45 protein-coding genes are annotated in these 48722 nt (G+C 67.4%); 26 read left to right on the forward strand and 19 right to left on the reverse strand.

Features of this window, described 5'->3' with window-relative positions; translation table 11 throughout:
• Positions 1-107 precede the first annotated feature (107 nt).
• Complete coding sequence (locus ROR02_RS06470; RefSeq protein WP_147163201.1) at positions 108-1277, forward strand: anhydro-N-acetylmuramic acid kinase; 1170 nt, start codon at positions 108-110, stop codon at positions 1275-1277.
• Here the strand turns inward: ROR02_RS06470 and ROR02_RS06475 are convergent.
• The gene (locus ROR02_RS06475; RefSeq protein ID WP_147163202.1) at positions 1220-1891 is read right to left on the reverse strand and encodes an alpha/beta hydrolase; all 672 of its coding nucleotides are present in this window, start codon (positions 1889-1891) and stop codon (positions 1220-1222) included. The genes ROR02_RS06470 and ROR02_RS06475 overlap by 58 nt on opposite strands.
• Before the next feature lie 280 nt (positions 1892-2171).
• On the opposite strand from ROR02_RS06475, the gene cysE reads away from it, so the two are divergent.
• From cysE to ROR02_RS06500, 5 genes are all read left to right on the forward strand, one after another.
• A complete protein-coding gene (cysE, locus tag ROR02_RS06480; RefSeq protein ID WP_147163203.1) occupies positions 2172-2930 on the forward strand; it encodes a serine O-acetyltransferase in 759 nt (252 codons plus the stop codon).
• 15 nt (positions 2931-2945) lie between these two features.
• A complete protein-coding gene (locus tag ROR02_RS06485; protein ID WP_147163204.1) occupies positions 2946-3422 on the forward strand; it encodes an Rrf2 family transcriptional regulator in 477 nt (158 codons plus the stop codon).
• Positions 3423-3533: 111 nt separating this feature from the next.
• Positions 3534-4178 (forward strand): prolyl-tRNA synthetase associated domain-containing protein, encoded by a 645-nt coding sequence (locus ROR02_RS06490; RefSeq protein WP_307725138.1) that lies wholly within the window; start codon positions 3534-3536, stop codon positions 4176-4178.
• A 40-nt stretch (positions 4179-4218) separates the two neighbouring features.
• Entirely contained in the window at positions 4219-5628 is a 1410-nt protein-coding gene (locus ROR02_RS06495) for an FAD-linked oxidase C-terminal domain-containing protein (RefSeq protein ID WP_147163205.1), read from the forward strand.
• Between the two features lie 292 nt (positions 5629-5920).
• On the forward strand, positions 5921-6442 hold the full coding sequence (locus ROR02_RS06500) for a phosphate-starvation-inducible PsiE family protein (protein WP_147163206.1): 522 nt from the start codon (positions 5921-5923) through the stop codon (positions 6440-6442).
• Here the strand turns inward: ROR02_RS06500 and ROR02_RS06505 are convergent.
• On the reverse strand, positions 6439-7659 hold the full coding sequence (locus ROR02_RS06505) for a YbfB/YjiJ family MFS transporter (protein ID WP_147163207.1): 1221 nt from the start codon (positions 7657-7659) through the stop codon (positions 6439-6441). The two genes, ROR02_RS06500 and ROR02_RS06505, sit on opposite strands and share 4 nt — an antisense overlap.
• Before the next feature lie 102 nt (positions 7660-7761).
• Between ROR02_RS06505 and ROR02_RS06510 the strand changes: the two genes are divergently transcribed.
• The 3 genes from ROR02_RS06510 (at position 7762) to ROR02_RS06520 (ending at position 10667) form a co-directional block, all read left to right on the forward strand.
• Entirely contained in the window at positions 7762-8640 is an 879-nt protein-coding gene (locus ROR02_RS06510; protein WP_147163208.1) for a LysR family transcriptional regulator, read from the forward strand.
• Between the two features lie 122 nt (positions 8641-8762).
• The gene (locus ROR02_RS06515; protein ID WP_246135432.1) at positions 8763-9602 is read left to right on the forward strand and encodes an SPL family radical SAM protein; all 840 of its coding nucleotides are present in this window, start codon (positions 8763-8765) and stop codon (positions 9600-9602) included.
• Between the two features lie 123 nt (positions 9603-9725).
• The gene (locus ROR02_RS06520; protein ID WP_147163209.1) at positions 9726-10667 is read left to right on the forward strand and encodes an alanyl-tRNA editing protein; all 942 of its coding nucleotides are present in this window, start codon (positions 9726-9728) and stop codon (positions 10665-10667) included.
• Here the strand turns inward: ROR02_RS06520 and ROR02_RS06525 are convergent.
• The gene (locus ROR02_RS06525) at positions 10646-11485 is read right to left on the reverse strand and encodes a helix-turn-helix transcriptional regulator (protein ID WP_147163210.1); all 840 of its coding nucleotides are present in this window, start codon (positions 11483-11485) and stop codon (positions 10646-10648) included. The two genes, ROR02_RS06520 and ROR02_RS06525, sit on opposite strands and share 22 nt — an antisense overlap.
• Positions 11486-11674: 189 nt before the next feature.
• Between ROR02_RS06525 and ROR02_RS06530 the strand changes: the two genes are divergently transcribed.
• The 3 genes from ROR02_RS06530 to ROR02_RS06540 are packed head-to-tail and all read left to right on the forward strand — an operon-like array spanning position 11675 to position 13574.
• A complete protein-coding gene (locus tag ROR02_RS06530) occupies positions 11675-12520 on the forward strand; it encodes a class I SAM-dependent methyltransferase (RefSeq protein ID WP_147163211.1) in 846 nt (281 codons plus the stop codon).
• The gene (locus ROR02_RS06535) at positions 12517-13275 is read left to right on the forward strand and encodes an AzlC family ABC transporter permease (RefSeq protein ID WP_147163212.1); all 759 of its coding nucleotides are present in this window, start codon (positions 12517-12519) and stop codon (positions 13273-13275) included. Before ROR02_RS06530 ends, ROR02_RS06535 begins: the two co-directional genes overlap by 4 nt.
• On the forward strand, positions 13254-13574 hold the full coding sequence (locus tag ROR02_RS06540; RefSeq protein ID WP_147163213.1) for an AzlD domain-containing protein: 321 nt from the start codon (positions 13254-13256) through the stop codon (positions 13572-13574). Before ROR02_RS06535 ends, ROR02_RS06540 begins: the two co-directional genes overlap by 22 nt.
• Before the next feature lie 47 nt (positions 13575-13621).
• Here the strand turns inward: ROR02_RS06540 and cobW are convergent, their stop codons facing one another.
• From cobW to cobS, 4 genes are read right to left on the reverse strand one after another with little or no spacing between them, the layout of a single operon-like run.
• Positions 13622-14653 carry a cobalamin biosynthesis protein CobW gene (gene cobW, locus ROR02_RS06545; protein WP_147163214.1) on the reverse strand — a complete coding sequence of 344 codons (1032 nt, stop codon included), beginning with the start codon at positions 14651-14653 and terminating at the stop codon, positions 13622-13624.
• Between the two features lie 46 nt (positions 14654-14699).
• Positions 14700-15341: a bifunctional adenosylcobinamide kinase/adenosylcobinamide-phosphate guanylyltransferase gene (locus ROR02_RS06550; RefSeq protein ID WP_147163215.1), complete on the reverse strand. Its 642-nt coding sequence runs from the start codon at positions 15339-15341 to the stop codon at positions 14700-14702.
• Positions 15338-16033: a histidine phosphatase family protein gene (locus ROR02_RS06555; RefSeq protein WP_246135433.1), complete on the reverse strand. Its 696-nt coding sequence runs from the start codon at positions 16031-16033 to the stop codon at positions 15338-15340. The genes ROR02_RS06550 and ROR02_RS06555 overlap by 4 nt, the downstream gene beginning before the upstream one ends.
• Positions 16030-16830 (reverse strand): adenosylcobinamide-GDP ribazoletransferase, encoded by an 801-nt coding sequence (gene cobS, locus ROR02_RS06560; RefSeq protein WP_218032774.1) that lies wholly within the window; start codon positions 16828-16830, stop codon positions 16030-16032. Before cobS ends, ROR02_RS06555 begins: the two co-directional genes overlap by 4 nt.
• A 137-nt stretch (positions 16831-16967) precedes the next feature.
• Here cobS and cobT point away from each other — a divergent pair, with 137 nt between their 5' ends.
• The 8 genes from cobT (at position 16968) to ROR02_RS06600 (ending at position 27717) form a co-directional block, all read left to right on the forward strand.
• Positions 16968-17996: a nicotinate-nucleotide--dimethylbenzimidazole phosphoribosyltransferase gene (cobT, locus tag ROR02_RS06565; protein ID WP_147163217.1), complete on the forward strand. Its 1029-nt coding sequence runs from the start codon at positions 16968-16970 to the stop codon at positions 17994-17996.
• A 122-nt stretch (positions 17997-18118) separates the two neighbouring features.
• Entirely contained in the window at positions 18119-19789 is a 1671-nt protein-coding gene (locus ROR02_RS06570) for a sensor domain-containing diguanylate cyclase (RefSeq protein WP_147163218.1), read from the forward strand.
• A gap of 325 nt (positions 19790-20114) precedes the next feature.
• Positions 20115-22070 (forward strand): methyl-accepting chemotaxis protein, encoded by a 1956-nt coding sequence (locus ROR02_RS06575; RefSeq protein ID WP_147163219.1) that lies wholly within the window; start codon positions 20115-20117, stop codon positions 22068-22070.
• A 173-nt stretch (positions 22071-22243) separates the two neighbouring features.
• Positions 22244-23137, forward strand: a complete 894-nt coding sequence (gene cysD, locus ROR02_RS06580; RefSeq protein ID WP_246135434.1) for a sulfate adenylyltransferase subunit CysD — start codon at positions 22244-22246, stop codon at positions 23135-23137.
• Complete coding sequence (gene cysC, locus ROR02_RS06585; RefSeq protein ID WP_147163221.1) at positions 23137-25044, forward strand: adenylyl-sulfate kinase; 1908 nt, start codon at positions 23137-23139, stop codon at positions 25042-25044. The genes cysD and cysC overlap by 1 nt, the downstream gene beginning before the upstream one ends.
• A 122-nt stretch (positions 25045-25166) precedes the next feature.
• Positions 25167-26315: an AAA family ATPase gene (locus ROR02_RS06590; RefSeq protein ID WP_170244998.1), complete on the forward strand. Its 1149-nt coding sequence runs from the start codon at positions 25167-25169 to the stop codon at positions 26313-26315.
• Positions 26312-26956: a DUF3226 domain-containing protein gene (locus ROR02_RS06595; RefSeq protein ID WP_147163223.1), complete on the forward strand. Its 645-nt coding sequence runs from the start codon at positions 26312-26314 to the stop codon at positions 26954-26956. The genes ROR02_RS06590 and ROR02_RS06595 overlap by 4 nt, the downstream gene beginning before the upstream one ends.
• A gap of 56 nt (positions 26957-27012) precedes the next feature.
• Positions 27013-27717: a DJ-1/PfpI family protein gene (locus ROR02_RS06600; protein WP_147163224.1), complete on the forward strand. Its 705-nt coding sequence runs from the start codon at positions 27013-27015 to the stop codon at positions 27715-27717.
• 40 nt (positions 27718-27757) lie between these two features.
• Here the strand turns inward: ROR02_RS06600 and ROR02_RS06605 are convergent, their stop codons facing one another.
• Positions 27758-28036 carry a hypothetical protein gene (locus ROR02_RS06605; RefSeq protein ID WP_147163225.1) on the reverse strand — a complete coding sequence of 93 codons (279 nt, stop codon included), beginning with the start codon at positions 28034-28036 and terminating at the stop codon, positions 27758-27760.
• 480 nt (positions 28037-28516) lie between these two features.
• On the opposite strand from ROR02_RS06605, the gene ROR02_RS06615 reads away from it, so the two are divergent.
• On the forward strand, positions 28517-29095 hold the full coding sequence (locus tag ROR02_RS06615; protein WP_170244999.1) for a helix-turn-helix transcriptional regulator: 579 nt from the start codon (positions 28517-28519) through the stop codon (positions 29093-29095).
• A gap of 133 nt (positions 29096-29228) precedes the next feature.
• On the opposite strand, the gene ROR02_RS06620 is transcribed toward ROR02_RS06615, so the two are convergent.
• The gene (locus ROR02_RS06620) at positions 29229-31109 is read right to left on the reverse strand and encodes an extracellular solute-binding protein (protein WP_147163228.1); all 1881 of its coding nucleotides are present in this window, start codon (positions 31107-31109) and stop codon (positions 29229-29231) included.
• 54 nt (positions 31110-31163) lie between these two features.
• Positions 31164-31949, reverse strand: coding sequence for a histidinol-phosphatase (hisN, locus tag ROR02_RS06625; RefSeq protein ID WP_170245000.1), 786 nt, complete (start codon positions 31947-31949; stop codon positions 31164-31166).
• Between the two features lie 344 nt (positions 31950-32293).
• On the opposite strand from hisN, the gene ROR02_RS06630 reads away from it, so the two are divergent.
• A complete protein-coding gene (locus ROR02_RS06630) occupies positions 32294-34126 on the forward strand; it encodes an SLC13 family permease (protein WP_147163230.1) in 1833 nt (610 codons plus the stop codon).
• Between the two features lie 129 nt (positions 34127-34255).
• Here ROR02_RS06630 and bluB read toward each other — a convergent pair whose 3' ends face one another.
• The gene (gene bluB, locus ROR02_RS06635; RefSeq protein WP_147163231.1) at positions 34256-34900 is read right to left on the reverse strand and encodes a 5,6-dimethylbenzimidazole synthase; all 645 of its coding nucleotides are present in this window, start codon (positions 34898-34900) and stop codon (positions 34256-34258) included.
• Positions 34901-35081: 181 nt separating this feature from the next.
• Between bluB and trpS the strand changes: the two genes are divergently transcribed.
• Together trpS and lysA are read left to right on the forward strand one after the other, a co-directional pair.
• Positions 35082-36080, forward strand: coding sequence for a tryptophan--tRNA ligase (gene trpS, locus ROR02_RS06640; protein WP_147163232.1), 999 nt, complete (start codon positions 35082-35084; stop codon positions 36078-36080).
• 158 nt (positions 36081-36238) lie between these two features.
• Positions 36239-37519: a diaminopimelate decarboxylase gene (lysA, locus tag ROR02_RS06645; protein WP_147163233.1), complete on the forward strand. Its 1281-nt coding sequence runs from the start codon at positions 36239-36241 to the stop codon at positions 37517-37519.
• 52 nt (positions 37520-37571) lie between these two features.
• Here lysA and ROR02_RS06650 read toward each other — a convergent pair whose 3' ends face one another.
• Together ROR02_RS06650 and rimI are read right to left on the reverse strand one after the other, a co-directional pair.
• Entirely contained in the window at positions 37572-39128 is a 1557-nt protein-coding gene (locus ROR02_RS06650) for a bifunctional diguanylate cyclase/phosphodiesterase (RefSeq protein ID WP_147163234.1), read from the reverse strand.
• A 116-nt stretch (positions 39129-39244) separates the two neighbouring features.
• The gene (rimI, locus tag ROR02_RS06655; RefSeq protein ID WP_147163235.1) at positions 39245-39757 is read right to left on the reverse strand and encodes a ribosomal protein S18-alanine N-acetyltransferase; all 513 of its coding nucleotides are present in this window, start codon (positions 39755-39757) and stop codon (positions 39245-39247) included.
• A 713-nt stretch (positions 39758-40470) separates the two neighbouring features.
• Here rimI and ROR02_RS06660 point away from each other — a divergent pair.
• A complete protein-coding gene (locus tag ROR02_RS06660) occupies positions 40471-42228 on the forward strand; it encodes a methyl-accepting chemotaxis protein (protein WP_170245001.1) in 1758 nt (585 codons plus the stop codon).
• 76 nt (positions 42229-42304) lie between these two features.
• Here ROR02_RS06660 and tsaB read toward each other — a convergent pair whose 3' ends face one another.
• From tsaB to hemN, 6 genes are all read right to left on the reverse strand, one after another.
• Positions 42305-42982 (reverse strand): tRNA (adenosine(37)-N6)-threonylcarbamoyltransferase complex dimerization subunit type 1 TsaB, encoded by a 678-nt coding sequence (gene tsaB, locus ROR02_RS06665; protein ID WP_147163237.1) that lies wholly within the window; start codon positions 42980-42982, stop codon positions 42305-42307.
• Positions 42979-43569 carry a D-alanyl-D-alanine dipeptidase gene (gene ddpX / locus ROR02_RS06670; protein WP_147163238.1) on the reverse strand — a complete coding sequence of 197 codons (591 nt, stop codon included), beginning with the start codon at positions 43567-43569 and terminating at the stop codon, positions 42979-42981. Before ddpX ends, tsaB begins: the two co-directional genes overlap by 4 nt.
• Positions 43570-43628: 59 nt before the next feature.
• Positions 43629-44222: a malonic semialdehyde reductase gene (locus tag ROR02_RS06675; RefSeq protein ID WP_147163239.1), complete on the reverse strand. Its 594-nt coding sequence runs from the start codon at positions 44220-44222 to the stop codon at positions 43629-43631.
• A gap of 229 nt (positions 44223-44451) precedes the next feature.
• Positions 44452-45018 carry a NifU family protein gene (locus tag ROR02_RS06680; protein ID WP_147163240.1) on the reverse strand — a complete coding sequence of 189 codons (567 nt, stop codon included), beginning with the start codon at positions 45016-45018 and terminating at the stop codon, positions 44452-44454.
• A 124-nt stretch (positions 45019-45142) separates the two neighbouring features.
• Positions 45143-46120, reverse strand: coding sequence for an NADPH:quinone oxidoreductase family protein (locus ROR02_RS06685; protein ID WP_147163241.1), 978 nt, complete (start codon positions 46118-46120; stop codon positions 45143-45145).
• A gap of 86 nt (positions 46121-46206) precedes the next feature.
• Entirely contained in the window at positions 46207-47601 is a 1395-nt protein-coding gene (hemN, locus tag ROR02_RS06690) for an oxygen-independent coproporphyrinogen III oxidase (protein ID WP_147163242.1), read from the reverse strand.
• 234 nt (positions 47602-47835) lie between these two features.
• Between hemN and otnI the strand changes: the two genes are divergently transcribed.
• Positions 47836-48633: a 2-oxo-tetronate isomerase gene (gene otnI / locus ROR02_RS06695; RefSeq protein WP_147163243.1), complete on the forward strand. Its 798-nt coding sequence runs from the start codon at positions 47836-47838 to the stop codon at positions 48631-48633.
• The last annotated feature ends 89 nt before the right edge of the window (positions 48634-48722 follow it).

Here is a 48722-nt window from a genome sequence, read left to right on the forward strand (position 1 = left end):
TTGGGGAACCCTCTTCCAAGGGCGTCCAGGGCTTCACCCGATGGCCCTGAGGCCCCTCCCGCCTTCCCACCCGCGCGGGGAGCCCGGCGGGCGACAACGAGACGACGATGGCCCTTTCTTCCCGGCAAGCCTTTTCCCATCCCGGTCTTGATGCCCCGCTGTGGGCCCTGGGCCTGATGAGCGGAACCAGCCTGGACGGCATCGATGCCGCCCTTGTGCGCACCGATGGCGAACGGGTTCTCGACCTGGGGCCGGCGTTGACGGTTCCCTACGACGGCGACCTGCGCGCGCGCCTGCGCGCCGCCCTGGGGCGTTCTCCCGCCGACCAGGAGGCCGGCTTGCCCGCCCTGGTCCGTGATCTGACGGAGCGTCACGCCCAGGCGGCGCGCCGGCTTCTGGCCGCTTCGCCGTTTCATCCCGGGGTGATCGGCTTCCATGGCCAGACCCTGTTCCACGCCCCCGACGAAGGGATCACGGTGCAAATCGGCGACGGGGCCTTGCTGGCCGCGCTGACGGGCGTGGCCGTGGTCAACGATTTCCGCTCGGCCGATGTCGCCGCCGGCGGCCAGGGCGCGCCGCTCGCGCCCGCGTGGCACCAGGCCCTGGCGGCTTCCCTGCCGGGACCGGTGGCGGTGCTGAATATCGGGGGCGTCGCCAACGTGACCTGGATCGCCGGCGCCTCGGCTCCCGGCACGCCGCCCCTGGCCTTTGATACCGGGCCCGGCAACGCGCTGATCGATGACTGGGTGCGCGGGCGCCTGGGGCTGCCCCACGACGCGGGCGGGCGTCTGGGGGCGGCGGGACGGGTGGACGGCGTGGCCCTGGCCGCGCTGATGGATCACCCGTATTTTGACCGGCGGCCGCCCAAGTCACTCGATCGCGACGCGTTTTCCCTTGATCCGGTGGCCTCCCTGACCGACGCCGACGGGGCGGCGACCCTGGTGGCCTTCACCAGTGCCGCCGTGGCCGCGGCCCGGCGCTGGATGCCCGCTCCCCCGGCGCGTTGGCTGGTGTGCGGGGGCGGGCGCCACAACGCCAGCCTCATGGCCCGGCTGGGGCAGGACCTGGCGGTGCCGGTCGAACCGGTTGAAACCGTGGGCTGGCAGGGCGACGCCCTGGAGGCGCAGGCGTTTGCCTTCCTGGCGGTGCGGGCCTTGCGCGGGCTTCCCCTGTCGTGGCCCTCGACCACCGGGGTGCCCGCGCCCCTGAGCGGCGGGCGTTACTGGCCGGCCGACGGTCCGCTGTCCGGGCCCGGCACCACCACCCGGCCCAGGTAGCGGTCCACCTCGCCGGCCAGCAGCGGCAGGTGGTCGGCGAAGAAGTGGTTGGCTCCCGGGATCACGCTGTAATCGACGGTGATGTTCTTTTGCTGCGAAAGTTTGTGGGCGAGCTTGGCCACCGCCGGCTCGGGCACCACCGTGTCCTTTTCGCCGTGGACGATGATCCCCGACGACGGGCAGGGCGCGAGGAAGGTGAAGTCGTGGCTGCCCGCCGGCGGCGCGACCGACACGAAGCCCGAAATCTCGGGTCGGCGCATCAGCAGCTGCATCGCGATCCACGCGCCAAAGGAAAAGCCGGCCACCCAGCATTCCTGGGAATTGGTGTTGAGGGCCTGCATCCAGTCCAGGGCGCTGGCCGCGTCGGAGAGTTCGCCCTGACCGTTGTCGAACACCCCTTGCGAGCGGCCAACGCCGCGAAAGTTGAACCGCATCACCGAAAAGCCGCGCCGGGCGAAGGTATGGTACAAGGTGTACACGACCTTGTTATTCATCGTGCCGCCCTGCTTGGGGTGGGGGTGCAAGATCAAGGCGATGGGCGCGTTGGGCTGGCGGGCGTGGCTGTAGCGCCCTTCCAGGCGGCCTTCGGGACCATTGAAGATGATTTCCGGCATCGTGGCGCTTTTTCCGATTCCATTCGTGGGGCGGGCCGGCTAGGAGCGGGCGGCCCGGAAGAGGGGGCCATTCTTGCCCCTTGGTTTGCCGGGGCCGACGTCAGAGCGGCGAAGTCGGACTTGGCCGGGGATAGCCCGACAGGACATCTGGCTATTCTTGACTGATTTTCTCGGGCACACTATAGTCGTTTCCCGCTGCCGCTCCTTGTCCCATGGACTCGTCTCCCCGGGCGCGGCGCCCTGGGGGGCATGGGCGGGCGTTACTATCACGGGATGGCCGATGCTTTTCAAGCGATTGAAGGAAGATGTGGACACCATCATGCTCCGGGATCCGGCGGCGCATGGGCGCCTTGAGGTCTTGTTGTGCTATCCCGGCCTGCATGCCGTGTTGTTCCATCGCTTATCCCATCCCCTGTGGGAACGTGGCTGGCGCACGCTGGCCCGCGTGCTGAGTCATACGGCGAAAATCCTAACGGGTATTGAAATTCATCCGGCCGCGCGGCTGGGGCGGCGCTTTTTCATTGATCACGGCACCGGCGTGGTCATCGGCGAAACCGCCGAAGTGGGCGACGACGTGACCTTGTACCAGGGCGTGACCCTGGGGGGAACGTCGCTGCTGCCGGGCAAGCGCCATCCCACCGTCCAAGACGGGGTCATCATTGGCGCGGGCGCCCATGTCCTGGGGCCGCATGTGGTCGGGGCCGGGGCGCGCATCGGGGCCAACGCGGTGGTGCTCACCGATGTGCCGGCCGGGGCCACCATGGTGGGGATTCCGGCGCGCATGGCCAGCCGTTCGCGCGCGCCCGAGGCCGAGTGTTTTTGCAGCTATGGCACGCCAGAGGGGTTGCCCGATCCGGTTTCCGGGTCGATCAATACCCTGATGGACGAGGTGCGCCGCCTGAATGCCCGACTGACCGCTTTGGAAATCCGGGGCCTGCCGGAAGGCGATCCGGCCTCGATGGATGTCACCGACAACGACCCCGTTGCGCCTCGGGGGGGGGCCCCCACCTCGCGCGAGACGGCCGGTTTCAATGTGTAAAAGGGATGGAAAGCGATGAGGCTGAGCACGAAGGGTCGCTACGCGGTGATGGCCATGGCCGATCTGGCCGCCCATTCGGCGGGCAAGCCGGTGGCCCTGGCGGATATCGCCGAACGCCAGGAAATTTCGCTTTCCTACCTTGAACAACTCTTTGGCCGGCTGCGAAAGGGCGGCCTGGTCAAAAGCGTGCGTGGTCCCGGAGGCGGCTACCTGCTGTCGCGCGATGCCGGCGACATGCGCATTTCCGATATCATCCTGGCGGTGGATGAACCGATCCAGACCACGCGCTGTTCCCCGGGGTCGCCGGCGGGATGCCACAACAACAAGGGCCGCTGCCTGACCCATGATCTGTGGGAAGAGCTGGCCAACCAGATTTATCTGTATCTCAGCAGCGTTTCCCTGGAGGACGTGACCCAGCGTCGGGTTCTGGGCACCAGTGGCCTGATCGGAGAACTGCCCGGGGGCCTGGCGGTCACGCCGACGGTTCAATAAGAAAAGGGGTTGGTTTTTCCAGGAGAACGGACCGGGCGATTGCGAATCGTCAATGAACCCTGGGGGCGTTGTTCCTATCGTGGGGATCCGTCATGGAACAATCCCTTTTGGATGCCGCGACGGCTGATCACGCTTGTGCATTTTTCCGCCTTGTCCCGGATTTCCATTCAGGAGATCCGGGATTTTTTGTGTGTCCTGGCCCGCGCCAAGATCGGAGTTCTGGCCTGGGCCCTTGTTTCCTTGAAAAGGAGTCAGGCCTTGATTCCCGTTTCCATGGACGCCTTGCTGGCCCGGCTGGTCGAATGGGGCATCCAGGCCACCACCACGACCCACGAGGCGGTGTTCACCGTCGCGGCCGCCGCCCACACCCATGACGCGATCCCTGGGGTTCACTGCAAGAATTTGTTCCTCAAGGATTCGCGTGGCCAGCTATGGCTGGTGGTGTGCCCGCATGATCGTCCGGTGGATCTGAAAACCCTGCCGGCGCGGATTGGCTCGGGCCGGCTGTCGTTTGGCAAGCCCGCGCTGCTTGACGAGGTGCTGGGCGTGATCCCCGGCGCGGTGACACCCTTTGCCCTGATCAACGACACCGAGCACCGGGTCAAGGTGGTGCTGGATGCCTGGATGGTGGCGCAAGAGAAGGTCAACTACCATCCCCTGGTCAACACCGCGACCACCACGGTTTCGGGCGCCGATCTGGTCCGGTTCATCCAGGCTTGCGGTCACGAGCCGGTGATGATCGACTTGGCCCCTTGAGTTTTCCCCCACCGGCCGCGCGTCCCCAGGAGGCTTGCCCATGACGTTTCCCCCCGATCCGCTGCCCGATCGCCCCTTGCCCCCCGATCTGGTGGCCGCTCTTGTCGCCTTGCTGGGGCCGCGCTTCACCAGCGCCGCCGCCGTGCGCTTGCAACACGGGCGCGACGAAAGCTATCACCCGCCCTTTCCTCCCGACGCCGTGGTCTATCCTCATACCACCGAGGAGGTGGCGGCCATCGTGCGCGCCTGCGCGGCCCGGCGGGTGCCGATGATTCCGTTTGGCGCCGGCACCTCGCTGGAAGGCCATGTGGCCGCCCTGCGGGGCGGGGTGTGCCTGGACCTGTCGGGCATGGATGCCATTGTCGCGGTGCGCCCGCAGGACATGGACGCCACGGTGCAGGCCGGCGTCACCCGCAAGCGGCTGAATGCCCATCTGCGCGACACCGGGCTGTTCTTCCCCATCGATCCCGGCGCCGACGCCACGCTGGGGGGCATGGCGGCAACCCGCGCCTCGGGCACCAACGCGGTGCGCTATGGCACCATGCGCGAGGCGGTGCTGGCCCTGACCGTGGTCACTCCCCAAGGCGAGGTCATCCGCACCGGTGGGCGGGCGCGCAAGTCGTCGGCGGGCTATGACCTGACGCGGCTGTACGTGGGCTCGGAAGGGACCTTGGGCCTGATTACCGAGGTCACGGTGCGCCTGCACGGAATCCCGGAAACGGTGATGGCGGCGGTGTGCCCGTTCCCCAGCGTGGCGCAGGCGGTCAACACGGTGATCCACACCATCCAGGCCGGGATTCCCATCGCGCGCGTTGAGTTCCTGAACGCGCACCAGATGGAGGCGGTCAACCGGTATTCCCGGATGAACCACGCGGTCACGCCCACGCTGTTCTTCGAGTTTCACGGCTCGCCCGCCCATGTGACGGAGCAGGTCGAGGTGGTCCGGGCCCTGGCCGCCGATCAGGGCGGGGCCGATTTCCAATGGACCGCCACGCCCGAGGAGCGCGATCGGTTGTGGGCGGCGCGTCACACCGCCTACTACGCCGCGCTGGCCCTCCGTCCCGGCGCCAAGGGGTTCAGCTCCGATGTGTGCGTGCCGATTTCGCGCCTGGCCGACTGCCTGACCGAGACCGAGGCCGATCTGGAAGCCAGCTCGCTGACCACCACCGTGGTCGGGCACGTGGGCGACGGGAATTTCCATGTGCTGTTCGTGATCGATCCCGACGACCCGGCCCAGCGCGAGGAAGCCAACCGTCTGAACGAACGCATCGTGGCCCGCGCCCTGGCCATGGAAGGCACCTGCACCGGCGAGCATGGCATCGGGTATGGCAAGATGAGCCACCTGGAAGCCGAGCACGGCGACGCCCTGGCCGTGATGCGCCGCCTCAAGCGCGCTCTTGATCCCGATGATCTGATGAACCCGGGCAAGATCGTGCGCCTGGATTTGTAGGGCGGGTGGATACGGGGAAGGGGAGTGATGGGAGGGCTTGCGCCCTGTTGGGGGCGCGGCCCCCAACACCCCCGCCCGGGGACACGTCCCCGGGGGCCCCTGATTCCTGGCCCGCCCCGCCCGGCGTTTGAGGGCTCCCAAAAAAACTCCCCTTAATTCCCCTTGTTCGGGTGTGGCTGGATCCAGCACAATAATCGCTGATGGGGCGGGCTGGCCCCGGTGCCGCCCGACCGGGGTGGTGCGTCGTCTTTCACGGTTTTTGTTCGACCCCGTACCCACGGAGCCCCGCGCGATGAAGGATCCCCTCAACGCTTCGATCCTTGGCACGACCCTTGAGCGCTGGCTGGTGCGAGGGTTGTGGGTGTTCAATGGGTTGTTGCACATCGTTCTGGCCGTGGCCCTGGTTCTGGCCAGCGCCATGGTGGTGGTCGAGTTCTTCAATGAAGCGGTCGTGGCCTATCAGCAAGACAAGCTGGCCCAGGGCTTTTTGCATGCCCTGGGGGTGTTGTTCATTGTGTGGACATTGTCGTCGCTGATCTCGGCCGAAATCGAGTATGTGCGGACCGGGCGCTTTCACCTGCGGGTGTTTCTTGAGGTGGCGATGATTACCTTGCTGCGCCAGCTCATCGTGCGCCCGGTCCAGACCGTGGCCGGGGATGTCAAGCTGGGGGACTGGTCCAGCTTCTGGGAATATACCCTGGTGCTCGCGGCCCTGCTGGCGGTGGCGGTGGCGCATCGGCTGGTGGGGGATGTTGTCCCGTCCAGTGACAAGCCCGAGGACCTTCCCCCCCCGGCGAAGGAGCAGAACGGCTAAAAGAAAGCGCGCGGCGCGTCGGGCTTGCCCCGTGGGTTCCGGCGCGCCTCCACGTTCCGGCGGTGCGCGAGCCCATGGCCGGCCAGTAGCAGCCCGGCGCCCAGGCCCACGACCATCGAGGCCATGCCGAGGGCCAGGCTCCACCCTCCCCATCCCGCCAGGCCCGCCGCCAGCACGGGGCCCAGGATCTGGCCGATTCCGAAGGCGGCGGTCAGGATCCCCATGACCCGCGCCGCGTGCCCGGGGTTGACCAGGCGGCCAAAAGCCAGGGTCATGCCGACGATCCCCAGGAAGGTGCCGCCAAACAGCACCGCTCCGGCCAGAACCAGGGCCCAGTGACCCGACAGAACCGGCAAGATCATGCCCGTTGCCTGGATCAGGTGTCCCGCGACCAGCACGGTTACATAGCCACGGCGTTCGGCCAGGAACGACCACACCAGCGCCGAGGGCAGCGCGGCGACCCCGACAAGAACCCAGGAGAGGTTGGCGAAACCGGCAAGGCCAGGGGTCGCGCGCACGATCTCGACCAGGAAGGTCCCGGTGACGATGTAGCCCAGTCCTTCGCAAAAATAGGCCGCCGCCAGGAAGGAAAGGGGGAAGGAAAGGGGCGGGGCGGGCGTCGCGGGCGGGGCCATCGGCGGGGCAGGGGCGCGGGCATGAACCCCGGCAAGAAGCGGACCCGCGACCAGGGCAAGGCCGGCGGCCAGAACGGCGCTCGCCAGCCATCCGGCGTCCGATCCCAGGCGGGTGCCCACCTCGCCCACGACCGTCCCCGCCAGGATGATCCCCAGGCCGACCCCGCCAAAATGCAGCCCGCTCCAGCGCGCATGACCGCTGGACCCCAGAAGAGGCAGCACCAGGGCCGACGCCAGCACGAAAACCCAGGCCGACGCGATCCCGCCCACCAGCCGCAGCCCGTTCCAGATCACGGGCGAGGGCACCACGGGCATCAGGGCCAGCGTCACCACCAGCAGCCCCAGGCCCCTGTTCAAAAGGCGGTGGCGGCCGGCGTCGGTGCGCAGGGCCCCGGCCCACAGGGCGCCCAGCAGATACCCCACGTTGTTGCTGGCGGCCAGGCCGCTGCTTCCCAGGGCGCCAAAGCCGTAGTCCTGCTGCATCACCGGCAACAGGGGGGTGAAGGCGAAGCGCCCCAATCCCACCGCCGCCGCCAGGGCCAGCATGCCGCCCACCAGAACCCATCCGCTGCGTGTCGTCATGATCCTCCCCTTCGTGCTGTTTTCCGGGAAGCATGACCAGGATATTGATTCGCATCCAGCGCATAATTATGCTCAGACCATTCTGTTTTGGAGAATGAACGGATGGATACGGCGTCGCTGCGGGTGTTTCGGGCGGTGGTTCGGGGGGGCTCGGTGGTGGCGGCCGCCGACCTTGTGCATTCGGTGCCGTCGAATGTCTCGGCGCGGGTGCGCAAGCTGGAAGACGATCTGGGGGCTCGGTTGTTCGTGCGCGAGGCGCGCGGCATGCGGCTGACCCCGGCCGGCACCGTGCTTTTGGATTTCGCGGAACGGATCCTGGCCCTGACCGACGCCGCCCGCGAAGCCGTGGGCGAGGCGATCGGCGAGGGGGGAGAGCTGCGGCTGGCGTCCATGGAGACCACCGCCGCCATCCGCCTGCCGCCGGTTCTGGCCGAGTTTCACCGCCGCCATCCCAAAACCACCCTGACCCTGTCGACGGGAACGAGCGAAGGTCAGTTGGACGCGGTTTTGGAGCGGCGGGCCGATCTGGCGTTCCTGGCCGGACCGGTGGTTCACGAACGGGTGATCGGCGCGCCCGTGTTCGTCGAGGAACTGGTGCTGGCGGTGCCGGCGGGCGTGACCACGGTCGAGGAGGCCAACACCCGGGCCATGCTGGTGTTTCGCTCGGGCTGTGCCTACCGGGCCCGCACGGAGGCCTGGTTGCGAGGAGCGGGCCTTGCGCCGCGCCGGGTGATGGAGTTCGGGACTCTTGACGGCCTGCTGGGGTGCGTTGCCGCCGGCATGGGGGTGAGCTTGCTGCCCAGGGCCGTGGTGGAGCGTCCGCGCCACGCCGGCCAGATCGAGGGCCTGCCCATCCCGAATGCCCGGGTGGAAACCTGGCTGATCCAGCATCGCGATTCGGTCGAAACCGGTGCCGCGCGGGCCTTCAAGGCCCTGGTGATGGCCAGCAGGGACTTCGTTTTGCCCGGCGACGCCGGTTGACGCCCAAGACATCAAGACCGCCTTTCTTGCGGGCGGCACGATGGGGCCTGATCGCGGTGGAACGGCTTGGGAAAGGTTGATTGATGACGGGGATGAGAATTAATGAAGTAACATGCAAGTCCATGCTTGTGCCGAGTAAACTTCCGGCCAGCGATTATGTCGTTAATCCATACACCGGATGCTCGTTCGCGTGTGCTTACTGTTATGCCTCGTTCATGGGACGCTTTGTCGGTGAGCCCATGGAAGCCTGGGGAAGTTACCTGTCGGTCAAGGTCAATGCCGTCGATGTTTTTCGCCGTGACCTGCGCCGGTTGCCTCTCCATCGGCGCCACTCCACCATTTTGCTGAGTTCCGTCACCGATGCCTGGCAAGGGGTCGAGAAGAAATACCAGTTGGCCCGTGGCGTGCTGGAGACGTTGCGAGACGAGCGTTATCCCGGGTTGGTCAGCATGCTGACCAAGAGTCCGCTTGTGTTGCGCGACGTGGATGTCATTGCCGCGCTCGACCGCAAGGAAGTGGGGATCACCCTGACCACGACAGACGACACGATTGGCCGTTTCATGGAGGTCCACGCCCCGCGTGCCTCCGACCGGTTGAAGGCCTTGGCTGATTTGAATGCAGCCGGTATTCCGACCTACGCTTTCGTCGGCCCCCTGTTTCCGCATTATCGATATCGTCGGGATCTGCTGGAGGACCTGTTCCGGCGGATCCGTGAGTCCGGAACGCGTTCGCTCTTCGTCGAGCACCTGAACACGTCATCCTATATCTTGAAACGGATCCAGCCGCTGGTTGACCAGGCGGATCCCGGCGTGAAGGTGGTCTACCAATCGGCACGCACCGAGGACCATCGGCGCGCTTTGTCCGAAATGGTGAGGGAGCTTGTCGAAAAGCATGGCCTTGACCTTCGCCTTGAACGTGTTATCGATCACAACTTAGATAAAAAACACGGGGGCCGGCGTTAGGCGGCTTTCCTTCGCCTCTCGGGCCGAACGGCTTGGCTGGCCCATTCACCGCGCTTTTCACGCGCGCCATGAGGATGCAGGCGGACGCGGCTTCGCGCTCGCCTTCAAGAAGGAGGCGATGCCATGAGAGTTTTTGGAAGCAGACCATCCGAAAACACAAAGGCTTTGCATTATGTGAATGAAACGTCGTCAAGCGCGCGGATTATTTTTATTTGTGAAAAAGAGGATAAGTTTTTTCTGGTCACGGATCAAACGCCGTTCCATCCGGAAGATTATTTTTGGAAGGATCAGCCCGGAGACCAGGGGACCCTCCAGGCGGACACCCAGGATTTTTCCGTAACGGATACGCTCGCGTGGCCGATCGCGAAATCAGGGGACCTCTTGCTTCCCGATCAGGTCACCTTGTCGCGCAACGACGAGGCCCATGTCCTGGTGATCGCGCATGTCGTGGAGCCGGTGAAGGGAGAGGGGCAGCCGGAGGGTGGAGTCGCCTTGGATGCCGCTTCCCTTGTCGGGAGCACGGCGCGCTTGAGCGTTGATCCCCTCCGCCGGCAGGCCTTGAGCGCGGCCCATACAACCGCGCATCTCATGTCCCTGGCGCTGAACAAGCAGGCCGCCCCGTTTTGGAAAAAGGAAGCCCGGCCCGATTCGCTCGGCCATCCGAACCTGGATGCCACGGCGATCGCGGGGGCGCGGGTGTTTCCTGGAAGGTCCGAGGATACCTATCGCCTCGGCAAATCCCTGAGAAAAGTTTTTGACGTGGAGTCGTTCGTGGAAAATCTTCCCGCGATAGGCGAGGGGATGAATGAACAGGTCAAGGGCTGGATTGATCAGGCAAGCCCCGTTTCCTTGACGGGAGAGGATCTCTCTTATGGGGCGAGAAGGCTGTGGACCTCTGTTGTTGACGGCACGGAGGTTTCCATTCCGTGCGGGGGGACACATGTCAAAGCCCTGTCCGAAATCGGCCCGGTTTCGATTACCCTGCGCTACGATCCCGACGAGAAGGCCCTGGTCGTCGTCTCCGAGGTTCTCTCCCCACCCCCTTACCGGCAGGCGGTGGCGTAGCGCGACGGGGTGACCCCGAAATAGCGGCGGAAACTGCCGGTGAAATGGCTCTGGTCGTAAAAGCCGGTGGCGATGGCGGCTTCGGCGGCCGGGGTGCCGGCCACCAGCAGCGCCTTGGCCGCTTCCAGGCGCACCTGGGTCAGGTAGCCGTGCACGGTAACGTTCATCTGGGCCTTGAAGGTGCGCATGAAATAGAACTCGCTCAAGCCGACCTGCCCGGCGATGTCCGATAGCCGCAAGGGATCGGCGTAATGGGCCCGGATATGGTCGAGCGCCGGGCGCAGGCGGGCGTTGGGGGGCGGGCGAAAGGCGCCTCCCCCCGTGCGCTGGCCGTGGCGCTGGATGATGGCATCAAGGGCGCGGTACACGGCCTCGGCCCGCGCCACGGGGTCGGGCGAGCGGTGGGCGACGTCGCAGGCGTCGATCAGGCCGGCCGCGAGGTCGGGGGCGTCGATCAGCAGTCGCCGGCCGAAATCAAGCCGGCCCCGGGGGGCGCGCGACAGCTCGCCCGACAGGGCTTCCAGGGCCTCGGGAGCCGGATAGAGGGCCGAATACTCCCATCCCCCGTTGCGCTCGGCGCTTTCACCGGTGTGAACCTCGCCTGGCGGGATGACCATCACCGATCCCGGATAGGCGACCCCGTGATGACGGGCGATCCGGTGCTTCTGGGCACCATCCCGGAAGGCGGCGATCACGAACACGTCGTGCGAGTGGAGCGGATAGCGAAAGTCAAGGAACCGGGCCTGGAGCAGCTCAAGGCCGCCCAGGATCTGGCGGTCGGTCCACAGCCGGATTTCGTCCCGTCGCCCCTTTTCCATCCCGTGATCCCTGTTTTCAACGCGCGCGGGCCAGGGTAGGGCCGCTCCGGCACGCCGTTCAAGGACAGGATCTTCCTATCGGTCGCCGGCCGTGTGGGCTCATGGTTGAGGGCGGGGCCAAGGGATGGGCGCGATCGCGACCCGGACGGGGCCCCCTGGATCACGCCCTTTTGCTCAAGGCACCGCGACATGACGACACACCCCGCGCCGGCACGCGATGTAGCGGACTTTCGCGCGTTTATCATGCAGGAGTGGGAGACACGGGCACCGGCCTATGCCGGCGCGTGGGGGGAGGTGACGGGGGCGTTCGTGCCCTCCTTGCTCCGTCCCCTGGCGCCGCTCGCGGGCCGGACCGTGCTCGATCTGGCCACCGGCCCCGGCTACGCGGCCGCGCTGGCCGTCCGGCTTGGCGCCCGGGCCTGGGGCGTGGATTTTTCCCACGCCATGATTGCCCAGGCCCGGCGCTTCGTTCCCCAGGCTTCCTTCGAGGTGGCCGACGCGCAGGATCTGCCCTTCGCCGACGAAACCTTCGACGCGGTGGTTTCGAATTTCGGCGTGCAGCACTTCGCCGACCCCGACGCCGTGTTCGCCGAGGCCGCCCGGGTCCTGCGCCCCGGGGGATGCCTGGTTTTCACCGTCTGGGCCGACCAGGACCGCAACACGCCGACGCGGCTTTTGGAAACGACCCTGGCGCGGCTGGCCGCGTGCCCGTCGCCGGCGCCCGAGGGGCCGGCGTACCACCAGCTGCTGGGCGATCAGGCGCTGCGGGACACCCTGGAGCGGGCGGGGTTCAAGGGCGGCACGCTTGCCCGTGCGCTGGCGGAAGTGGATTGGGTTTTCCAGGACCCGAATGCCTTGTTTGATTCCGAGCTGCGGGGCTCGGTGCGCTCGGGGGCGTGGCTGCGCGCCCAGCCTCCCGCCGTGCTGGCTCAAATCCGCGCGGCCCTTGCCGCCGAGATTCAGGAGAACCACCGCGACGGGGCGCGTTTTGTCCTGCCGATGGCGGCGGTGGTGGTTTCGGCGATCCGGCCATGAGCGGGGCCGTCCGCCCTCCCCGCCGCCTGGCGCCCGATGGCTTTCGGGCGGGCGTGGTCGCCTGCCTGCCCACGGTGCTGGGCTATTGGAGCATCGGCTTCGCGGCTGGAGGCATCGGCACCGTGTCGGGATTTTCCCCGCTGGAGGTCGTGGGGCTCGCGACCGTGCTGTACGCAGGGTCGGCGCAGTTCCTGTTCTATTCCCTGGTTCTCGCGCAGGCCGACACGCTGGCCCTGGTCCTGGCCGTGCTGCTGGTCAACGGGCGCTATGTGTTGATGAGCGCCGCCCTGGCGCCGTTTTTCCGGGGCCGGGGCTGGGGGGAAAAACTCGCCGCCGGGCTGCTGCTCACCGATGAAACCTTCGGCGTCGCGGTCCAGCGGGCCCGGGCGGGCGGGGGCCTCCCCTTTCCCTGGCTGCTCGGGCTCAATCTGGGGGCCTATGTGAACTGGGGCGTCGCCAATCTGACCGGGGCGCTGCTGGCCCGCCACCTGCCCGAATCGATGCTGGAGGCCCTGGGGTTCAGCCTCACGGCCATGTTCGTGGGGCTTTTGCTGTTCACCTGCCTGGAAAGCCAGACCCGGGGGCTTGAACTGGTCGCCATCGCCGTGGCCGCCATCGTGGTGCTTGCCCTGGCCGCGCTGGCGCCGCTTCCGCTGGTTCTTCTGGTCGCCACGACGATGGGCGCGCTGGCCAGCGCGCTGCTTGCGCTGCGCCGGGCACGGGGGGGGCGCCGATGGCTTCGTCCTTCTTGCTGAGCCTGCTGGGCTGCGCGGTGGTGACCGTCCTGGTGCGGGTGGCGCCCGTGCTGCTGCTCTCGCACCTCGCTTTTCCGGCCGGGGTCCGGGCCTGGCTGACCTACGTCCCCGCCGCCGTCATGGCCGCGATCCTGGCCGGCGAGTTCTTGCACCATCCGGCCCTGAGCCCGGCGGGGTGGAGCGTGTCCCTGCTGGCCGCCGGGGTCAGTCTTGGCGTCGGGCTGCTGACCCGCAGCTTGTTCCTGACCGTGCTGGCCGGGGTCGCGGGGTACAGTCTGCTGGGGTGGGCCGTGCCCTGATCGGGGCCGAGGGCAGGGCGCCCGATCAGGGAGGAGGGAAGGGCAGGCTATCCTTCCAGCGCGGCGCGGATCGCGGCCTGATCCAGGCCCTTGAGGCCAATCACCACCAGGCACGAGGCGGGCTCCTCGTCCGTGCCCCAGGGGCGATCATAGTATCCCGACACGCGCGGGCCCACGGCCTGCACCAGATGGCGCATGGGCTTGCCGGGCACCGCGAGCCCCCCCTTGACCCGCAGGATATCGTGGGCCTCGATCACCAAGCGCAGCCGGCGCAGGAAGGCAGCCGGGTCGGCGACCGGGCCGGGGCGGACATCGAAGCTGACGAAGTCGTCGTGGTTGTGATCGGTCGCGGTGTCGTGATGGCTGGGGCGGCTGTCCAGGTCGTCCTCGGCCCCGGCGCCCAGGCCCAGCAGCACGGCCGGATCCACCACGCCCTGGACCGTGGCCAGGACCCGGGTCCCGGGGCGCGCGCGCTCAAGAAGACGGGCGCTCAGGGCTTCGCGGGTGGCATCGTCCAGCAGGTCGGCCTTGTTCAGCAGCACGAGGTCGGCGCACGCGATCTGATCGGAGAACACTTCCTCCAGCGGGTTGTCGTGGTCGGGGGGGAGCACGACGTCCGGAGGCGGCGGATCGAAGCGCCCGCCGGTCAGCCCCGGGCCATCGACCACGGCAATCACCCCGTCCACGGTCACGCGGGCGCGGATCGCCGGCCAGTCGAAGGCGCGCACCAGGGGCTTGGGCAGGGCCAGCCCCGAGGTTTCGATCAAGATGTGATCGGGCGGCTCGGGGCGGGCGAGCAGGGCTTCCATGGTGGGAATGAACTCGTCGGCCACGGTGCAGCACAGGCAGCCGTTCGCCAGTTCAACGATGGCGTCATCCTCGCATCCGGGCACGCCACAGGCGCGCAGGATATCGCGGTCCACGCCCACGTCGCCGAACTCGTTGATGATCAGGGCCAGACGCCGGCCCTGGGCATGGGTCATCAGGTGGCGGATCAAGGTGGTTTTACCCGCGCCCAGGAATCCGGTGATCACCGTGGCGGGGAGACGCACGGGCGCATGGCGGACAGGTTCGATCATGGTATCCTTCCAACGGGGGGGGGAGAGCGTTGGGGGCGGCCTTGGCCTACACGGTGTCCTTCAACACCAGGGGCAGGCCGGCCACGCACAACACCGCGCGCTGGGCCCGGGCGGCCAGGCGCTGGTTGATCAGGCCCAGGGCGTCGCGGAACTGGCGGCTGAGCGGTTCCATCGGCACCAGCCCCAGCCCCACCTCGCCCGACACCACGATCACGGGCGCCGGCACCCGGGCCAGGGCGGCTTCCAGGGCATCCAGGGCTGGCCCCACGGCGGCCCCGGCGCGTCCGGCGGCCAGCGCGGCCGCCTCGGGGCTTTGGGGCACGGCGCCGTCGGGTTCGGCGGTGGCCATCATCAGGCCGCCCAGCCACAAGATCAGGCAGTCGATCAGCACCGGCCGGGTGGGGTCGGTGGCGTGGGTGGCGAGCGCGCCCGCCAGATCGGCGCCGGCCTCGATCGTGGTCCAGGCGGGGCCGCGCCGGTCCTGGTGGGCCTTCACGCGGGCGATCATTTCCGGATCCCCGTCCACGTGAACCGGCCGCGCGGTGGCGAAATACAGCGGGCGCGGGCCCGAGGCCAGGGTCAGGCGCTCGGCCAGGGTGCTCTTGCCCGAGCGCGCGCCGCCCAGAACCAGGGTCAGGGATGGCGCGGGCGCCGGGCGATCGGGATCGAAGGCAACACCCAGGCTCATGGCACGGTTTCGTTCACGCAGCGCACCGCCCAACCGTCCTCGGGGCCGCCGTGACGATCAATGCGGGTCAGCGACAAGGGATCGATCGCAAGGCGCAAGGCCGCGGGGGGCGCAAGCTCCAGGGCCTGGGCCACGGCGGCGCGAATGGTGCCGGCATGGGCCACCACCACCACGTCGCCCGAGCCCAGGCGCTCGCTCCAGGATAGCACGGCCTGGCCAACCCGCTCCATCACGCTCATGAAACTTTCGCCCCCCGGCGGCGTCTCGCGGGCCGGATCGGTCCAGAAGGTGCTGACCTGGGGGTCGGGAGGATGGGCGCCCATCAGCTCGTTCCAGGTCCGGCCTTCCCACTGGCCGAAATCCTGTTCGGTGAAGGCGGCGTCTTCCTCGGGATGGGTCAGCAGCGCCCCGGCCCCTTCCAGGGCCGAGGCGGTCTGACGGGAGCGCAGTTGCGGGCTCACCACCACGACCGCGCCCGAGGGCAGGCGGTCGGCCAGGATGATCAGCGCATCCAGGTCGGAGGTGTCACACGGCACATCGGTGCGGCCCAGGATGCGGCCACGCGGCCCGATGACGGGCGCGTGGCGCACCCACCACCAGCGCACGACCCCGGGCCGGGGCGGGTCCTGGGTGGGGAACACGCCTCGCAAGGAGGAAACGGACGCGGCGGGCGGAGCCGCGCGCCGGGTCACGACAGAGTCCCCACCCCGGCGGCAAGGACAAGAAGGGCGGCGATTTCCGCGAGCAGGCCGCACGCGCCGGCGATGTCGCCGGTGTGCCCGCCGAGGCGCCGCTGGGCCAGCCGCGAGACAGCCAGAACCGGCAGCACGGAGGCAGCCAGGGCGATCACGGCCGGGAGCAAGGGCAGGAAGATCACGGCGAGAAGGGCGGCCACGGCCCAGGCGGCGACCAGCACCGGCCGGGTGGGGGTGCCGGCGCCGGCGCCCAGGCCATCGGTGCGCGCGGGGCCCAGCAGGCCCAGCACCAAGCCACAGCCGGCGCGGCCGATGGCGGCGGCGACCAGCGGAGCGGCCAGGGCCCAGGGCGACGCGGCCAGGCCGCCCAGCGCGGCCCCGCGCAGGCCCATGGCGATGACCAGGGCCACGGCGCCATAGGCGCCCAGGCGGCTGTCGCGCATGATGGCCAGGGCGTGATCCCGGTCGCGTCCCCCGCCCAGGCCGTCGGCGGTATCGCTGAGGCCATCCTCGTGCAAGGCGCCGGTGGCCAGCACCATGGCGCCCATGGCCAGGAAGCCGGCGGCCAGCGCGGGCAGGCCCAGGCCGCTGCCGGCCACCAAGGTCACGCCGCCGATCAGACCCACCACGGCGCCGGCCACGGGGAACGCCCACACGCACCGGGCCAGGGGAGGCGCGTCGGCCCGTAGGGCGGGAGGCAGGCGGGTCAGGAAACTGACGGCACACGCCAGTTCGGCCCGGCGTTCGGAAAGCCAGGCAGGCAGGGCTTCGCGGGAAGGAAACGGGCCATTCACGGGTGCATTCCTCGGATCGATTGGATATGTGTGGGCCGGCGGCCCCTTCACGCCTTCCTGATAGCGGATCGGGCCGCCCATGGCCAGCGTCTCGCGGGTCAGCCGTTCACCTCCACATCCTGGTTCAGGACTTGTCCATGTCTCATCCGATCGAGCCGCTGCGCTCCCTTGACGACCTGCGCGCGCGGTTGCGCGCCCTGCCCGGTCCCGACGAGGCCTGTCGCGCCGCCGCCGCCGCGCGCGAGCCCACCTTGACCAAGCCGTTGCGTTCGCTGGGCCGGCTGGAGCCCCTCGCGCACTGGATCGCGGGCTGGCAGGGGCGTCATCCGCCCACCTTGAACACGCCCCGGGCCCATGTGTTCGCGGGCAACCACGGGGTGGCGCTGGAAGGGGTTTCGGCCTATCCGCCCGAGGTCACCGTGCAGATGGTGGCGAATTTCCGCCGGGGGGGCGCGGGCATCAACCAGTTGTGCAAGGCTTTCAATATCGCCCTTGAGGTCACGGAGCTGGACCTGGACCGTCCGACCCAGCCCTTCGACAAAACAGCGGCGATGACCGAGGAAGAAGTGGTCGCCGCCTTGAACGCCGGCCTGTGCGAGCCCCTGGAAGGCGTGGACTGCCTGTGCCTGGGCGAAATGGGGATCGGCAACACCACCAGCGCCGCCGCCTTGTCGATGGCGCTGTACGGGGGCGTGGCCGAGGACTGGACCGGGCCGGGCAGCGGCATCGCGGGCAGCGCCCTGGAAACCAAGATCCGCGTGGTGCGCGACGGCGTTGCCTTGCACGCGCCCATGGCCACCGATGGCCTTGACCTGCTGCGCCGCCTGGGCGGGCGCGAGCTGGCGGCCATGGCCGGCGGCATCGTCGCCGCGCGGCTGTCGCGCGTTCCCGTGATCCTGGACGGCTTCATCTTGTGCGCGGCCGCCGCGTGCCTGAAGGCCGTGGCCCCCGATGCCCTGGACCATTGCGTGCTGGGTCACGTCTCGCGCGAGCCCGGCCATCAGGCCCTGGTCGCCCGCATGGGGCTGGAGCCGTTGTTGCGCATGGACATGGCCCTGGGAGAAGCCAGCGGGGCCGCGCTCGCGGTGCCCATGCTCCGGGCCGCGTGCTTCTGTCACGCCGGCATGGCGACGTTTGCCGAGGCGGGCGTTTCCGACCGGGTCTAGCCGCCGTTTGCGCCAATTCGATTGCATCCTGCCCCGGAGCGCGAAACAATCCAGCTTCGGGGCAGGCCGCGCGCGCCGGCATCCTCGGGCGGGGCGCGGCGAGACCAGCGGGGAGGGAGGGCATGCGCCCGACGCCGTGGCGAACGTTCTGGACCGTCTACCCGCTTCTGGCCGTTTTGCCGGTGCTTGGCCTGGTGCTGGCCTACCAGTGGGAAGCCCGCACGTTCGAGCAGTCCGTGGCCCGGCGCGAAACCCTGGCCGTGACCGCCGAGGCCAACGCGGTGCGGGAAGACCTCAACCGGGTGACGGTCGATACCCTGGTCCTGACCGACCAGAACGAACTGCGCCACTACCTGGAAACGGGGGATCCGGTCTGGCTGGACGCGATGGCCGAGGAATACAAGGCTCTCGCGCGTCATGCCCGGGTTTATGACCAGGTTCGCTACCTTGATGAAACCGGCATGGAGAAGGTCCGGGTTAATTTGACCCCCGACGGCCCGGTTCAGGTTCCCGCCGACCAGCTGCAAGACAAAAGGGATCGGTATTATGTGCGCGAGGGCCTGACCCTGGCCTCGGGACGGATTTATGTTTCGCCTCTTGACCTGAACATGGAACGGGGAAACGTTGAACATCCCTTCAAGCCGATGCTGCGCTTCATTACCCCCGTGTTCGATGCGGCTGGACGGCGGCGCGGCCTGATTGTCATTAATTACCTGGCCGAGGTCCTGTTGACGCGGGTGGAAACGGCCGGCCAGGGAACCCGGGGCCGGCCCATGATGATGAACAGCGCCGGGACGTTTTTCATCGCGGCCGATACCCGGGATTTGTGGGGGGGGCTCCTGCCCGATCGTCCCGCGCGGGGGCTGCCCGACGTGTGTCCCACGGCGTGGGCGGCCATGCAGGCCGCCCCGCGTGGGCAGCTCCGAACCCCCAAGGGCCTTTTTACCTTTGAAACGGTGACGCCTTCCTTTTCGGGCCCGTCCACGGGCGAGGGGACAAACCTGTCGACCGCGCCGTTGTCCTGGATCGTCGCCACCCAGGTTCCCGAAACTCTCCTCGCCCGTCACGAGGCCGCCATGGCCACGCGCAACGGCGCGACCGGGTTCGTCTTGCTGGTCTTGCTGGGGGTGGGAACGCGCGCCGTGCTGGTGGTTCTGGATCAGCGGCGACGCCACCGCCTGCACCTGGAGCACCTAGCCCGCACCGATGCCCTGACCGGGCTCGCCAACCGGCTGACCTTCGAGGAACGCCTGGATCACGAATACGAGCGCTGCGAACGTCATGACCGTCGTTTCGCGATCGTGTACATTGATCTTGACGGGTTCAAGGCCATCAATGACAACCACGGGCATGTGATGGGCGATCATGTCTTGCAAGATGTCGCCCAGGCCCTGCGCGGCAGTTGTCGCGCCGTCGATACCCCGGCCCGTCACGGCGGGGATGAGTTCGTGGTCCTGCTGACCGAAATTCCCTCGGTGGAAACCGCCTTGCGAACCGCCGAGAAACTGCGCGAGCGCATCAGCGCCTTGCGCTGGGGCACGCTGGCGGTGGGGGCCAGCGTCGGCGTCGCGGTCTACCCCGACCACGCCACCAGCCTGGGCGCCCTGGTCCGCCTGGCCGACGCCGCCATGTATCAGTCCAAGCTGGATGGCAAGAACCGGGTGAGCGTCGCCCATCCCGGACGCGGGAGCGAACCCGACTCGCCGCCGCCTTCGGCTCCCCTCGATTTCGAATACCAGGGACCGGGCGCGGCCGCGACGCCTTCGGCCGCCGACTCTCCCGAACACCCCTAGATATCCATGTTGTTTTTATTTTGTGTTGAAGGGGAGAAATTCCAGTTCCCCTTGCTTGGGTTTGTCTTTTCGGGAAAATCGGAGCCCACTCTTCCCTGACGAACTCCCAGCCTTCCTTTTTCTTTCTCGCGACCAGAAGCAACGCGGCGTTCTTCAATCCTTTCCAACGGGAAAGGGAGGGGGCGGAAAACGGTTTCCGGCGTGTGCCTGTTTTTTGGTTGACGACTAAAAAGAGGAGATTAAAACCCAGGCAAACACGACGCTTGGATTAAGAAAGCCAACGGTCGTTTCTGTAGCGATACAAGTCTTTGACCTGGATCCTCCCATGCGCTGGCTCAAGAATCTTCCTATTCGTCTAAAGACCTTCATTCTGGTGGGCTCGACCGTTCTGGCGGTTCTGGTCATGTTCACCGTGGTCGCCATCGGGTTGTCGGTGCTCTTTGCCCGGTTCGACGACCTGAGCCAGGCCAAGGAGGTGGAGCGTCAGGCCTACGTGGCCCTGCTGCACGAACGCGAGACCTTGCTGGCCGCCGGCCACGCGTCCTTCGACGCCGACAGTGCCGCCGCGGCTTCCCTGATCGCGACCTTGGAGCGCATCGAAGCCCGCCCCGACAGTGCCATTCACCCCCAGGCCCTCGCCGCCCTCGACGCCACCGAAGCCTACCGGGCCTTGTACCAGAAGGGCGCGGTCGCCCTGGAACAGCTTGACTCCCTCAACGCCACCATGGACGAGCAAGGGGAACGGCTGACCACCACGGCCAAGGCCCTGCTGGGCGCGATCGAAGACCCGGGCCTGGCCCGCCTGGCCACGGGCGTGCTGGATTTCACCTACCGCATCCGCCTGACCGAAAAAACCTATCGCCTGACCACCGATCCCAACACCTTGAAGCGGCTGCGCGTCGATGTGTCGTCGATGATCAGCAAAATGAGCCTGATCAAGCAAATGGCCCGCGCCGACAAGGAAAAGGAGGCCCTGGCCGCGTTTGAAACGGCCGCGCGCGCCTACGAACGCGCCTCGCAGGAGTGGGGCGTGCACAACGAAAGCCTGCGCGCCACCGTGCTGCCGGCCATGGCCCGGCAGGGCCAGGAGGTGTTGCGTCTCGCGGCCACCGCCGCCGCCGAGGCCACCAGCGCCATGACCCGAATCCGCCAGATGATCCTTCAGGGCCTGGGCGGCCTGGGCGTGGTGATGGTGGGAACGGCGCTCGGCCTGGGGCTGGTGATCTCGGGGGCCCTGACCGGTCCCCTGGCCGCCCTGACCACGGCCATGACCGCCCTCGCCGACGGTGTCCTGGACCACCCCATTCCCGGCGTGGGGCGGAAGGACGAGGTGGGGCGCATGGCGCGGGCGTTGCAAGTCTTCCAGGATACCGCCCGTGCCCGCGCCGGGGCCGAGGCCCGCGAACGCGACGCCCTGGCCCAACGCGCCCGGCGTCAGACCCGCGTGGAAGAGCTGACCCAGGGGTTCGAAACCGCCATCGGCACCGTGCTGGGCACCGTGGGCGGCGCCGTCCAGACCCTGGAGGATCAGGCCCACTGCCTGACCCTAACCGCCTCCGACACCAGCCAGCGCGCCCAGGCGGTGGCCTCGGCCGCCGAGCAGGCCCGGGCCGGCGTCGAGACCATCGCCGCCGCCGGAACGGAACTGAGCGCCTCGATCGACGAACTCACCGGCCAGGTGAGCCACACCGCCGCCCTGGCCCGCACCGCCGCCCAGGACGCGAAGGCCGCCCGCGCGCGGGTTCAGGCCCTGGCCGAGTCGGCCGGGCGGGTGGGGGAAATCGTGACCCTGATCAACACCATCGCCGCGCAGACCAACCTGCTCGCGCTCAATGCCACCATCGAGGCCGCCCGGGCCGGCGACGCCGGCAAGGGCTTCGCCGTGGTGGCGAACGAAGTCAAGGCCCTGGCCACCCAGACCGCGCGCGCCACCGGCGACATCGAAACCCAGATCGTCGCCATCCAGCGCGATACCCAGGACAGTGTCCGGGCGATCGCGGCCATTGCCTCGACCATCGCCGAGGTTGACACCCTCTCGACCACCGTCACCCACGCCATCGAGGCCCAGGGCAAGGCCACGGCGGAAATCGCCGCCACCGTGGAACAGGCCGCCGCCGGCCTGGGCGAGGTCACCCGCACCATCGTCGACGTGTCGGCCGACGCCACGCAAACCGGATCGGCCGCCGACGCCGTGCTGGCCCAGGCCCAGGCCCTTGGCCTGCAAACCCGCTCCCTGGACGGGGCGGTCAATACGTTCCTGGGCGATGTCGGACGCGCATAAGGGGGATTGGACAAACGCGCGCGCCTGGGGTCAACTAGGGGGGCCTGGGCCGGCCCGCCGGCCCGTGCGCTGCTTTTGGCCGGCCCGCCGGCCCACGCGCCGTTATTCGTTTGATTCCAAGGAAGGACCGCTCCCCCATGGCAACGGCACCCGGCCGGCCGGCCCCCTTTGCCCTGACCCACCTGCAACGCCTGGAAGCCGAAAGCATCCACATCATGCGCGAGGTGGCGGCTCAGTTCCGCAAGCCGGTGATGCTCTATTCCATCGGCAAGGACAGCAGCGTCATGCTGCATCTGGCCATGAAGGCCTTCTACCCGGGCCGCCCCCCGTTTCCCTTCCTCCACGTTGACACCACCTGGAAGTTTCGCGAGATGATCGCCTTTCGCGATCAGCGCATGCGCGAGCTGGGCCTGGATCTGATCGTGCACATCAATCGAGACGGCGTGCGCCAGGGGATCGGCCCCATCACCCACGGCTCGGCCGTGCACACGGACGTGATGAAAACCCAGGCCCTGAAGCAGGCCCTCGACCAGCACGGCTTCGATGCCGCCTTTGGCGGCGCCCGGCGCGACGAGGAAAAAAGCCGCGCCAAGGAACGCATCTTCTCCTTTCGCACCCGCACCCACCGCTGGGACCCCCGCGCCCAGCGCCCCGAGCTGTGGCGCCTGTACAACGGCCGTGTCGCGCCCGGCGAAAGCATTCGCGTCTTTCCGCTTTCCAATTGGACCGAGCTGGATATCTGGCTCTACATCCACCAGGAAAACATCCCCGTCGTGCCCTTGTACTTCGCCAGGCCCCGCCCGGTGGTGGAGCGCGACGGCGCCTTGATCCTGGTTGATGACGAGCGCCTGCCCCTGGCCCCGGGCGAGGTGCCGCAAGAGCGCTGGGTGCGCTTTCGCACCCTGGGCTGCTATCCCCTGACCGGGGCCATCGAAAGCCACGCCACCACCGTGCCCGAGGTCATCCATGAAATGCTGCTGGCCCGCACCAGCGAGCGCCAGGGCCGGGTGATCGATCGCGACGGCGGTGCCTCGATGGAAGCCAAGAAGCAGGAAGGCTATTTCTGATGAGCGCCCCCGTTGCCCCCGCCGCCGCTCCCCTGACCGAGCTTCTGGGCGCCCACGAGGCCAAGTCGCTGCTGCGCGTGCTGACCTGCGGATCGGTCGATGACGGCAAATCCACCCTGATCGGGCGGTTGCTCTACGATTGCCAAGTTCTGTTCGACGATCAGGTGCTGGGCCTGGAAAACGATTCCGCCCGCTTTGGCACCACCGGCCCCGGCGCCCTTGATTTCGCGCTTCTGGTCGATGGCCTGGCCGCCGAGCGCGAACAGGGCATCACCATTGATGTGGCGTACCGGTTCTTCACCACCGGCCGGCGCAAGTTCATCGTGGCCGACACCCCGGGCCATGAACAATACACCCGCAACATGGTCACCGGGGCCTCGACCGCCGACGTGGCCGTGCTGCTGGTCGATGCCCGCCATGGTCTGCTGACCCAGACCCGGCGCCATCTGGTGCTGGTGTCCCTGATGGGGCTGCGTCACGCGGTGATCGCGGTCAACAAGATGGACCTGATCGGCTGGGACCAGGCCCGCTTCGATGCCATCGCCGCCGAGGCCCGCGCCTTTGCCGGGCGCCTGGGGCTTCATGATCTCACCTGCCTGCCGCTTTCGGCCCTGACGGGGGCCAACGTCACCCGCGCCCCCGACGAGCCCGGCGCGGCCTGGGTCACCGGCCCGACCTTGCTGGGGCACCTGGAAAGCCTGACCCCGGCCGATGATCCGGCCAACGGGCCGTTCCGCTTCCCCGTGCAGTGGGTCAACCGCCCCAACGCCGACTTCCGGGGCTTCAGCGGCCTGATCGTGGGCGGGCAGGTGGCTCCGGGGGACGCGGTGATCGTCCAGCCCTCGGGCCGGACCACCCGGGTTGCCCGCATCGTCACCGCCGACGGCGACCTGGAGCAGGCGGAAGCCGGCCAGTCCGTGACCCTGGTCCTGGCCGATGAAGTCGACGTGGCGCGGGGCGATGTGATCGCAACCGCCAGCGACCCGTGCCCGGTGAGCGACCAACTGGCGGCCAGGCTGGTGTGGATGGACGAAGCCCCCCTGCTGCCCGGGCGCGGCTACTGGCTGCGCGCCGGGCCGGCCCTGGTGGGCATGCAGGTCAGCACCTTGAAGCACCGCCTGGACGTGAACACCCTGGAGCCCCTGGCGGCGCGGGACCTGGGCCTGAACGACGTGGGATCGTGCACCCTGGCCCTGGACCGGCCGATCGCCTTCGACCCTTACGCGCACAACCGCGACATGGGGGGCGTGATCGTGATCGACCGCCAGACCAACCAGACCGTGGGCTGTGGCATGATCGACTTCGGCCTGCGCCGGGCCGACAACGTCCATTGGCAACCTACCCGCATCGACCGCGCCCAGCGCGCCACCGCCAAGGGTCAGCACCCGTGCGTTTTGTGGTTCACTGGTCTGTCGGGCGCGGGCAAGTCCACGGTGGCCGACCTGGTTGAACAACGCCTGCACGCGCAAGGCCGCCATACCATGCTGCTGGATGGCGACAACGTGCGCCACGGCCTGAACCGCGACCTGGGCTTCACCGACGCCGACCGGGTGGAAAACATCCGCCGGGTGGGCGAGGTGGCCAAGCTGATGGTCGAGGCCGGGCTGATCACCCTGGTGTCGTTCATCTCGCCGTTCCGCTCGGAACGCCGCCTGGCGCGCGGGCTGCTGGAACCGGGCCAGTTCCTGGAAATCTTCGTGGATGCCCCGCTCGCGGTGTGCGAATCCCGCGACCCCAAGGGCCTGTACCGCAAGGCCCGCGCCGGCCAGATCCCCAACTTCACGGGCATCGGCAGCCCCTACGAGCCGCCCGAGTCCCCCGATCTCCACCTCGACGCCGCCGCCCACCCCCCCGAGGCCCTGGCCGACGCCGTTGTTGCCCTGCTGCGCGAGCGGGGGCTGATCTGAACGAACGGGGGCCGGGCCCCCGCTGGGGTCGCGCCCCCGCCGGGGCGTTCGCGGGGCGCTGCCCCGCCCCCCGCCGGGGCCGGGGGCCCCGGACCCCTTTGCTCTAGGGAATGATGGGACCCATGGCAGACCAAAGCACCCACTTGACCAGCCTCGAAGTCAAAGGCTTCCGGCCGTTTCAGCACCTGGAACTGACCGACCTGGCGCGGGTCAACCTGGTGGTCGGCAAGAACAGCGTTGGCAAAACCTCGCTGCTGGAAGCCCTCGCCCTTCTGGCCACCGAAGGATCACCCCGCCAGATCCGCGACCTTTTGCACGACCGCCGGGAAATATCGATCGACAGAACCTCGGAGACCGAGGACGACCGTCTTCCTCTACTGTCTATTTATCAGCTTAACTACAATTCGCTTTTTTGGGGCCGTCCCGATCTTGCCTTGGAACAACCGTCTTTTCGGATAGAAGGAAAGGCCAAGGGATTTCCAGATCCTTATCGCCTTGATGTCTCGGCGGGTCTCTATATTGAAGAAAACGTGACCGTCGAGGGAACCGTCATCAACAGAATACGCCGGGCGTCTGATCGGACTGAGGAAGAAGAAGGCGGTTTTGTTGGCGTTGGCGTTAACTTCATGGGGCAAGAATCAGTCGTCATCCCGGATAGAACGAGCAGGTTCGTTCGCTCCCGAATCCGGAAGAGCGATTCCTTCGGTTACTTTCAGTTCGTTCCGGCTGAGGGCTTTCCTCCTTCGGAAGCCTCCCTTCTGTGGGATGGCGTGGCTCTCCGCCCCGAGGAAGAAAATGTCTACCAGGCGTTACGGCTCATTCGCCCGGACCTGGAACGCGTGGTCTTTGTGGGGGGAACATCTTCGCGAGTTGAACGCTTTGCACTGGCACGGCTCAGCGGCACCGCCACGCCGGTTCCACTGCGCAGTCTGGGCGAGGGGATCAACCATCTGTTCGGCATTGCCGCCGCCCTGGCCGCGTCGCGGGGGGGGATGCTGCTGGTGGATGAGGTCGAAAACGGTCTGCACTATTCGGTCATGGCGGACCTGTGGAAAGTGATTCTCCAGCAAAGCCGCGAATTGGATGTCCAGGTTTTCGCCACCACCCACAGCCTGGATTGTCTGCGCGGGTTCCAGGCCGCCACCCAGGGGCTTGATCCCACCGAGGCTCGCCTGATTCGCCTGGAAGGCGCCGACGGTATCGTGAAAGGTATTCCCTTCGATCCCGAGGAACTGGATCTGGTCATGCGGGGGAGGATAGAGGTGCGATGACGGACCCTAAAAACAGCCTCCTTGTTGAAGGGAATACCGACTTACACGTTTTATATAATCTATTTAAAGCGGCTCGTCTGCCGGATGGTTTTTGTAAAATAGAAGACTGTAAAAACGATGAAACGGCACTATCAACGTTTATTGTCGCTTTCAGGGGCTCGCCTTCACAAGCTGTCGGCCTGATTCTCGACGCGGATCAAGATCCCGCCAAACGCTGGAAGCAGATCAAGGACAGGGCGCGGAAGAAAGGCGGCGACGATCCCTTGCCAGAGAGTCCGGACCCCACCGGCACCGTGGTGAAGCGGCCGGGCAAACCGACCCTGGGCGTCTGGCTGATGCCCGACAACACCACCTTGGGCATGCTGGAGGATTTCCTGCTGGCCCTTGTGCCCTCCGAGCACGACCCCCTGATGGGGCACGCACGGGCCACGGTGGCCGCGCTGTCCGGGGACATGCGCCGCTTTCGTCCCCAACATGCCAGCAAGGCCGAGGTTCACACTTATCTTGCCTGGCAAAAGGAGCCGGGGACTCCCCCGGGGCTTGGTATTTCCAAGGGCTATTTCGATCCAAGCCAAGGCCCTGTTCCTGACTTTCTCGCCTGGATCGAGCGGCTGTTCGGGCCTTTTCCCCCGTCCGCGTGAACGTTTCCCGGGCTCGCGGGCGATCCGTGCTTTCCTCTTTCTCATCGAGGTCCGCCATGATCCCACGCGAACAGCATCTGGAAATCGGGTCGTTGGTGTTTGAAGGGCTGGATCAGATTGATCTGACCGGGCCTTACGAGGTGCTGGCGCGGGTGTCGAACGCGACCTACCGGCTGTACGGCAAAACCACCGACCCCGTGCGCGACATCACCGGGTTGCGCCTGATCCCGGACGCGACCCTGGCCGAGGCCCCGGCGCTGGATGTGCTGCACGTGCCGGGGGGCTTTGGCCAGGAAGCGTTGATGGACGACGAGGAGGTGCTGGAATGGATCCGGCGCCAGGCGGCCGGGGCGCTGGTGGTGTTCACCGTGTGCACGGGGGCCCTGATCTGCGGCGCGGCCGGCCTGCTGCAAGGGCGCCGGAGCACCACCCACTGGGCTGCCTTGCCTTTGCTCCCCTACTTCGGGGCCACCCCGGTGAATGAACGGGTGGTCGTGGATGGGGCCTGGATTTCGGCGGCCGGGGTGACGGCGGGCATCGACGGAGCCTTGCGGTTGGTGGCCGCGCTACGGGGCGACACCGAGGCCAAGGCCCTCCAGCTTTTCCTGGTCTACGCGCCCGAGCCGCCGTTTGACTGCGGCAGCCCCGAAACCGCGCCGCCCGAAATCCTGGCCAAGGCGCAAGGCGTGTTCGCGGCCATCACGGCGAAACGCGAAGCCACCGCCAAGCGCGTGGCCGCCCGCCTGGGGATTTCGGTTTAAGCCGCCCTGTCCCGGCGCGCCTGTCGGGCGGAAAGGGGTTTCAGGACCGCCGGCCCAGGGCCAGGGCGAGAGCGTTTTCCAGCCACGCGGGCGCGCTGCGCTGACGAATCCGGGGCAGCCACCACAAGGCGGTGAGCGCCAACCCCACCGCCACGGGCGCCAGCAGCAGCGCCCACGGCAACGATCCCCACGCCACGTTCAACCCCACGGCCACGGCCACGCCCGCGACCACCGGCGCCAGAAAAAACGCGACCACCGCCGGCAGCACGGTCAGGCGGTAGAGGAAAGCCAGCAGGGCAACACCGATCCGACGTAGCATGAGACACCTCGGGGGTTGGGGCACGGGCAAGGCCCGCACGATAGCGCGAACGGGGGCGTCCCACACCCCTTCTTGCAGGCCGGTCGTCGAAGCCAGGGTCCTTTCCAAGGCGAGGCCGTGGAGAAGGGCGCTTCGAGGCTGGTTGTCAATTGACAACTAATGGGGTTGAGCCTAGAGTTCGACAGGGCTGTGGATTTCAGGTGCAAATGGCAGCTGTGGTCTACGGTTGCTCTAGGAGGATGAAATCATGGAAAAAAATCAATTGATTCACAAGAGGCAAAACAATGGTCTCTCGTTCACGGCATCCGCACAAAGAGATCGAATCCACCCTGCGCTATGCGGAGGAAAAAGGATGGCGCGTCAAGCCGGCAGTCGGGCATGCGTTTGCCATCCTGGTCTGTCCTTGGAACGACAAGGACTGTCGATGCGGAGAGTTTTGCCAAAATTCAGTGTGGCGGACCCCCCGGAACCCCGAAGCGCATGCCCGGACCTTACGCAGAATTGTTGACCACTGCCGACACGGGGATGAAAAAGACGGAGACGACTGAAATGTACGAATTCACCCTCAGGTTTTCCTTGTCAAACGCGGATGAGGATCCGAGCGTCCATCTGGACGCCCTGTTCGAGGCCGGGTGTGACGACGCAGCGGTGGGGGTGGGGAAGCGAGGCGCGGTGGCGCTGGCTTTTGCGCGGGAGGCCGGCTCGGCGGAGGAGGCGGTGCGCTCCGCCCTTCGCCAGGTCCGGGAGGCTTTGCCCCACGCCTGTTTTATCGAGGTCAGCCCCGATCTGGTCAATCTTGCCGATGTTGCCGATCTTCTGGGGTGTTCCCGTCAGAATATTCGCAAATATGCGTCTGGCGAGATCAAGACGGTGACGGCGCCGTTTCCCGAGCCCATCCTGGGCGGGGCGACGAGTTACTGGCGCTTGTACGATGTGCTTTCATGGCTTGGGAAGCATACGCCCTGGCGTCCGCCGTCCGGGATGACGGAGCTGTCCCTTGTCGCGGCCCGGATCAACCTGGAGCACCAGCTTGATCAACTCAAGGTGGCCTCCGGGTGAACCCGGATCTGTCCGGTTCGCGAGGGGCCCGGGGAGACCTCGTCTCCCCGGGCGGGAGTGGGAGGGCGGCAGCCCTCGTTTGGGGGGGGCAGGGGGGCTTGCCGGTTGATCCCGGGCGGCCCCCCTTTTTGCGTCAGCGTCCGGCGCGGCCGGTGAGGGCGGCGGCCTTGGCGGGGTCAACCCACCAGGTATTGAACTGGATGCCGTCGTCCGGGGTTGGCGGATGGCCGAACAGGTTCCAGTAGGCCACGCGGTCGCTGCTCTGGTGCCATTGGGGAATGACCAGGAACGACCACTGCAAGACCCGGTCCAGCGCGTGCACCCGGGTCACCAGGTCGGCGCGGCTGGGGGCGGCGATGATCGATTCGATCAGGCCATCAATCGCGGGAGAGGCGATGCCCGAATAGTTGCTGCTGCCCGGGGTGTGGGCGGCGGCCTGCGACCAGAAATCCCGCTGCTCGTTGCCGGGGCTGCTCGACTGCCCCCAGCTGCCCACCATGATGTCGAAGTCGAAGTGCGTCACCCGGTTGATGTACTGGGCGGTGTCCACGGTGCGCAGGGAAAGGCGGATGCCCAGGCGTTCCAGGGTGCGGGCGAAGGGCAGCACCAGGCGTTCGAACTCGGGCTGGGCCAGCAGCACCTCTACCTCGAAAGGCTGGCCGTCGGCGTTGCGCAAGGCGCCATCCTTCACCGTCCAACCCGCTTGTCGCAGCAGGTCAAGCGCGTGGGCCAGATTGGCGCGCAGGCCGCCCTTGGCTTCGTCCACCACCGGGGGGGCATAGACTTCGGTGAACACGCGCGGTGGCAACTGGTCGCGCCACGGCTCCAGCACCGCCAGCTCGGCGGCGTCGGGCAGGCCGGTGGCGGCCAGTTCCGAGTTGTCGAAATAGCTGCGCGTGCGGGTGTACTCGCCATAAAAAAGGTTCTGGTTGGTCCATTCGAAATCGAAGGCCCAGCCCAGCGCCTCGCGCACCCGGGGATCGGCGAACAGCGGCCGGCGCAGGTTGAAAATGAACCCCTGCATGCCCTGGACCCGGTGATGGGGCAGCCGCTCCATGATAATGCGCCCGTCGCGCACGGCGGGGCCGTCGTATCCGGTCGCCCATTGGCGGGCCACGTTCTCGGCGCGGAAGTCATAGGCCCCGGCCTTGAAGGCTTCCAGCATCACGGTGGCATCGCGGTAGTAGTCATGGCGGATTTCGTCGAAGTTATAGAACCCCCGTGAAACGGGCAGGTCCTTGGCCCAGTAGTCCGGACGCCGGGCATAGGTGATGGACCGGCCGGGCTCGAAGCTGGCGATGCGATAGGGGCCGCTGATCACCGGAGGATCCAGGGTCACGGCCGAAAAGTCGCGTCCTTCCCAGTAATGCTTGGGCAGGATCGGCATCTGGCCCACGATCAGCGGCAGTTCCCGGTTTTCGGTGCCCTTGAACACAAAGCGCACCCGCTTGGGGCCCAGCACCTCCACCCGTTCCACGTCGCCATAGTACATGTTGTACATGGGGATGCCCTGGGTGCGCAGGGTCTCCAGGGAAAAGGCCACGTCGTCGGCGGTGATCGGCTCGCCGTCGCTCCACACCGCTTCCGGGCGCAGGTTGAAAATGATCCACGAGCGGTCCTCGGGCATTTCCATCGACTGGGCGATGAGCCCGTAGTGCGAAAACGGCTCGTCGGCGGCGCGCGCGGTCAGGGTATCGACCATCAGGCCCAACCCGGCGGCGGCCTCGCCCCGGATGGTGAACACATTCAAGGTGTCAAACCCGCCCATCGCCGCCAGCCGGATGGCCCCCCCCTTGGGAGCGTCGGGATTGACGTAATCAAAATGGGTGAAGTCGGCCGGGTACTTGACCGCGCCATGCATGGCCAGGCCGTGCACCGGGGTCAGGTGGGGCCCCGGATCCTGCGCGGTCCCGGCGGAAGCGTTGGAGGGCGGCGCCGGGGTGGGGTCGGTGGCCCGTGCGCCCAAGGGGCCCAGGGCCAGGGCGGCGACAAGCAGGGAAGCGACAAGGCGCATGATGGGGTCCTGAAGCCAGGAGGGGAAGGGCGGCGAAGAGGAGGGCAACCCCGGTCAGGCGGGGGCGCGCAGCAAGGCGAGCGCCTCGGTCAACGTGGCCGGGTCGCCGGCGGCCAGAACCCGGTCGCCCGAGCCAATGCCCAGCGGCTGGCCTTCCCAATCGGTCATGCAGCCCCCGGCCCCGATGAGCACGGGCGCGAGCGCCGCGTAGTCGTGCAGCTTCAGCCCGGCCTCGCAGACCAGATCGGCGTGCCCGAGCGCGACCAGGCCATAGGCGTAGCAGTCGCAGCCGTAGCGGCGCAGGTGGGCGGCACGGCGCAGGCGCTCGAAGGCGTCGGCGTCCTCGGGGCGGCGGAACAGTTCAACGGCTGTGGTGTACAAGGCCGCGCGGCCCACGTTGGGGCAGGGGCGGCAGCGGGTGGGCTCGCCGTTGAAGGTGGTGGGCAGGTCGTTGCCGCCAATCCAGCGTTCGCCCAGCACCGGCTGGTTGATGACGCCCAGCACCGGCCGGCCCTGGTAACACAGGCCGATCAGGGTTCCGAACGAGGGCATGCCGGTGACGAAGGCGCCGGTGCCGTCGATGGGGTCGAGCACCCATACGAATTCGGCGTCGGCGCGGTCGGGGCCGTATTCCTCGCCGATCACGCCGTGGTCGGGGAAGGCGCGGGTGATCATCTCGCGCATGGCCTGCTCGGCCTCGCGGTCGGCGCGGGTGACGGGCGAGGCGTCGGGCTTGTCGTCCACCACCAAGTTGGTGCGAAACAGCGGCCGGATCAACGTAGCGGACACATCGGCCAGGGCATGGGCCAGGGCGACGTAGGGAGTCACGGACAAAGTCACGGGCAAACCTCCGAGCCGACGAAAACGACAGCCGACCCTAGCCAACCCGGCCGCGCTTCACAAGCGTGGGCGGCGATTCCTTATCCGCGATCCCCATCCGTGACGATACCGCGCCGATGAATGCTCCCTTCGATTCCCGGAAACGCCCCGGATTCCTTCTATAGGGTGAGGCGTATCCAATCAAAGTTCTGGGCTGAAATGAGAGTAATAATTCAAAGGAGGGTGGATGATTGGGAGTTTTCTGATTTTCATCAGGATAGGCCAAAAACTCCCTTCTTTATTTTTTTGCGTCGGCACGGGTACGGTATCAAACCCCTTTTCCTGCCCCACCCCCAGGAGGACGCATGACCCCCGATCTTGTCCTTGTTCTTGCCTTGCTGGCCGTGGCGGTGGGGTTGTTCGCGCGCGGGCGGCCGTCCATGGACGTGGTCGCGCTCATGGTGATGGCGTGCTTGCCGTTCACCGGCACCGTGACCGCCACCGAGGCGCTGGCGGGGTTCGCGGATCCGAACGTGATCTTGATCGCCGCCTTGTTCATCCTGGGCGAGGGGCTGGTGCGCACCGGCGTGGCCAAGACCCTGGGGGGCTGGATCACCGTGCTGTCGGGAGGGCGGGAAGGCCGGTTGATCGCCGCCCTGATGGCGGCTGCTTCCGGCCTGGGAGCGTTCATGAGTTCCACCGGCGTGGTCGCGATTTTCATTCCCATCGTCTTGCGCGTGGCCCGCGCCATGAAAATTCCAGCCAGCCGCCTGATGATGCCGCTGTCGATGGCGGCCCTGATCTCGGGCATGATGACCCTGGTCGCGACCGCGCCCAATCTGGTGGTCAACGCGGAACTGGCGCGCCGGGGCTACGAGGGCTTCGGCTTTTTCGCCTTCACGCCGTTCGGGCTGCCGGTGCTGGCCCTCGCCATTGGGTACATGCTGCTCGCGCGGCGTTTCCTGGGCGGGGCCGTTCCCGCTCCCGGGGTCGGGAGGACGCGCCGGCCCGGGCTGGCCGACTGGATCAAAAGCTACGATCTGGCCCGGCGCGAGGCCCGCTTGCGGGTTTTGCCGGCCTCCGACCTGGCGGGGCGGCGGCTGGACGAGCTGGCCTTGCGCGCCACCGAGGGCGTGAACATTCTGGCGATCGAGCGCATGGGGCGGTTCGGCCCGCATTTTCTGCGTCCGCGCCGCGAAACCGAATTGGCCGCCGGGGATGTTCTGCTGGTCGATGTCGTCGATCCGCAAGGAGACCTGGAAGCGGTGGCGGCCCGCCATCAGCTGGTGGCGCTGCCCCTGTCGGGGGCCTATTTCCTGGATCGCGCGCAGGAACTGGGCATGGCCGAGGCCCTGGTGCCGCCCGATTCCTCCCTGGTCGAGCGCACCCCGGCCGAGGTCGGCTTCCGCTCGACCCGCGATGTGTCGGTGATCGCGGTCCGGCGCGGCACCGGACGGGTGGAAGGGCCGGCGGCCTCGATCGCGCTCAAGGCCGGGGACCAGTTGCTCCTGATCGGCCCTTGGAGCGCGATCCGGCGGCTCGCGGGCGAACGCCATGACCTGGTCGTCCTGGACCTGCCCGAGGAAGCCGACGACTACGCTCCGGCCCGGGAGCGGGCGCCATACGCGGTGCTGGTGCTGCTGGCCATGGTCGCGGTGATGGCCAGCGGCCTGCTGCCCAATGCCCAGGCCGCCCTGATCGGCTGCTTGCTGCTAGGCGCCTTTGGCTGCGTCAACGCCGCCTCGGCCTACCGTTCCATCAACTGGCCGACCCTGGTCCTGATCGTGGGCATGCTGCCCTTCGCCCTGGCCCTGGAGCGCACGGGCGGGGTCGATCTCGCGGCCCAGGCCTTGATCCAGGCCCTGGGTGAAACCCACCCCCAGGCCATGCTGGCCGTTTTGTTCGCGGTCACGGCCGGGCTGGGGCTGTTCATCTCCAACACCGCGACGGCGGTGCTGATGGCCCCGGTGGCGGTGACCCTGGCCCAGGAGCTGGGGGTCTCGCCCCATCCCTTCGCCATGACCGTGGCCCTGGCCGCCTCCACCGCCTTCATGACCCCGGTGTCGTCGCCCGTGAATACGCTGGTGGTCGGACCCGGGGGGTACCGCTTCATGGATTTCGTGCGCATTGGCGTGCCTTTTTCGCTGCTGACCATGGCGGTGTGCGTCGGGCTGGTGCCCCTTGTCCTGCCGTTCTGAGGCCGGGCCGGTTGAGTTCGCCAGGGAAAAGTGGGCACCGCTTTTCCCGAAAGGACAAACTCACACAAAGGGATCCGGGGTCTGTCCGCTTCAACGTGAAACGGACGGACCTCAACGGGAAGCCCGGGGTTAGCGCTCCAGGACCAGGGCCCGGGGCGCGCGGGCCTGCCAGCCGGCGGTTTCCAGCTCGGGGATTTCCAGGGCCTGGTCGGGCCAGCCGATGCACAGCCAGGCCACGAAGCGCCAGCCCTCGGGCACGTCCAGGGCCCGGGTCACGGTGTCGGGGCTCAGGATCGACACCCAGCCCACCCCCAGGCCATGGGCGCGGGCCACCAGCCACAGGGTATGAATCGCCAGCACCACCGAATAGGCCCGGGTTTCGGGCATCGTGGCCTGGCCCAGGCCGTGGCCCTGGGCCGTGGCGTCGTCGCAGAACACCGCCATCTGCACCGGGGCGTCGCGCAGGCCCTCGACCTTCAAGGCGCCGTAGGCAAGCTGGCGTTCGGCCGGCTGCTGGCTTCGGGCGCGGGCGTTGCAGGCCTGGAAGTCGGCCACGATGGCATCCAGGCGTCCGGCGTCGCGCACCCGCACGAAGCGCCAGGGCTGGCTGTTGCCCACGCTGGGGGCCTGATGGGCGGCGCGCAGCAGGGTTTCGATCAGGGCTTCGGGCACCGGATCGGGGCGGAACCGGCGCACGTCGCGCCGCCAGCGCAGCAAGGTGGCGAAGGCGTCGTGGAAGGTATCGTCGAAGGTCGGGGCGGGGGCCTGGGCCATGGGGGCGCTTTCGAAACAAGGAACGGGGGCGGCGGGACCGGAGCGGTTCCGCACGGGCGCCATACCGTAACGGCTTGGCTTTTCATCCGCCAAGACCTTGACCGCTTCCGGGATATGGTCTACCCCCCGGCGGTTTCATTCTTTTTCTTCTCCCTGTCCTATCCAGCCGTGAGGCGCGTCGATGAACCGCATTTTCTCGGGCGTTCAGCCCACCGGAAACCTGCACTTGGGCAACTATCTGGGCGCCATCCGCAATTGGGTGAGCCTGCAGAACGAGTACGAGTGCGTGTTCTGTGTCGTCGATCAGCATGCCATCACCGTCTGGCAAGACCCCCCGCAGCTGCGCCACGCCATTCGCGAGGTCACGGCCGGCCTGATCGCGGCGGGCGTGGATCCCAAGAAAAACATTCTGTTCAACCAGTCGATGGTGCCGGCCCACGCCCAACTGGCGTGGGTGTTCAACTGCGTCGCGCGCATGGGCTGGTTGAACCGCATGACCCAGTTCAAGGAAAAGGCCGGCAAGAACCGTGAAAACGTGTCGGTGGGCCTGTTCGCCTATCCGAACCTGATGGCGGCCGACATCCTGGCCTACAAGGCCACGCACGTGCCGGTGGGCGAGGACCAGAAGCAGCACCTGGAGCTGACCCGCGACATTGCCCAGAAGTTCAACGCCGACTACGGGGTGGACTTCTTCCCCCTGACCGAACCGCTGATCCTGGGCGAGGCCACCCGGGTGATGTCGTTGCGCGACGGGTCCAAGAAGATGAGCAAGTCCGATGAATCGGATTTCGCGCGCATCAACATGACCGACACCGCCGACACCATCGCCCAGAAGCTGCGCAAGGCCAAGACCGACCCCGAGCCCCTGCCGGAAACGGTGGAAGGGCTGGAAGGGCGCCCCGAGGCCGCCAATCTGGTGGGCATTTACGCGGCACTCGCCAACCTGTCCCGCGCCGAGGTCCTGGCCCGGGTGGGCGGGCAGCCGTTCAGCACCTTCAAGGGCGAGCTGACCGATCTGGCGGTGTCGGTGCTGCAACCCATCAACACGGAAATGGCGCGCCTGCTGGCCGATCCGGCCTCCATCGACGCCATTTTGCGCGAGGGCGCCGAACGGGCCGATGCCATCGCGCGGCCGATCATCACCGAGGTTCACGAGATCGTGGGCCTGTTGCGTCCCTGATTCCCCCCCCGGCCTCCTGCCCCGGCAGGGGGCTGACGCTTTCAGGTTCCCCGCCTGGCGGGGGGCCTTCCGATCCCGGCTCCCCGCCCTGGCGGGGGGCCTTCCCACCCTCCGGCCCCTTGCCCTGACAAGGGGCCTCCTGACCCGCGGACCCGAGCATGGATCACTTCGCCTATAAGTCCGGCGTCCTGCACGCCGAGGAAGTCCCGCTGACCCGGATCGCCGAATCGGTGGGGACACCCTTCTACGTTTATTCCAGCGCGACGCTTGAACATCACTACCGGGTGTTCTCGGAAGCGTTCGTGGGCCAGAACGCCCATGTGTGCTTCGCCGTCAAGACCAACGGCAACAAGGCGGTTCTGGCCTTGCTCGCCCGCCTGGGGGCGGGGGCCGACGTGGTCAGCGGCGGCGAAATGCGCCAGGCGATCGCGGCCGGCATTCCGGCCAAGCGCATTGTCTTTTCGGGCGTGGGCAAGACCCGCGACGAACTGACGGCGGCGCTCGCGGCCGGCATTGCCCAGATCAACGTGGAATCCGAACCCGAATTGCGGGCGCTGTCGGAATTCGCCGCCTCGATGGGGACGCTGGCGCCGGTGGCCCTGCGCGTCAATCCCGACGTGGCCGCCGACACCCACGAAAAGATCACCACCGGGCGCAAGGAAAACAAGTTCGGCATCGATATCGATCAGGCGCCGGCCCTGTTCCGTCTGGCCCGCACCCTGCCCGGGATCGACCTCAAGGGGGTCGCGGTGCACATCGGCTCGCAGATCCTGGACCTGGAGCCGTTCCGCCAGGCCTTTGCCCGCCTGCGCGAGCTGGTGCTGGCCCTGCGCGCCGAGGGGATCAATCTGGAACGGGTGGACCTGGGTGGTGGCCTGGGCGTGCCCTATCACCGCGACGATCCCACCAGCCCGCCGCCCGACGCCTATGCCGCGCTGACCCGCGAGGCGTTTGGCGATCTGGGCGTGCGTCTGATCCTGGAGCCCGGGCGCCTGATCGCGGGCAACGCCGGCATGCTGGTCTCAAGGGTGGTGTATGTGAAGGAAGGCGCGTCGCGCAATTTCCTGATCCTCGACTCTGGCTTCAACGACCTGATCCGGCCCGCCTTCTACGAGGCGTTCCACGAAATCCTGCCCGTGAACCTGCCCGCGCCCGACGCCCCGCGCGAGCCGATCGACGTGGTGGGCCCGATCTGCGAATCCAGCGACATCTTCGCGCGCCAGCGCCTGCTGCCGCCGATCGCGCCGGGGGAACTGGTCGCCTTCGCCACCGCCGGCGCCTATGGCGCGGTGATGGCCTCGACCTACAACGGCCGTCCGCTGGTGCCCGAGGTGCTGGTGCGTGGGGCGCGCTTCGACGTGGTGCGCCGCCGCCCGACCCCGGCCGAGATGGCGGCCCTGGAAACCGTGCCCGACTGGCTGAAGAACCCGGCTTCCTGACGCAAATGGCCGTTCCCGTCTTTCGTGCCGTGCGCGAGGGACGGGGGCGGCCTCAGCGTTTGCCCTTCTTGGCCTGGTACATGGCCCGGTCGCCCCAGCCCAGCAGAGCCTCGGCGCTGTCGCCATCTCGCGGATACAAGGCGATCCCCACCGAGACCCCGACCGTCAGGCTCCCGCCTTGGAACGGAATCGGCGACGTGACGGCCTGGTGCAGTTTGTGCGCGATTTTTCGCGCTTCGTCCGCCCCCTGATCGGGCAGCAAGACAGCGAATTCGTCGCCCCCCAGGCGGGCCACCAGATCCTCGCGACGGACCGCCGCGCCCAGGCGCGCGGCCACCTGGCGCAACACCTCGTCGCCAGCCTGATGGCCGTGGGTGTCGTTGATGGGCTTGAAGCCGTCAAGGTCCAGGTACAAAAGCGCGAACACTCCGTCGTGACGGCGGGTACGCGAGACCTCGCCGGCCAGGCGTTCGCCGAAGGTCCGCCGGTTGGCAAGGCCGGTGAGGGGATCGTGATGGGCCAGGTAGGCCATGTCGGCCCGGCTTTGCAGCAAGGTGGAGAGCAGGCGGTTATAGGCCGCCGTCAGGTGCCCCACCTCGTCGTCGCGCGCGACGGGCAGGGGTTCGAAGGGGATGTCGCCCGAGGTCATGCGGTCGGCCTGCGAGGCGCCATGGCGCAAGGGGCGCAACATGCGCCGCAGCATCCAGGTCAGAAGCACGGCCAGCCCCAGGAACACGACACCCGCCGTGCCCAGCATCACGTCTTGCAAGGCGCGCACGGGGGCGTCGACCTCGCGCGTGGGGAGGCGGGCGACCAGGGCCCAGCCGGTGCTGGGGACCGACGCGATCGCCGCCAGTTCCTCGGTGCCATCCACCCGCCGGCCGATGCCCGTGCCGCGAAAGCCCTTCATCACCGCGTCGTGCTGGGGGTGCAGGCCCTCGCGCGGGGTGGGAAGAAGAAGGACGTCGTAATCGGACGCCCCCAGGAACAGGCGGTCGCGGGGAGAAAGCAGGACAAGCCCGCCGCTTTCGCCCACTTTCGCGGTGTACAGGCCTTCCAGGAAGTTTGAATCCCGAAGCGCCACGGTGCCCACCAGAACCCAGTCGGGGCGCGCGGGGATGGGCAGGGCCAGGGTAACCTCCGGGACGCCCGACATTTCGCCCATCCGGGGCTGTCCCACCGCGAAGCCCGTGCGCAGGGCCTCGGCGAAGAAGGGGGCGTCGGGGTGGGGGGAGGGCAGAAGGGTGTCCTCCTCCTGCCCCAGGATGATCCCCCGGGCATCGGCGATGAACAGGCCCAGGGTAAAAAAGAACCTCCGGTCGCGGCTCAGGGTGTGCCGGCTCAACAAGCCGGGATCAGCCAGGACATCGGGGGGCAGGCGCTGGGCCAGATGATCCAGGTAGGCACGCCGTTGCGTGACGTCCCGGTCAATGACCCGGGCCACGTAGCCCGCGATCGACGAGAGCTGTGCCGCCGTCAGGGCCACCACGTCGCGGCGCAACATGTGGGCAAAAAACAGGGTTTCGCCCACTCCGGCCAGCACCAGCCCGGCCACGCAGAGCGTCACCACCCGAAACGTGAGCGACCGGCTCCCGGCCTTGATGTTCATGCGTCGCGCATCCGGAAAAAGGAGTCCCCACCGTGGAGAAGTTTGGGGGATCCAGGCGACTCCTGGCAAGCAGGCCGGAAGTCGATCAAGGGATGGGATGTGTTTCCCGGGGGCGCTTATCTTGCCGGCACGGACGCGACGTCCCTGGCCACGGACCGGCCCAGGATCAGGGCGTCGGCGGTGGTGCCATCGGTCCGATTGTAATAACGCGGGCGCTGGCCGCGTAACGCGAAACCGTACCGGTGGTACAAACCCAGCGCGGCGGTGTTGTCGCGGGCGACTTCCAGGATCATCGCCGTGGCGTTGGCCTTGGCGGCGGCGCTCAGGGCCGCGTCGAGCAGGCGGCGGCCCACGCCCTGGCGACGACGGTCGGGGCGCACGGCCACGGTGAGAATCTCGGCCTCGCCGGCCACGGCCTGAATCAGAATCATGCCCAGCGGTTCATCCCCCTCGGCCAGCAGGGCGTGCACGCCCGGCAATGCCAGCAGGGCCTTGAGTTCGTCCGCCGGCCACGGGCGTTCGTGGCGGGGCGTGAAAGCGGCGGCGTGCAGCACGCCCAGCACTGGCGCATCGGCCGCCGTGGCCGCGCGAATGGAGAAGGAAGCGGGGGGGGGACCGGAGTCGGGCATGGCGTTCCTGACCTTGGGGAGCAAAAGGGAAAGAGGGGCAAGCGCAGAAGGTTCGGCTTGCGGCCGTCGGGTCGGAGTTTGTGGGTATTCAGTTTAAAATCAAAGAGATAACCAGAATGCTCTGAAGTGTTGAAGTGCAAGTCATGATCTATTTTTAAGGGATTAATGCTCTGCCGTGGGATGTTGTCTATATAACTCTCTCCATTTGATCGCGAGTAAGAGCAAGGGATGCGTCCTGCATCGGCGCGTATAACGCAAGGGAACGTTCTGTTTTGGACTGTTCGACATCGGCGCTTTATGAGATAACCTGTGGGGCGTGTAAAGTTTATTGGCGTTTCTTGTCTTGGCTTTTCTCATTTTGAGAAGGTGAGAATTTTATGGTTAAGCTCTCCCTTGGAGTCCTCTCGATAAATATGTTGAGTTATATTGGTTGATTGTAATGCGCTTGTCTTGCGAATGCCGAGGCATATCTCAGGGTTGTGTGAATTGACATCCCCCGTCGACAATATTGGCGGGGCAAGCTGAAGTATGAAGGCGCTTTGAAGAACAAGGGGTGGGGTGTTCTCGGTCCGAGCCTCCCCGGTCCCTCCTGCCGGAGAGAGCGCCCTCGTCCCCATCGGCGGATGGAGCGTGGAGATCCTCAAGCGATCCGATATTGCCCAGGGCTTCGCCGCCAGTGTCCCGTTTATCGCCAGGAGACTGGCAAGACAATAATGGTATTTTTGTATTTAAGAAGCAGGCTCTCACGATCAAGGTCTTCGCCTCCAAACCCCTATGATGGCGAGTATCCGCACATGAATAATCTCAAGATTAACATCCGCCTTTTGGTTATCGTGGCCGTTGTCATCGTCGGCATGGCCGGCTTGATCGCGGTTACCCTTTACCAGCAATGGAACGCTCTCCTTGATGGCCGACAAACCGCGACACGCGCGGTCACTTCAGCGGCCGAGACAATCATTAATGATCTAAAGAGAAGATCTGAAAATGGAGAGATCAGTGTTGAAGAGGCAAAAAAACAGGCGTTAGCCAACGTCGGCGCGATTCGTTACAATGGGAATGACTATATATCCGTCCTTGATGAAGAAGGTGTTCTGATCGCGTTTCCCGATCCTGTCCTTCTTGGGAAAAACCGAATGGATGCCGTCGATGCGAACGGTGTTCCCTATATCAAGAACATCTTCGCCGCCGCCCGAAATGGCGGTGGAACAACCCGCTACCTCCATAAACGCCCCAACTCGACCGTCAAGTCGGATAAAATCGCTTACAGCGCCTACATTCCCGGATGGGGATGGACCATCCTGAGTGGCGTTTATCTCGACGACGTCCAGGCCATGTTCCGGGACGTGGTGATCCGGGTTCTGACCATTGGGTTTCTGGTCGTCATCGCGGTCGCCGGCATTGCCATCCTGATTGGCCGGACGATCACCAGTTCGCTGGGCGCCGTGACCGCGGACATGAGCCAGATCGCGGCGGGCAACCTGAACGTTGACATTCGTTTCGCCGAACGCAAGGACGAAGTCGGAACCCTGGCTCGCGCCCTGGTAACATTCAAGAAAAACGCCGAGGAAGTCGATCAACTGAGGGTGCGGCAGGAGCAAAATAAAAAAGAATCCGAAAAGGAACGGCGGTCCATGATGCTTGATCTGGCCACTCGTTTCGAATCCAGTGTTTCCGGCATTGTCACGTCACTGACTCACGCCGCCGAAAAACTTAAATCCTCCGCCACGACCATGACCAGCATCGCCGACACCACGCGAGATCAGTCGCAGAAGGTCGCCGCCGGGTCGGAAGAAGCCAGCCAGAACGTGGAAACGGTGGCGGTGGCGACCGAAGAGCTGACGGCGTCGATTGGCGAGATCGGCCGCCAGATCCAGCAATCCAACGTGGTCGCCCAGCAGGCCACGGCCGAGGCGGCGGCGGCCCGGGAAACGGTGGACGGTCTCGCCCAGGCCGCGACCCGAATTGGCGACGTCGTGCAGTTGATTTCCTCGATCGCGGCCCAGACCAACCTTCTGGCCCTGAACGCCACGATCGAAGCGGCCCGGGCCGGCGACGCGGGCAAGGGCTTCGCGGTGGTGGCGGGCGAGGTCAAGACCCTCGCCAGCCAGACGGCGCGCGCCACCGAGGACATCACGCGTCAGATCACCAGCATTCAGGATGCCTCGACCAACGCGGTCAGTGCCATCGCCAGCATTGCCGACGTGATCAACCGGATCAACGACACCTCGGCGGCGATCGCCAGCGCGGTGGAGCAGCAGTCGGCGGCGGCCAAGGAAATCAGCCGCAACATCGATCATGCCGCGGCGGGAACCCAGGCCGTTTCGAGCACCATCGAAGGCGTGCGCGATGGCGCGGCCCGGACGGGAAGCGCCGCCGGCGAAGTCAACACCGCTTCCGGCGACCTGGTCACCCAGGTCGGGCACCTGAAGGACGAAATGGGGCGCTTCCTCGGCCACATTCGCGCCGCCTGAGCGCCGGCCCCCTCCCCCGGAAAGACCCGTTTTCCCGGGGGAGGGCATGGACGCACGGGCAGCGGGTGCCAGGCTCTCAGGCCCACAGGCGTCCCCCGTTGGGCGCGGGGCGGGCGTCGGGGGGGCGCAGATACAACGGCACCGGCGGGCGGACGGCGTCGGCCGGGCGGCGACCGGCCAGGCGGGCGACGCGCACGGGATCGGGCAGGGCCGGGCCGGCCTCGCCAAGGTCCAGGCGCGCGACCCCGTCGCCCACCAGAAGGATCCCGGCCTGGGTGGCGGCGGCGCGGGCGGCGTCGGGGGGGAGGGCCCGGGGATCGTCCAGGGGGCGGGGCAGTCCGTGGGCGTCGCGGCCCTGGAACGTCTGGGCGAACAGGTCGCCGCGCCGGCTGTCGATCAGCACCAGCACGCAAGCGTCGGGCGCCTCGTCCAGCACCGCGTCGGCCAGGGCTTCCCCCACCGTGATGCCTTCCACCGGGCAGCCCAGGGCGAGGCCCAGGCCGCGCGCCGTGGCCAGCCCCACCCGCAGGCCGGTGAACGAGCCCGGCCCCACGGTGACCGCGATCCGCCCCACGGCGGCGGGTTCAAGCCCCGCCTCCTCCAGGACCGAGGCGATCAGGGGCACCAGGGCCTCGGCCTGGCCGCGCTCCATGGGGATGGTGCGCGCGCTCGCGCGGCCATCGGGCAGGGTCACGGCCACCGAACAGGCGGCAAGCGCCGTGTCCAGGGCCAGGGTCGGGGCGGCGGTGCTCACGCCGCGCCCGGGGGCGTCGCGCCCGGAGGCATCATGTGGGTGCCGGCGGCGGCGTCGGAGAGCACGGGGTAGCGATCGCGCGGACTAAAGAGCTGGTAGTGCCACCATTCGTTGCGATAGAAATCCCAGCCGGCGGCGGTCATCAAACCCAGCAGCACGAAGCGGTTGCGCTGGGCCTCGACGCTGATCGAGGTGGCGCCGTGGTACGAGGCCGGGGTCAGGTCGTCGAATCCGGTGCCCATGTCCAGGCACTGGCCGGTTTTGGCATCGGCCAGGGTCAGGTCGATGGCGGCGCCCATGCTGTGGGGCGAGCCCCGGCGGGGATCGCTGATGAAGCGGGGGTCGGGGGTGTGGTTCCACAGCACCCATTGCGCTTCCGAAGGCCGGAAGCCATCGAACACATGCAGCCGCAACCCCTGGCGGGCCGCGAGATCGACGGCGGTGGCCAGGCACCGGGCCGCGTCGGGATGCAAGTAGCAGGCGGCCCGGCCATACACCGGCTTGCCGGTGAAATTGGCGGGCGTGGCATAGACGATGTCCAAGGTCACGCCAAAGCCATCGGCGGTGATTTCGGTCAACTGGGACAAGGCAACGGATCCTTGACGGGGGGCGCGGGCCGGACGGGGCCCGGCGCCCCCGGAGCGGGTCAGACGACGCGACAGACGTCGTCGAAGGCGGGGCGGGGCCCACGGGGGAACAGCCCCGCCGGGTCGCCGTAGCCCAGGTTGCACAGGAAATTGGTGGTCCACGACGGGGTGTCGGCCAGGAAGGCGGCGTCCACCGCCTGGGTATCGAAACCGCTCATCGGACCGCAGTCAAGGCCCAGCGCGCGCGCGGCCAGGATCAAGTAGGCGCCCTGAAGGGTGCCGTTGCGCTGGGCCGTGGCCTCGCGCAGGGCCTCGTTGCCTTCAAACATGCCGAAGGCGTCGGAGGCGGTCCACAGCTGGGGCATGCGTTCGTGGAAGCGGCGGTCGGTGGCGATGATCGCGGTGACCGGGGCGCTCATGGTTTTTTCAACGTTGCCGGGGCTGAGGCACGGGCGCAGGCGCTCGCGCGCGGCATCGGTGGTGACGAACACGAAGCGGGCCGGCTGGCAGTTCATGCTGGTGGGGGCCCAGCGCAGCAGTTCGTGCAACCGGTGCAGCACGTCAACGGGAACGGGGTCCGGCCGCCAGCGCATGTGCGTGCGGGCCTCGCCAAACAACTGGTCGAGGGCGGTCTGATCCAGAACATGGGACATGGGGGGACTCCCTGGTGTCTGGCGCGAGGGACTTCCTCGCGCGTGCTCGGGAAAGGATATGGAAAAACGAGGAGGGGGAAAAAAGGGAGGCAGGCAAGGGAATTGTCCGGGTCCCGCCAGGGCTCCGGAGTCCGCGTTTGTTTTTTCGGGAAAAGGGGCATCCCCTTTTCCCGGGCAGGCTCCAGGGCCCCGGCCCCCTCATGGGAAGGGCAGGAACAAGAAGGCGGTGTCAGCGCACGGCCTCGACCGCGCGCACGGCCGGAATATGGTGGCGCAACAGGGTTTCAACGCCGCGCTTGAGGGTGGCGGTCGAGCTGGGGCAGCCCGAGCACGACCCGCGCATGAACAGTTGCACGACGCCGTCGCGGTAGGCATGGAAAACGATGTCACCGCCATCCTGGGCAACCACGGGGCGCACGCGGGTTTCCAGCAGATCCAGGATCTGGCGGACAACCTCGCGGTCCTCCTCGGGGGTGTCCTCAAGAGCGTCGTCGTCGGGCTGGCCGGCGGCGGCGTCGAGCACCGGGGCATCGGCGGCGAAATGGTCCATCAACGCGCCCAGGACCAGGGGCTTCATCACCGTCCAGGTTTCTGCGTCGCTCTTGGTCACGGTGATGAAGTCGGGTCCCAAAAACACCCCGCTCACGCCCTCGATGTCGAAAAGGCGGGTGGCCAGCGGCGAGACACGGGCGCTTCGCGCGTCGGCAAAGTCGCGTCCGCCGGCGGGCAGGACCGCGCGTCCGGGCAGGAACTTCAAGCTGGCGGGGTTGGGCGTGGCTTCGGTCTGGATGAACATGGACGGGAGTGCCTTTGCAAGGGCGGTCGGAGGAACCCAACCGGCTTTACCAGAGTTGTCCAGTGGGGCTTTCGCCCGACGAGATGGATTGTTCGGGGGGCGAAGTCAAGGCAGGGCGACACAATCACGGCCGCAACACGATCTTGCCGGTCACCGCGCGTGCCGCCAGGGCCTCCAGGGCGGCCTGGGCCTCGGCCAGGGGCCGGCGGGCCCCGACGCGCGGGCCCTTCAGGCGCCCCTGGGCCCAGGCCTCCAGGGCGTCGGCCAGCGATCCCATGACCCGGTCGGGGGCGCGCGTGCGCATGGCGCCCCAGTCGTAGCCGATCACCGACAGGTTCTTGACCAGCAGCAGGTTGGCGGGAGGCGCCGGCACGCGCCCGCTGGCGAAGCCCACCACCAGCAAGCGGCCCTCGGGCGCGGCGCAGCGGATCGAGGCGTCGAAAAGGTCGCCCCCCACCGGATCGAAGACCACGTCAACCCCCCGGCCCTGGGTCAGGTCCTTGACGGCGGCGCGCAGGTCGGGGGTGGCGGCGTCCAGCAGGTGATCGGCGCCCGCCTCGCCGGCCACGGCCAGGCGTTCGGGGCCGGCGGCGGTGGCGATCACGGTTGCGCCCAGGGCCTTGGCGCAGGCCACGGCGGCCAGTCCGACGCCGCCGGCGGCGCCATGAACCAGCACGGTTTCGCCCGCGATCAGCCGCGCGCGGTCAACCAGGCCAAAGTGGGCGGTGCCATGGGCAATGGGAAAGGCGGCCGCTTCGTCCAGGTCGAGGCCCGGGGGCAAGGGGAGCACGGCGTCATGGGGGGCAACGACTTCCTCGGCCCAGCCGCCATGATCCAGCACGGCAAGGACCGGCTGGCCCGGAGGCAGCGCGGGGTCGGGGCGGGTTGTTTCCATGACCGTGCCCGCGATCTCGAACCCGGGCGGGAAGGGGGGTGGCGGCTTGCGCTGGTAGCGGCCCTCGGTCAGCAGGCGGTCGCTGAAATTGACCCCGGCGGCGGCGACCCGGATCCGCACGCTCTCCGGGGGCAGGGGCGGGGGGGGCAGATCAACCAGCCGCAGGCCCGCCGGGCCCGAGGTTCCGTCGCAGACCATCGCGCGCATGGGCCGCTCTCCTCGCGGTCGTTCGTCGAGGGAAAGGCCGGGGAGGATGCCCCTCCCCGGTGCCGGTGGATGGAACGCGGGTTCCGTCAGACGGCGCGGGAGTGCCGCTGCTCGCCCATCTTCAGGTAGCGGTCGAACTTGGCGCACACCGCGCGCACCAGCGGCCGGCCCAGGTCGGTCATGGTCACGCGCAGACCCTCGCGCACCACCACGCCGTCGGCTTCCAGGTCGTCGAGCTGGGCGACCTCGCCCGCGAAGGTGTCCTCGGGCAGGTTGTGGGCGCGGGCGATCTCGGCCACGTCAACGGCCAGGTCGCACATCAGGCGTTCGATGATGGCGCGGCGCACCCGGTCGTCGTCGCTGATGGCGATGCCGCGCTTGGTGGCCAGCTTGCCCTCGCGGATGCGGGCCTTGTACTCGTTGATGTCCAGTTCGTTGACCACGTAGCCCTGCGGCAGGTAGCCAATGCCCGAGGCGCCCAGGCCGATCAGGGTGGGGGCGGTATCGGTGGTGTAGCCCTGGAAGTTGCGGTGCAGATTGCCGTCACGCAGGGCAACGGCCATTTCGTCGTCGGGCGCGGCGAAGTGATCCAGGCCGATGGCAACATAGCCCAGCTGCTCGAAGCGGGCGGTGGCGTTCAGGTACTGATCCCAGCGGGCATCGACATCGGGCAACGTGGCCTCGTCGATCAGGCGCATCTGGCGCTTCATCCACGGCACATGGGCATAGCCGAACAGCGAAACGCGCCGGGGCTTCAAGGACAAGGCGCGGTCCACGGTGTGAATGACCGATTCGGTGGTCTGGTGGGGCAGACCATAAATCAGATCCATGTTGATGTCGGTAATGCCATTGTCGCGCAGCCACTCGAAGACCTGCGCAACCATTTCCATGGGCTGAACGCGGTTGATGGCCTTCTGGACCTTGTCCTCGAAGTCCTGGACGCCAATGCTGGCGCGGGTGACGCCGGCCTTGACCATGGATTTCACGTAGTCGGCGGTGGCGGTGCGCGGATCCATTTCCAAGGCGACCTCGGCGTTTTCCGACACGCCAAAGCGTTCGCGCAGGAAATCCATGGTGCGCTGGAGATCGTCGCCGGTCAGGATGGTGGGCGAGCCGCCGCCAAAGTGCACGTGCGTGACGTTGAGCGGGCCGGGCAGGTGGTTGGCGACCAGGGTTGCCTCGCCCAGCAGGGCTTCCAGGTAATCGGCCACCGGCTCGTAACGCTTGGTCACGCGGGTGTGGCAGCCGCAGAACCAGCACAGATCAGCGCAGTAGGCGACGTGGATGTACAAGGACGCCGGGCTTCCGGCCGGCAGTTCCGACAGCCAGGCGGCGTACTGGTCCGGCCCGACGCCGGCATTGAAATGCGGCGCCGTCGGATAGGACGTGTAGCGCGGCAGGCGCAGGTCGTACTTTGCCGACAACTGCTGGACCCGCGCACTGGAGACCAGGGGAATCACATTCGACGTCTCGCCACCCATCGGAGCCGCTCTCCCGCCTTGTGGTATGGATAACCCCGCCGGGCGGGGCTGCTGGACCCCCTCGCCAAGGGCCTGTTCCCGGTCTAGGATGGCGGGCCGGCGGCGGCGGATCCTCGAACGGGGCAACTTCCCCCGGCCCCGGCGCGACCTGCGTGGTGTCGCGGCCTTGAGGCGGGAAGTTCGGCCCCTGGGTCGTGCTTAGCGCCTCGTTTCACGTTTGTCCAGGATATCCCCATGCCGCGTTTTGCCGCCAACCTGTCCACGCTGTTCACCGACCGGCCGCTGGAGGCCCGCTTCGCGGCCGCCGCGGCGTGTGGCTTCCGGGGGGTCGAGCTTCACTTCCCCTACACCTTGCGTCCCGAGCGCCTGGGCGACCTGGTGGCCATGAATGGCCTGGAGCTGGTGGTGTTCAACGCGCCCCCGGGCGACTGGGCGGCGGGCGAGCGGGGGCTGGCCGCCTTGCCGGGGCGCGAGGAGGAGTTCCAAGACAGCATCGAGCTGGCCTTGTCCTACACCGAGTTCACGGATTGCGGACGGCTCCATGTCATGGCCGGCGTGGTCGAGGACGAGGAGCAATGGCCGCAGTCCCTGGAAACCTATGCCGCCAACCTGGGCTGGGCGGCGGAGCGCTGCGCCGAGGAAGGGGTGGCGGTGCTGGTGGAGGCGATCAACCTGCAAGACATGCCCGGCTATTTCCTCTCGCGTCCCGACGACGCGGTGCAGCTGCTTGAGATGGTCGATCACGATAATCTTCAGATCCAGTACGATCTGTATCACGCCCAGATCATGCAAGGCGGCCTCACGGACTTTCTGGAAACCCACCTGGAGCGGATCGCCCATGTGCAGGTGGCGGGCGTGCCCGGCCGCGCCGAACCCGATGCCGGCGGGGAAATCAACTGGCCTTACCTTTTTAATCTTCTTGATGCCCATGGCTATCCGGGCTGGGTGGGATGCGAATACACGCCTCGTCTCGTGACCGAGGCCGGCTTGCGCTGGGCGCGTGATTTCGGCATCACGCCTCCGGCCGTGTAAGAGGCCTCCCAAAGCGCGAGGGGCGAGCGGGGCCCCGGCCAGGGCAATCGGGTGAACCGATTGCCCTGGACTCTTTCAGAGCCCTCAAA

The organism is Pararhodospirillum oryzae (genome assembly GCF_007992075.1).
GTDB classification, from domain to species: Bacteria; Pseudomonadota; Alphaproteobacteria; order Rhodospirillales; family Rhodospirillaceae; genus Pararhodospirillum; species Pararhodospirillum oryzae.

Bases quoted from the DNA above. Each gene is read 5' to 3' on its own strand.
- ROR02_RS06470 (WP_147163201.1), top strand. From the start codon at position 108: ATGGCCCTTTCTTCCCGGCAAGCCTTTTCCCATCCCGGTCTTGATGCC.
- ROR02_RS06475 (WP_147163202.1), bottom strand. From the start codon at position 1,891: ATGCCGGAAATCATCTTCAATGGTCCCGAAGGCCGCCTGGAAGGGCGC.
- cysE (WP_147163203.1), top strand. From the start codon at position 2,172: ATGCTTTTCAAGCGATTGAAGGAAGATGTGGACACCATCATGCTCCGG.
- ROR02_RS06485 (WP_147163204.1), top strand. From the start codon at position 2,946: ATGAGGCTGAGCACGAAGGGTCGCTACGCGGTGATGGCCATGGCCGAT.
- ROR02_RS06490 (WP_307725138.1), top strand. From the start codon at position 3,534: ATGCCGCGACGGCTGATCACGCTTGTGCATTTTTCCGCCTTGTCCCGG.
- ROR02_RS06495 (WP_147163205.1), top strand. From the start codon at position 4,219: ATGACGTTTCCCCCCGATCCGCTGCCCGATCGCCCCTTGCCCCCCGAT.
- ROR02_RS06500 (WP_147163206.1), top strand. From the start codon at position 5,921: ATGAAGGATCCCCTCAACGCTTCGATCCTTGGCACGACCCTTGAGCGC.
- ROR02_RS06505 (WP_147163207.1), bottom strand. From the start codon at position 7,659: ATGACGACACGCAGCGGATGGGTTCTGGTGGGCGGCATGCTGGCCCTG.
- ROR02_RS06510 (WP_147163208.1), top strand. From the start codon at position 7,762: ATGGATACGGCGTCGCTGCGGGTGTTTCGGGCGGTGGTTCGGGGGGGC.
- ROR02_RS06515 (WP_246135432.1), top strand. From the start codon at position 8,763: ATGCTTGTGCCGAGTAAACTTCCGGCCAGCGATTATGTCGTTAATCCA.
- ROR02_RS06520 (WP_147163209.1), top strand. From the start codon at position 9,726: ATGAGAGTTTTTGGAAGCAGACCATCCGAAAACACAAAGGCTTTGCAT.
- ROR02_RS06525 (WP_147163210.1), bottom strand. From the start codon at position 11,485: ATGGAAAAGGGGCGACGGGACGAAATCCGGCTGTGGACCGACCGCCAG.
- ROR02_RS06530 (WP_147163211.1), top strand. From the start codon at position 11,675: ATGACGACACACCCCGCGCCGGCACGCGATGTAGCGGACTTTCGCGCG.
- ROR02_RS06535 (WP_147163212.1), top strand. From the start codon at position 12,517: ATGAGCGGGGCCGTCCGCCCTCCCCGCCGCCTGGCGCCCGATGGCTTT.
- ROR02_RS06540 (WP_147163213.1), top strand. From the start codon at position 13,254: ATGGCTTCGTCCTTCTTGCTGAGCCTGCTGGGCTGCGCGGTGGTGACC.
- cobW (WP_147163214.1), bottom strand. From the start codon at position 14,653: ATGATCGAACCTGTCCGCCATGCGCCCGTGCGTCTCCCCGCCACGGTG.
- ROR02_RS06550 (WP_147163215.1), bottom strand. From the start codon at position 15,341: ATGAGCCTGGGTGTTGCCTTCGATCCCGATCGCCCGGCGCCCGCGCCA.
- cobT (WP_147163217.1), top strand. From the start codon at position 16,968: ATGTCTCATCCGATCGAGCCGCTGCGCTCCCTTGACGACCTGCGCGCG.
- ROR02_RS06570 (WP_147163218.1), top strand. From the start codon at position 18,119: ATGCGCCCGACGCCGTGGCGAACGTTCTGGACCGTCTACCCGCTTCTG.
- ROR02_RS06575 (WP_147163219.1), top strand. From the start codon at position 20,115: ATGCGCTGGCTCAAGAATCTTCCTATTCGTCTAAAGACCTTCATTCTG.
- cysC (WP_147163221.1), top strand. From the start codon at position 23,137: ATGAGCGCCCCCGTTGCCCCCGCCGCCGCTCCCCTGACCGAGCTTCTG.
- ROR02_RS06590 (WP_170244998.1), top strand. From the start codon at position 25,167: ATGGCAGACCAAAGCACCCACTTGACCAGCCTCGAAGTCAAAGGCTTC.
- ROR02_RS06595 (WP_147163223.1), top strand. From the start codon at position 26,312: ATGACGGACCCTAAAAACAGCCTCCTTGTTGAAGGGAATACCGACTTA.
- ROR02_RS06600 (WP_147163224.1), top strand. From the start codon at position 27,013: ATGATCCCACGCGAACAGCATCTGGAAATCGGGTCGTTGGTGTTTGAA.
- ROR02_RS06605 (WP_147163225.1), bottom strand. From the start codon at position 28,036: ATGCTACGTCGGATCGGTGTTGCCCTGCTGGCTTTCCTCTACCGCCTG.
- ROR02_RS06615 (WP_170244999.1), top strand. From the start codon at position 28,517: ATGCCCGGACCTTACGCAGAATTGTTGACCACTGCCGACACGGGGATG.
- ROR02_RS06620 (WP_147163228.1), bottom strand. From the start codon at position 31,109: ATGCGCCTTGTCGCTTCCCTGCTTGTCGCCGCCCTGGCCCTGGGCCCC.
- ROR02_RS06630 (WP_147163230.1), top strand. From the start codon at position 32,294: ATGACCCCCGATCTTGTCCTTGTTCTTGCCTTGCTGGCCGTGGCGGTG.
- bluB (WP_147163231.1), bottom strand. From the start codon at position 34,900: ATGGCCCAGGCCCCCGCCCCGACCTTCGACGATACCTTCCACGACGCC.
- trpS (WP_147163232.1), top strand. From the start codon at position 35,082: ATGAACCGCATTTTCTCGGGCGTTCAGCCCACCGGAAACCTGCACTTG.
- lysA (WP_147163233.1), top strand. From the start codon at position 36,239: ATGGATCACTTCGCCTATAAGTCCGGCGTCCTGCACGCCGAGGAAGTC.
- ROR02_RS06650 (WP_147163234.1), bottom strand. From the start codon at position 39,128: ATGAACATCAAGGCCGGGAGCCGGTCGCTCACGTTTCGGGTGGTGACG.
- rimI (WP_147163235.1), bottom strand. From the start codon at position 39,757: ATGCCCGACTCCGGTCCCCCCCCCGCTTCCTTCTCCATTCGCGCGGCC.
- ROR02_RS06660 (WP_170245001.1), top strand. From the start codon at position 40,471: ATGGTATTTTTGTATTTAAGAAGCAGGCTCTCACGATCAAGGTCTTCG.
- ROR02_RS06675 (WP_147163239.1), bottom strand. From the start codon at position 44,222: ATGTCCCATGTTCTGGATCAGACCGCCCTCGACCAGTTGTTTGGCGAG.
- ROR02_RS06680 (WP_147163240.1), bottom strand. From the start codon at position 45,018: ATGTTCATCCAGACCGAAGCCACGCCCAACCCCGCCAGCTTGAAGTTC.
- ROR02_RS06685 (WP_147163241.1), bottom strand. From the start codon at position 46,120: ATGCGCGCGATGGTCTGCGACGGAACCTCGGGCCCGGCGGGCCTGCGG.
- hemN (WP_147163242.1), bottom strand. From the start codon at position 47,601: ATGGGTGGCGAGACGTCGAATGTGATTCCCCTGGTCTCCAGTGCGCGG.
- otnI (WP_147163243.1), top strand. From the start codon at position 47,836: ATGCCGCGTTTTGCCGCCAACCTGTCCACGCTGTTCACCGACCGGCCG.